Here is a 57,671-nt window from a genome sequence, read left to right as displayed (position 1 = left end):
GCCCTGCAGAAAGTAGCGCAGCTGGTGCAGGCGGGTGGTACGGTCATTGGTCTGAAGCCTAAATCAACGGCGAGTCTGGTAGGCTATCCAGCCAGTGAAACCGAACTAAAAACCCTGGCCGACCGGCTGTGGGGCGCGGGCGAATCGGCCGTGGGTGAGCACAAAACCGGCGCTGGACGGGTGGTTTGGGGCAAAACGGCCCGCGAGTTACTGCTCACCGACGGTGTCAGGGCCGATGCGGAATTGGCGAGCAATACGGCCGGGCAAGTGTTCGATTACTTCCACAAAACGCTGAAGAACGTCGACTACTATTTCGTCAGCAACCAGAACGCCACGGCAACCCAACTGACGGCCACGTTTCGTGTAACTGGTCGCCAGCCCGAATTGTGGGACCCCGCGACGGGCAGCATCAAACCGGCAACGGCGTTTACCCAGCAGGACGGTCGCATCAGCGTTCCGCTCGATCTGACGCCCTACGGGTCCGTATTTGTCGTGTTCCGCCAGTCGATTCCAGCCACGCAACAGGGCATTGCTGCGAAACGAAACATCCCCACCTACAGCCCGGTATCCACCATTTCTGGCCCCTGGCAGGTATCGTTCAATCCGAAATGGATCTCGAGCGGCCCGTCATCCGTCACCTTCGATAACCTGGTCGACTGGACTACACGCCCGGAAGAGGGCATCCACTTTTATTCCGGCACTGCCACCTATCGCAAAACGTTCGACGCGCCCGTCAACGCCGGTAACCTCTTCCTCGGCCTGGGCGATGTGCAGGATGTAGGTGTGGCGCGCGTACGCCTCAACGGGCAGGATCTGGGCATTGTCTGGGCACCACCGTTCCGCATTCCAGTCGGTAAACTGCTAAAACCAACGGGTAATCAACTGGAGATCGAGGTTGTGAACTCGTGGCGCAACCGACTCATCGGCGACCGCACCAAACCCAAAGAGCAACGGCTAACCAACACCAATGTCACCGTCCGCCCCGACTGGAAATTACAACCCTCCGGCTTACTCGGACCAGTGCAATTGTTTTCGGCGTCGGAGTAGGTTGTATTGGGTGGTAATGCAGTGTATTGCTTTGCGCTATGACATATTGCTTCACGCTGTGCTGTGTTGCTTCGCAAGCTAGGCCCTTCGACAGGCTCAAGGTGACACCGGGGTGGCGTCTCGCTCCCACCCAAGTTCGGCATACACCTGCTGGATATGCGTTGTCACCCTGAGCCTGTCGAAGGGCCTAGCTTGCGAAGCAACACAGCACAGCGTGAAGCAACAGTCACCAATACAACGCGGATTGTCGGCCGGGCAACCCCAAAGGGGTGATATGTCAATAGCGTATAAACGGACCCAAAATGATCTAGCCCCGGTAAGGGCGATATGTAAAAGGCTAGTCCGTGATGTACATGTCACCCGTGCCGTGGCTGTGGCGCGTAGGAAAGGAGCCATTTCTATTGACACACCACCCCTGACGGGGACATTCGAATTAAACTAACACAAAGATTGTCAACACGTTGTCAGTAAATAATTACGAATCCACCTTACTTTAGCGAGTCAAAAAGGCAAGTATGCAAACGACTCGAAGCACCATTGACCGACGCATCAGGGCGGGGCTTCTCCTCTTCTGGGCGCTTTATTTTTCCATCGTCTGCCTTAGCAACACTACCGACGCGCTAAAGGCGCTGAATCTGCTGCCACCTAACTTTCGGTTTGTGTCGGGCAACTACAGCATGGTCAGCAAGGTGGTTGGTATTTATGGTCCTACGGCTGGTTGGGCGGGTTTCTTTTTCGCTGGTGTCATCAGTTGGGAAGGAGTCGGGGCAGTTCTTTTCTGGCGAGCCCTTGCTGGGTCAATTCGCGAAACCGCCGATCGTGTCGCGTTGGCCTATCAGGCATTTGGCGTGACCATCGGGTTGTGGGCCGCATTCATCATCAGCGATGAAGTATTTCTGGCTTACGAATTTCCTGGTCTTTCATCCACATTCTTTAACCTCCTCATTGCTGAGCTGGGCTCGTTCATCTTACTTCGCCTGTCGTTTCAGGATGAACGAGCCTGACTCATCTTGTCAAAGGCAGTGACACAGCCTCTAGAACAACATTCCTACTGATCATTCCCCATGAAATTGCCTCTCCTTTTCGTTCTCTGCCTCTTCATGCCGGGCATGAGTCTGGCCCAGTCGTCCGCCTACGAGCAAATCCGGTCCATTCGCCAGCAGTTCAACGAAGCGATTGCCCGGCACGACACGACCGAACTGGTTTCGTTCTTCACCGACGACTATACCATTGTTAGTGCCCGCAACACGGAAGCGAAAGGAAAAGAGGGCGGCAAACGGGCACTGGCCAATGCGTTCCGAACCCAACAGAACGTTGTGTATGTTCGCACGCCCACACAGATTGATGTTTTCCAGTCATGGCATATGGCCTCGGAAACAGGCAGCTGGACAGGCACATGGCAGGAGCCGGACGGCACGGTGACGCTAACAGGGACGTACCTGGCCAAATGGCATCAGATCAACGGCCAGTGGAAGATCAGAGCCGAAGTGTTCACGCCCTTGACGTGCTCAGGAAGTAGTTATTGCGAGAAAGGATCAGGGATAAAATAGGCCCCTCCACCTGGCTATTCGCGCTTTATCACCGCCGTCCAGTCAATGCACAACGTACCCAGCCTGTATATTTAGTTGCCCGCCTCCTGACTGTCGACGCGGTTGAGCGTATAGCTCAGATCAGCAGTGCCAACCCGGAAACCACGCGTCTGATCAAGAATGAACAGTACGTTGTCATCTCCTTTCAATAAGTACACGTAGTGGGTGTTTTCGTAGCGGGGTCTACTTGTAGGGTTAGTTTCCATTTGATAAACTCACAATCGATATCAGCAGGAATGGACAACATCGCCCTTGGAATAAGGTCGCAGGGACTACTGGCAACAAATGTAGCGGGCTCGATAGCGGGCCTGCTCGCCTGAACAAAGCCAACCCCCATCAGGACAAGGAGAAACATTACGCACTGGTTCATAGTCAGTTAGTGGCGTAGCGTGTGTCGCTATGAACAAAGTCAGGAGAGCGGATGACTTACCTACTGCCCGCTACACGGCGGGTCGATGGCAATCCCTGTACCCGTTCAAAGCCGTTTCCGGGTAATTTAGGGCATCAGACAACCTTCCTCATGAAACTACCCGTCTACTGGCTGCTTTGCCTCTTCACCACCACCTGCCTTGCGCAAACTAAGCCCGCGCTTATCACGCCCTACGAAAAGAGTCAGGGCAGGGAAACGGCAACGTACCCGGAAATCATCGATTACTACCAGCGGCTCGACAGGCAGTTCGACCAGGCAAAACTCATTGAAGTAGGCAAAACCGATGTAGGTAAACCGCTGCACCTGTTTCTGCTGGCGGCCGATAAGAACTTCACTGCCCGCCCCGACCGCGTTACGCTGCTGATCAACAACGGTATTCACCCCGGCGAACCGGAGGGCATCGACGCCTGCATGATGCTGGCGCGCGACCTGTTACTCGCCAATAAACTGCCTAAAAACGTCTTGCTGGCCATTGTGCCGGTGTTCAATGTGGGGGGCAGTTTGAACCGGGGCGTATCGCGTGTGAACCAGAACGGGCCGGTCAGCTACGGCTTCCGGGGCAATGCCCGCAACCTGAATCTGAACCGCGATTTCATTAAGGCCGACGCCGAGAATACGCGGGCCTTTCAGGCAATGTATCAGCAACTTAAACCGCAGGTATTCATCGATAACCACACCAGCGACGGAGCCGACTACCAGCACGTGGTCACGTATTTCGCTACGCAGAAAGACAAGCTGCACCCGGCCGTGTCGGGTTATATGACGAAGACCTTCCAGCCCGCGCTGGACAAAGCCCTGGCCGAACGGGGATTTCCAACGGCTCCCTACGTGAATCACCCGAAAGATACGCCCGAAAGCGGACTGCTGGGTTACAACGACTCACCCCGCTACACAACGGGCTACGCAGCCATGTTCAACTGCTTCGGCTTCACGCTGGAAACGCACATGTGGAAAGACTACCCGGCGCGGGTGAAAGGCAGCTATGCCTTCGATGAAGCCGTGCTGCGCCTCTGCGAGCGTAACGCCAGCACGATTCTGACTAATAAACAGCGCGCCGATGCAGCGGTGAGTCAGCAGACAACGTTCGCGCTTAACTACCGCCTCGACCGTAGCAAAGTAGATTCTATCACGTTTCTGGGGTATGAAGCAGCCTACAAACCCAGCGACGTGTCGGGCTTGAAACGGCTATATTATGACCGTACGAAACCCTTCACCAAACGCGTTCCGTACATGAATACGTTTGTTCCCGACCTGCAACTCACCAAACCGGCTGGGTACGTTATCCCACAGGCATGGCACGAAGTAATTACGTTGCTGAAGCGCAACGGCGTTCGGCTGCAATCCATGCCTAAAGACACGCTGATGACCGTGTCGGCTTATTACCTGGACGACTATAAAACCAGCCAACGACCCTACGAAGGGCATTACCTGCACTCGGGCGTGAAGCTCAGACAAGAGACGCAACGGATTCAGTTCTACAAAGGTGATTACCTGATTTTGACAAACCAGCCCACCAACCGCTACCTGATCGAGACCCTAGAGCCGCAGGCACAGGACTCGTTTTTCGCCTGGAATTTCTTCGACAGCATCCTCGACCAGAAAGAATATTTCTCCGATTATATTTTCGAAGACACCGCCGCCGAACTGCTCCGCAACGACACCGCCCTCCGTCAGAAACTGGCCGACAAACGCGCCGCCGATAAAACTTTCGCTGAAAGCGCCAACGCGCAGCTGGAGTTCATCTACAAACAAACACCCTACTTCGAGAAGACCTTTAACCGCTACCCCGTGTATCGGCTAGGCGGCAAACAGTAACGTACTCAACGCGCCCATGGGGTGTAGGCCCGCCCAATGCAGGATTGATAAAACATCCTGGCCCTAACCAGACGGACTCCGAAGCGTTGGTTAGGGCCAGGATGTTTTTTTACCAGTCACTCCATCATTGGTACAAAATGTGTGCAACGCCCAATCTCACAACGATAGCTGGATTAATAAGTACAAATTCAGAGTCAATCCTGATTTACGATCGAACTGTATTGTCTTTTCATAATTAAGAATAATTACTCAGCCAATGGCACCGGAATTGCTCGCATTAATCGGGTTTCTCTGTCCGGCAACTACCGTCGCTTCGTATCGGCGATCCGCACGTGCAGGGAACGGTTTTCTGCTACCTGCATTTCTACGAGGTTAAACATGGGTACTGTATCAGCCAAGAAAGGGCCAGTCGACGGCTGTAAAGGCTTATTTATTGTTATTCTTCTACTAGTTGCCAGTTCCGCATGGGCGCAGTTGCCCTGCCAGTCGCCGGTCAGTTTAACATTTGATGCCAGCTCGCCTCAGACCTGCGCTCAATCGCCTGTCAGTTATACGCTCGATGTAACAGGCGCCACATCGGCCACCCTGACCAGTACAGGCTCAGGTACGTTCAGCCAACAGCTTATCGAAGCGCGGGTTATAGTGAGTTATACGCCATCAGCCGCCGACATGCTTTTAAGTACTATTACCTTTACTTTTCAGAGTGACGATCCAGATAGAACCGGCGTTTGCCTGGCGAAACAACTGGCTCAGCAGCTGACCATTAGCCCACCGACTCCATGTTTACCCATAAGTGCTGCACTGATCTACCGATGAATGCTGCCCACATTCCCCGCCAACCACTCGCTGGTCACCTCTTCAGACGAGTCTATCTGGCCATTGCCCTTCTGCTCGTGGCGTGGCTGGCACAGGCTCAGGAATTACAGCCGGTCAAGTTTATTAAAACCAGCCATGAAACGGCCGACTGGTATCTTGAAACCCTGAAACCGACGCCCAACTACACCAAGGTCAAGCGGTTATACGACGATTTTTTTAAGGTACATGGGCTGGAGAAAAGCCAGGAGCGCAGCATCGTGATGCGCTGGCTTCAGGTCTACCGGAATTACCAGGATGCCAACGGCAACGTAGTGGTCGATCCGGTATCGCCTACGGAAACACAGTCGATCATGCGCGCCAATACGCCCAAAGCCAATGCCCGGCAGGCGGCCAGCGTATCGCCTTACCCAACCTGGAATGATCAGGTCGGTACGTGGCGCATGATTGGCCCGTATCACGGTAAAGACAAAGGCTGCTCCAACCAGCCAACCATGTCGGGTGGGTTCAACGACCGGGTATATATTAACCCTTACAACACGCAGAATCTGTATGCCGGGCAGTCGTATGGCGGCCTGTGGGTAAGTCAGGATCAGGGGGCTACCTGGAAACTGACCGACTCCGAATTCCCGAATGGGAAAAACACGTATGCCAACCGCGACGTGTATTATGGCGACATCAAAGCGTCGAAGACCGATGCCAACCTGGTATTTGCCGCTACTGATGCGGGCCTGCTCAAATCGACCAACGCGGGTAATAGCTGGTCGTTGGTGAGTGAGTTAAACTACGTGGAGAAACCCACCGAACGGGCTTACTTCGTAGCGCCTTCGAACCACGATGCCAACATGCTGCTGGCCAGTTACGGGCAAAAAATTTACCGGACTACCGACGGCGGGGCTACCTGGACAATGGTTTTCAACAACTCGACGGGTGGGGCCAACTACAGCCAGGGGCAGCATTCGACAATCGGCGTTTCAGGGCGTAAATACAATTTTGCCGGCCTGAGTTTTCACCCCGTCAGCAACAATGTCGTGTATCTGGCGGCCCGCGAAGCGACAACCAACCGCATCGCCGTTCATGTGTCTACGGATTACGGGCAAACCTGGTCGGTACTGATTCCGGGCAGTCGGGTCGTGAATGGCGTCACCCAGACCACGACGAACGGACCGGTTAAAATGGAGCTATCGCCAGCGGCTCCCGATAAGATTTACCTGTTCAATTTGTTTCAGGATCTGGGCAGCAGCACTACTATTGGCACCACCAAAGGCATTGTGAAGTACAGCACCTCCGGCGATCTGCTCCAGGCTATTGCCTATCCGGCGGTTGGCCATTTGCTCGACGACTGCACCGTGTCGGTAACCGACTCAACGGTGATGTATCTGGGCGGTTATGCGTCGGGCGAGGTGCATAAATCGACCAACGGCGGGTTGACCTTTTCTACCAATAACCCCGGCTATAGTAGCTGCGTCAACTACGTACACTCCGATGTGCGGTATCTGGTCAGTGTGGGTAACCTGTTGCTGATTGCGTCGGACGGCGGAAACTATATCTCGAAAGATGGCATGGCGACCATTCAGCCCACCGGCGAGTGGATCAGCGGCATCGACCTGTGGGGTTTCAGTTCAGCCTTTAAAGGCGACGTGATTGCCGCCGGGGATGATCACGGCCCCACGGAAGTACGCTGGTTCGATGGCGACGGGGGGTGGGAACATGATGGGGGTGCCGACTCGAAAGACCTGACCATCAACCCGGTGCAGCCCCGCTGGATCTATGCCATGGACGTGTACCGGAAATACCGGATGGTGACCAAGGAGGCCGCCTACGACAAATCGTATTCGATCGATAACAATTCAATTACGGCGCTGAAGTACCACGCCGTCCATCCCAATATCTACGGAAAATCGTACCCGATCAACGACAACGTTTTGTTGCTCTCCAACGACAACATGACGTCATTGGCTGGTTCGCTCTATACCTTTCCGGAGACCATCACGCGGGTAAAACAACCGTTGCGGAACCCATCGATTTTCTTCGTGCTGACCAACAACAAAGACATTTACAAAAGCACCGACGGGGCCAGCACCTTCACCAAAATAACACCCAGCAGCACCGTGACGGATGGCAAAACCAACATCTCCGACCTGGAAGTGAGTCAGGATGGCTCGGTGGTGTGGCTCAGTTACGGGCAGGTACAAACGACCTGTAAAGTGCTCAAATCGACCGATGGCGGCACTAGCTGGGTCAACTACAGTACTGGCCTACCCTCACCGGCGACCTCGAACATCACCATGCAGCGGGGTACGAACGGGGGCGTGTATGTGAGCACCAATGGCGGCGGCATCTGGTACCGCGACAATACGATGAGCACCTGGTCGATGCTGGGAACCGGGTTGCCCATGATGGGGTACGTTACCTCGGCTTATGTAGTACCCGACAAAAAAGCCTACCGTATGGGTACATCGCGGGGAGCTTTCGAGCATCCGCTGGCCTTTACCACAACCGCCGACGCCCTTATTTCAGTAGACAAAACCAGCGCGGGTACGTGTCGCGATACGCTTTATTTCCGGGATTATTCGGCCTACGAAGGCACCACCGGTATTCAATATGCCTGGACGTTTGAAGGGGGCACGCCCGCTACGTCGACAGCCGAAAACCCGAAAGTAGTGTATAACAGTCCGGGTGTTTATGATGTGTCACTTACCGTCACCGATGCCAACGGCATCAGTTCGACCCAGACGCTTACCGACTTCATTTCGGTATCGGCTGTGCTTTGCAGTCCCGATACGCTGCGCGGGCAAGCGTTGCAGATTACGGCCCAGAACAACTACCTGCGGGCGCCTGTTCCCAGCGTAGCCAGCACCAATGCCTACACCATGATGGCCTGGGTGAAAATGAACGGGGCGCAGGTGAACTTCGCGGGGATGCTCTCGCTAAGTACCACAACTGGCTCGGTGCACCTGAACCTGAAAGACGTCAATGCCGATAGCACGCAGATTGGGTATCATCACCCTAATGGCGATTGGTGGTATAATTCGGGGCTTTATCTGAAACCAAACATCTGGACCCACGTGGCACTGGTAGTACAGCCCAACGCTATTTCGATAGTGAAAGATGGCGTTCGTGCCACCCACACCGGCCGAACCGTAGCGCCAGTCTCCTTCACCGGCAATGTAACTATCGGCTCGATGGCCGGAGCCGAATGGTACCGGACCTTTATCGGCGACATCGACGAGGTAGCTATCTATAAACGTGCTCTGACTGACGACGAGATCAGGCGGATGATGCACCTGACCAAAAATAACCCGCACTACCCTGCCCAAACCGACTCCGACCTGCTCACGTATTACCAGTTCAACGAAGCATCTACATCTACCCTCATCTATGATCGCGTGGGTACTCGCGACGCCAGTTTTCAGGGTAGTGCCGTCAGCCGGGTCGAATCAACGGGGCCGTTTAGCGGTGGGGTCAGCGAAACCATGAGTTCGGTAGCGTCGGCAGGCCCGAAATCATTCACCAGCGTGGGCCTAACCCTCGACATGCCAGCCTCAGGTACGTATGCCGCCGGTGCGGTCACGGCCTACCGGTTGCTCGAAAAACCCTACCTGCCCCCTTCGGCTTCGGTTGGTAACAACTACTGGATTGTCAGAAACTGGGGCACGACTAAAGCCTTCTCGCCATTGGTGTCATTAACGTTCAATAACGTTAACGTGCCGATTTCTGACTTGGGTAGTCCCGGCAGCCAGCGACTTTACGAGCGTACGCAGAACAGCCACATCGCCAACTGGCTAGTCAGCAATGTACCGGCCAACCTGGCCACGGGTTCCCCAACGGGCGATGTCCGGTTTCCGGGCAGTGGTATTACCACATTCGGGCAACTGGTGTTGAGCCGCAGTGCCGCGCCCGCCCTGATTGCTACTACCCCCGTCAACACAGCGACCGGCGTTTCGGCCACCACCAGCCTCACGCTGGTCTTCGACCAGTCGGTAACGAAAGGGACCGGCAATCTGGTGCTGGTGCGCATCGCCGATAATACCCCTGTTGAAACGATTGCGGTGAGCAGCACACAGGTAAGCGGCACCGGTACTACCTGGATTATCACCCCCGGCCAGCCCCTGTCGGCCAACACGGGGTATGCCCTTCGCGCCGACGCAGGTACGTTTATCGACGGTCTCAGCGGGCAATTTCCCGGCCTGCTAACCAATGGGCTGTTTAGCTTCACCACTGGCTGTTCCTCTTATAGCGTTACGCTGTCGGCCGGGCCAGGCACAACACTGACCTGCACCCAAACCAGCCTGACGCTGACTGCTACTCAAACGGGCGGTGGGTCAACCAGTACCTACCTGTTCGCCGGTCCGGGTGTAGTCAGCCAAAGCCCAACAGCTACGTCTGCGGTGGTCAATGCCGCCGGTACCTATTCGGTGACAGCGACGAGCAATGGCTGTTCGGCTACCAAGTCGATACCGATCGTTTCAGACGCAACAAATTGCGTGGGTATGTCTACCGTTACCAACGGTTTATGGTCAGACCCGGCAACCTGGTCGGCCGGTCGGGTTCCGACGGCCACCGATGCCGTTACCATCACCCATACGGTGGTGGTGCCAGCTAATTACAGCGGTAGTGCATTGAATTTAACCATCAACCTACCCGGCAAGGTAATTTACATTGCCAACGGAAAAATTCAGCTAAGTCAGTAACAACTAATGCGGGCTGAACGTACCTGACCGGTCGGTTCAGCGACAAAAAACGGGCAGGCCCGGCTTGATCACGCTACTGGTGAGCGATCAAGCCGGGCCTGCCCGTTTTTTATCCACTACTTTTTTACTGCCAGCCGCCGCCCAGAGCCCGGTAAATATTGACCGTGGCCGTCAGCTGCCGCATTTTGGTTTCAACCAGGTCAAAACGTGCATCCAGCGCATCGCGTTGGGTAAACAACACTTCAGTGTATTCAGCCCGGGCCGAGTTGAAGAGCGTGTTCGAGATGTCGATCGACTGTGTTAAGGCCTGCACCTCCCGCGTTTTTACGCTATAGCTCTTTTCCAGATTGCTGATGTTCGAGAGCTGGTTGGCCACCTCGATGTACGCATTCAGGATCGTCCGCTCGTAGTTGAACACCGCCTGAATCTGCCGCGCATTGGCACTGTTGTAGGTAGCGATGATCGCGTTTTTGTTGACCAACGGAGCCGCCAGATCACCCGCCAGCGACATGATCAACGACTCGGGCGTCTTCAGGAAATAAGCCGGGTTAAAGGCCTGATAACCGATGCCCGCCGAAATAGCCAACGATGGGTAAAAACGCGCTTTGGCTACCTGTACATCCAGCTTCGCCGCTGCCAATTCCTGCTCAGCCCGCCGGATATCGGGGCGGTTGGCCAGCAATTGCGACGGAATCCCCACCCGAATACTATCAGGCACCATCGTGTTGAACGCCGCCGAATTCCGGGCAACGGTCTGCGGGTAACGACCAACCAGGAAATTGATCCGGTTCTCGGTTTCTATAATCCGCTGCTGAAGGCCATACTGAAGATTCTGTGTGTTCAGCACCTGCGCTTCAAATCGGCGCACGGCCAGTTCGGTAACCCGGGTCGCTTCTTTCTGCAACCGAACAATGCGCAACGCGTTATTCTGAATCTCGATATTCTGCTGCACGATAGCCAACTGATTATCCAGCGCCAACAACTCGTAATACGACGTAGCGATCTCGGAGATCAGGTTCGTGATCGTGAAATTCCGGCCTTCTACGCTGGCCAGATACCGGTTTATCGCGGCTTTTTTGGCGTTCCGCAGCTTGTGCCAGATATCAACTTCCCAGCTGGCAAACGCCCCCACCATGTAGTTGGGCAGCGGCTCAGGCACTTCTTTACCCGGTCTGATTTCAGAGTTTGCCTCGGCAGCCCCCAACAAGGTATAGCGTCCTACTTTATCAACACCAGCCCCACCGCGTAGCCCCACAAAAGGCATGTATTCACCCTGCCGGGCGCGGATCTCGTTCTGGGTAATCTGAATTTCCTGGGCCGTGATGTTCAGTTCCTGGTTGTTCCGAATGGCGGTATCGATCAGCGCTACCAGGTTTGGGTCGGTGAAAAATGACCGCCACCGACGGTTAACCGTATTAGTCGAGTCCTGCGAGGTACCGAAGCTTACAGGTACGTTCCGGTTCTCTGTTCGGGTGATCAGCGCGGGCGTTTTGCAGGCCGTAAATGCGACTGTCAGGCAGGCAACCCCCAAGCACCTGGTTATGAGTTTTTTAAACATGATTAGGAGTTTCTTCTGTTTCAGGGAAATCGTCTAACTGATGAACCAGGTTTTCGGTCAATGGCTCATTTTCTTCATCCCGGATCATCTTCCGACCATCGGCCAGGCTACCGAATATGTAGTACAGGCCCGGAATGATGATGACCCCGAAAATGGTACCGAACATCATACCGCCCAGGGCCGAGGCACCAATGGTCCGGTTACCGATAGCCCCGGCGCCCGTTGCCGTGATCAGGGGAATCAGACCAGCCACGAACGCGAACGATGTCATCAGGATCGGGCGGAAACGAACCCTGGCCCCTTCGATGGCGGCGTTCAGAATGGTTTCACCCTGCTGGCGTTTCTGCACGGCAAACTCCACGATCAGTACGGCGTTTTTACCCAGCAGACCAACCAGCATGATGAGGCCGATCTGGGCGTAGATGTTGTTCTCCAGGCCCATGAGCTTCAGCAGCAGGAACGAGCCGAACACCCCAACAGGCAGCGAGAACACCACGGCCAAGGGAATGATGAAGCTTTCGTACTGTGCCGCCAATACCATGTATACGAAGGCCAACACGATCAGGAACACGTACAGCGACTCATTACCCCGAATCGATTCATCGTATGACAGCCCTTCGAAGGCAATGTCATACCCTTTCGGCAACGTCTTGGCGGCCACTTCCCGGATAGCCGTAATAGCGTCGGCCGTCGTGAATCCTTTGGCGGGCAAGCCCTGAATGGCGGCTGAATTGTACAGGTTGAACCGGGTAATCTCGTTCGGTCCCTGCCCTTTTTTCAGCTTCATGAAGGCCGAGTAAGGCACCATTTCGCCCGCGTCGTTTTTCACGTACAACTTCAGCAGATCAGAGGGCAGCCGTCTGAAACTTGGGTCAGACTGTACGTATACTTTAAAGAACTGGTTGTACTTAATGAAGCCCTGTTCGTAGGTACTACCGATCATGATGTTCAGGTTATCCATCGCTTTTCCGATAGACACGCCTTTCTGCATGGCCAGGTTATTGTCGATTTCCAGTTCGTACTGCGGATAATTAGCGGCGAAAAACGTAAACAGGCCAGCCAGCTCTTTGCGCTTGCCCAGGTTCTCCATGAACTGCTTGTTTATTTTATCGAACTCGCTGTAATCCGTGTCGGTATTTTTATCGAGCAGACGCATTGAAAAACCGCCCGACGTACCAAATCCGGGGATTGCTGGTGGCTCGAAAAATTCGACTGTCGCGCCGAGGTTTCTTGATTTCTCTTCCAACTCTTCCATGATCTCTTTCACGTTCTTGTCGCGATCAGACCAGGGTTTAAGGTTGATCAGACACGTACCTGCGTTGGAGCCACGACCCTCGGTCATGATCTCGTATCCAGCCAGTGAGGAGATCGATTCGATGCCCGGCACTTCTTCGCAAATCTTCTGAAGCCGACGTGATACCTCGTTCGTTTTTTCGAGCGTTGAACCCGGTGGCGTTTGAATGATCGCGTAGATCGTGCTCTGGTCTTCGTTCGGAATAAAACCGGCTGGTAACACCTTATTCTCGTAGGCAATACCCACGCAGAAACCAATCAGAATCAGGAACGTAACCACGCGGCGGCTGGCAATTAATCGGAGCAGGCTCACGTACCGACCAGTGAGTTTATCGAAGCCCCGGTTGAAACTGTCGAGCGCTTTGGTCAGCAGGTTTTTCTTCTGCACATGGCCATGATGGTTTTTCAACAACATGGCGCATAACACCGGTGTCAGTGTTAAGGCGATCAGGGCCGAAATCACGATGGAGCTGGCCATGGTGATCGAGAACTGGCGGTAGAACGTACCTACGGGACCCGTCATGAACGAGATCGGCAGGAACACCGACACCATCACCAGCGTAATGGCGATAATGGCACCGCTGATCTCACTAAGTACCTGCTTGACCGCCCCAAAAGGCGTCAGATACGGCTTCTCCTCCATCTTGGCATGTACCGCTTCCACCACCACGATGGCATCATCGACCACAATACCGATGGCCAGTACCAAAGCAAAGAGCGTAATCAGGTTGATGGATAGCCCGAACGCCTGTATGACAAAGAAGGCCCCGACCAGCGACACCGGCACCGCCAGAATCGGAATCAGCGTAGACCGCCAGTCGCCCAGGAAGATAAATACGACTAAGGCTACCAGCAGGAACGCATCGCGCAGGGTGTCGATTACTTGCTCGATAGACGCATCCAGGAAGTTGGATACGTCGTAGCTTATTTTATAGTCTACGCCTGGAGGGAACGACGTTTTCATCACCTCCAGTTTCTTCTTCACTTCCTCAATTACGTCACTGGCGTTACTTCCGTAGTTCTGCCGTAACACGATAGCCGCCGACGCGTGACCGTCCAGATTGGAGTAGATATCGAAGAATTCACTACCCAGTTCAACGCGGGCAATATCCCGCAGGTGAATGCTTTCCCCTTCCGAGTTGGCCCGGACAATGATGCTTTCGTACTCTTCCGGCTTGTTGTACCGCCCTTTATAGGTCAGCACGTATTCCAGCGACTGAGCCGCAATACCCGAACTTTGCCCAATCCGGCCGGGGCGCCCAATGATGCTTTGCTCGCCAATGGCCTTCATCACCTCCTCAGTCGAGACGTTATAGGCCCGCATGCGCTCGGGATTCAGCCAAACGCGCATGGCGTACCGGCGGCTACCCAGAATCTGCGCCCGTGCTACCCCTTTGGTCCGCTGAATTTCAGGGATCATTTTCACGGTAGCGTAGTTGAACAGGAATTTCTCGTCAATGCTCTTATCCTTCGAATAGAGATTGACGTACATCAGCATACTGGGCTGAATGGGCGTGATGATAACGCCTTCGCGCTGTACCAGTTCGGGCAGCAGCGGCATCACCTGGTCAACCCGCGTTTTCACCCGGATAACGGCATCGTTCGGGTCAGTGCCGGGCTCGAAAATGATACGCAGAGTTGCCTCACCCGCACTGGTTGCATCGGTAGCGATGTAGCGCATGTCCTGCACCCCATTGATAGCCTGTTCCAGGGTAATCAACGTCGATTTTACCAACACGTCGGCGCTGGAACCAGGATACGCAATAAATATATTGACGGTTGTCGGGGCAATATCAGGGAACTGCGAAATAGGCAATTTCTTGATAGCCAGTACACCAATAAACACGATCATGACCGAGATCACAATCGCGAATACAGGCCTGCGTATGAATTTACTAAACATGTCTTCTGGTTTTTAGACTCGTTGATTACTCGGCATACAGGCTCAAATTGGAAACAACCGCTTCGGGCTTCTCGAACTTGGGGTGTATTTTTTCGTTTTCTTTTACCTGACGCAAGCCTTCCAGAAGGATTCTGTCTTCTTTTTTCAGACCGGAGCGGACAATGAAAATGTGCGGCAACTCAGCGGCTACCTCAATTTCTCTTGACCGGATCACGTTGTTTTTATCCACCACATAGACATACTTTTTTTCCAGCACTTCATAGGTGGCTTTCTGCGGAATAATCATGGCATTTTTGAACGGCAGCGTCATCTGCACATTACCCGTCTCGCCATGCCGCAACACCCCTTTCGGGTTCGGGAACGTGGCCCGAAACTCGATGTTACCGGTCGTATTGTTGAAGTCCGCTTCGATGGTTTCAACCTTGCCCAGGTAAGGGAACATCTGGTTGTTGGCCAGCATCAGATGCACATTAGACAGGTTACCCGACGCCGCCTGGCTTTTCAGATCCAGATATTCGGCTTCAGGTACGTTGAAATAAACCCACATCTTGCTGTTGTCAGACAGGGTCGTCAGGAGATCACCCTCGTCAACCATACTGCCCAGACGTACCTGGAAGTGGTCCATGATACCCGAAAAAGGTGCCCGGATTTTGGTGAATCCCAGATGCGTTTGCGCCAGCGACACCTCCGCTTTGGCCTTGTCTAGCTTGGCATTGGCCATCGACAGTTCGTTGGGTGCCACAATCTTGTTATCGGCCAGTTTCTTGGTGTTCTGGTACTCGATATTCGCGAAGCTCGCTTCGGCCTCGGCCTTTTGCAGTTCAGCCTCATACAGCTTGGGCATGATCTGGAACATCATCTGCCCCTGGCTCACCGACTGGCCTTCGTCTACGTAGATATTCTGGATGTAACCCCGTTGCTGCGCCCGCATTTCGATGTGGCGGTAGGCCCGAATCTGCGACACATAATCTTTCGTGATTGTTGTGTCTTTTACCAAAGGAGTAGTCACCAGATAGTTGACCTCTTCTTCTTTCTTTTCTTCCTCTTTTGCGCAGCTTGTGAGGAAAACTAAGGCACACAAGCCCAGGAGCACATGAATTCTTTTCATACAGCTGTTATGGTAATAGGTGGGCACCAGCCACGGTAGTTGTTCCTGCTGGAACCGGTTAGCTGTCAGTTCGGCAACAACCCGTTGAGCGGTGCCTTAGCTGACTGGTGCGGTGAATTGGGATAGTTTAATTGGGGGATGTACGCCGCAGGGTGATCGCTTTCCCCGGCGGGGCATTGGGCGCATGCTCTAACTGGCGAATGAGGCTATCTTTCTGCTGATTGGCCCGTTGACAATCAACAAGCTGCTGCTGCCAGGCAACGTACCCAACCGGGAAAGCCAGCCCGCCAAGTTCGTTTTCTTTACTGCTGCGCTGTAGACTTTGCTCATGCAGCAACACGCCATTGAAGGCCAGAGACAGGGTGAGTGCCAGTCCAAAGCCATATAGTAAAACCGAAGGAAAGTGTCGGCGTTGCATGTTTGTATCACTATTGAGTGATACAAAAGAGGCGCTCAGGTATTATAACCGCGTGAAAAGGAAATTAGAAAACATTAGAAAAGTGTAAGACCAACAGCCTATACAGGGTTCAACGAATGCATTCACTTGAAATAGTTATATTTTATACGGTATAGAGCCAAAATACGTCACCCGTGGGTATTCATTCACGCAGCCAATTCAATCAGCACTACCTCTTCAGGTTAATGATTGCTGACTCACGCACGATCAGTTCACAAACAGATACCAAAGGCCCGGCGTGGTTCATCCAAACCAGCAAATTAGCTGCCCGGGCACCAGACGCAGGCCATCAAACAGCGCACGGCAAATCGGTAAAATCTGCCGGTTACCGGTTATTTTACCGGCCAGTTTGCACCCACCATGTACGATAATTACTTCAGGCAACTTACCGCAAAAATGCCGCTCACAGACGACGAGCGTGCCCTTATTCAGAGCTTTCTGTCGGTAAAGAAAATACGCAGAAAGCAGTACCTGTTGCAGGAGGGAGACGTGTGTAAAGTTGTTGCGTTTGTTGAAAAGGGGGCGTTGCGCTCCTATACCGTTGATAATGAAGGCAAAGAACACGTTCTGCAGTTTGCGTTGGAAGGCTGGTTCATCTCCGATCTATACAGCTTTCTGACCGGCGAAGTGTCTGTTTATACCATCGAAGCCATTGACGATTCGGAACTGGTGCTTATCAACCAGCCAGCACATGAAGAATTGTTAAAACGATCGCCCAGCTACCAGGCCTACATGCTACAGCTTATTACGGGCGCCTACATTGCCTTGCAGAGACGGGTAACATCAACCATCAGCCTATCGCCGGAAGAGCGGTATCGAGACCTTGTTGCGTTATATCCCAACATTGTTCAGCGGGTTCCGCAACACATGATCGCTTCCTACCTCGGCCTCACGCCCGAAACCCTTAGTCGGATCCGCCGACGACTGGCTGATGAATAATCGGTCGTACTTGTTGCCAACAGGCTATTGATCTGAATCAATGACTTTTCTTGATTCAGATCAATGGAAAGCTGCATCACTGACTGGTAATTTTGCGGCAACCCATGCAATAACCAACTGAAAAGCAGATACATATCAGTTTAATTATACGGACAGGTACGTTCCGCAGCATCAGCCGTACCGATTCGTATAAAAATCTACCTTATGAACATGACTGACCTCGAACGACGTCGGTTCGTGCGGTTACTCCTAACAGGCACAACAGCAATGACAACTTTATCCGCTTTCAAAACTTTCACCGACAGCTTACCGGGGCAAGACCAACTAATGCCTGTGCTGTTTGTCGGACACGGATCTCCCATGAACGGTATCGAGGATACCGAGTTCAGCCGCAGATGGACCAAACTGGCAAGTGAAATTCCCGTTCCAACCGCCGTGCTGGTTGTTTCGGCGCACTGGTTTACGCGGGGAACCCGCATAACGGCGATGGACTTTCCGAAGACCATTCATGACTTCGGCGGCTTCCCCCAGGCCCTCTTCGACGTGCAGTACCCCGCCCCCGGTCAGCCCGCGCTGGCCCTGGAAACGACCAAGCTGATTCAGTCGGCGCAGGTTGAATTAGATCACGACTGGGGACTTGACCACGGCACCTGGACCATCGTGCGGCACATGTACCCGAAAGCGAACATACCGGTACTGCAACTCAGTATCGATTACAGCAAAGGCCCGCAATACCATTATGAGCTGGCCCGCGAACTATATGCACTCCGGAAAAAAGGCGTGCTTATCATAGGGAGCGGCAATATGGTACATAACCTGCGCATGGTAGCCTGGGACCGCCTGAAAGACCCTTCGTATGGCTACGACTGGGCTGTTGGTATGAACGACACCTTCAAATCGCTGATCGAATCGGGTGATCACAAGCCTCTGATCAATTACAGCACGCTGGGGAAAGAAGCCCTGCTTGCCATTCCAACACCGGAACATTACCTGCCGCTGATGTATACGCTGGGCTTGCAGGGGCCAAAAGATAAGGTGTCTTTTTTCAACGATAAGGCCGTGGGCGGTTCACTGACCATGACCTCGGTTAAGCTGGCGGCGTAAATACAGCCAGGTCAATTCACTGCCCGCCACCCTATCATTTACTACACGCCGGTATCAAAAAACGGGGCTTCACCTATAGTGAGCCCCGTTTTTTCGTGAGGAAGTTTCGGGCCTGGACTAGTTTTCAAACCTGTGCAGACACATTCAGATCCAGCATTCGCCGGAGGGCTGGCTGACGGCCCCGATCAGTCGCCCGACGGGAAACACGTTTATTTCAATTTGTACCATACCATCCCTATGCAGATCTGGCGCATGCCGGCCGATGGACAGTTGACGTTCGACGACAAATCGAACTGGTTTGCGCACCTCTCGCCCGATACTACCTGGATTGCTCACATTGCCTACGCATCCGATGCAAGCAGGCCCATCTGCTTGGCAAAAACGATGCATCTCAACATAAGAACCATCACAAACCTCTCCCCTGATTTCTGTATTGACCAGGGCACAATCAACGTAGTGTTCCGGAGCCCCGTCAGCCAGAAAATTGCTTTTGGAAGCTACTTGGTTAAATAGCTTCCAACCTTTCCTTATACGCTTATGAAAAAAGATATCGCAGCTTCCAGAAGGCAATTTTTGCAGCAAATTGGCGCAACCAGTCTGGTGGCAGCGTCGGCACCGTTATCGTCGCTGGCTGCTCAGGAGAAGGCTGAAGAACGCATCCTGCGGTATGAGCGGCCGGTATCGGCCAATGATACCATTCGGTTAGGGGTAATCGGCTACGGTGTTCAGGGCCATTTTGACCTGGCAACAGCGCTCAAAGTGCCGGGCGTTGAGCTGGCAGGCATCTGCGATTTATATACAGGCCGGTTAGATAACGCCAAAGAAAAATTCGGCAATGAACTGTACATCACTCGTAATTATAAAGAACTTTTGGCCCGCAAAGACATTGATGCCGTAATCATTGCCACGCATGATGTCTGGCACGCACGCATCGCCCTCGATGCGCTGGCTGCCGGTAAGCACGTATACTGCGAAAAGCCGATGGTCTACAAAATCAGCCAGGGCTATCCGGTCATTGCAGCGGCTAAAGCGTCGGGGAAGGTATTTCAGGTAGGTAGCCAACGGGTCAGCAGCCTGGGTTATGCTAAAGCAAAGGAATTGCTGGCAGCAGGCGAGATCGGCAAACTCAACATGGTGAACGCCGTGTATGACCGGCAAAGCTCTATTGGTGCCTGGGAATACACCATTCCTAAAGATGCTGATGCCATGACTACCGACTGGGACCGGTTCATTGCCGTTACAGGAAAGCAAATACCCTATGATGGCAAGAAGTTTTTCTGGTGGCGGGCCTTCAAGGAAGTGGGCACGGGCGTAGCGGGCGACTTGTTTATTCATCTGCTGAGCGGCACCCATTTTATCACTAATTCGAAAGGCCCCAAAAGTATTTACAGCACCGGTCAGTTTAGTTACTGGAAAGACGGCCGCAACCTGCCGGATGTAATGTCGGGCGTAATGCAGTATCCCGATAGCCCGGAACACGCTGCCTTTCAGCTGACCCTACAGGTGAATTTCATCAGTGGAACGGGTGGGCAGGAAGTCATCAGGCTGGTTGGTTCGGAAGGGGTGATCGATGTCATTGGCAACAACATCAGCGTCAGGCACAGTTTAATGCCCGAAGCGCCCGGCTTTGGCGGATACGATTCGCTGTTTACGTTTTCTCAACGTATACAGGACGAAATGAAGCAGGAGTACGATGCTAAATGGACAGCAGACCAGCGAAAAAGGCCCGTCAAAGCTGATATCGTTTACAAAGCCCCCGAGGGTTACAGCGACCATTTGGATCATATTACGAACTTCTTTGACGCTGTTAGAACGGGTAAAGTCGTTGTGGAAGATGCCGCGTTTGGCTTTCGGGCAGCCGCACCGGCCCTATCGTGTAACGATAGCTTTTTAAGCAAAAAAATCGTGCATTGGGACCCCGCTTCTATGAAATTGGTGGTGTAAGCTGGCCACCTCTTCATCCGATACGGAAAAGCCCTTTCTGCTAAACTGGACTTGTTAGCTTTGTAACAGAGATACATCTGCTTTGGCAGAAAGGATTTCCACGTATAATAGTAACCAATGTCTCTACAGCCGCTGATCGATCATTTCGATCGTTTCATTCCACTTGAGGCAGGTGAAAAACTGCTTCTCGACGGCCGAGTCAGCCAGCGATCCATAAAGCGTAGGCAGGCTATTTTGCAGGAGGGTTTCCCCTGTAAACACTATTCGTTTGTGGTGGCTGGCTGCTTCCGTATGTACGCCATTGACCAGAGCGGAGTAGAACATACTATTCTATTTGCTACTGAAAACGAGTGGATTGCTGACATTGGCAGTTTTCATTCCGGCCAGCCCAGTAAGCTGTTTGTCGAAGCCGTTGAGCCATCTGTAATCCTGCAGATTGAACAGAAGGACCTGTATTTCCTCTACCTGAACGTACCTAAGCTCGACCGTATTTTTAAGGTCATCGTTGAGAATAAGTACGTAGAACTCCAAAATCGATTACTGCAGACGATTAGTTCAACCGCGCAGGAGCGGTATCTGGCGTTTTTAGACGCATATCCTAACCTGGCCTCGCGCCTACCCAATACGCAGATCGCCTCCTATTTGGGCATTACCCCTGAGTTTCTCAGCAAAATTCGCAAAACCATTGCTTCCTGAGTGTTCAGATCTTAAACCAGTTTAAGTCTATTTCTTAATCTAGGTTATTCCTGGGGGTTATGTGAAGAGCGACTTTTGCCGTTGTAAACTACATAGTCATGCCTCTGCGGTTTCTCTTCATCGTATGGATTAGTACGTCAACGGCTTTGGGGCAGCGATTGGCCTCAATGCGTCACTTTGCACAAACAACACCGTCCCCTTCAGAGGCCATCCCCTACGGAAATAATCCTAAGACAGGGCATTATACCGAAGCAGGTGATGCCCGGATTTATTACGAAATATACGGCAAAGGCAAGCCATTTGTCGTGCTGCACGGTGGTGTCTATGGCTCTACGTATGAGATGGCCACTTTTATTGACAGCCTCTCTAAATCCTACCAGGTCATAGCGATCTCCACCAGAGGGCATGGAAAGTCGGAGATCGGTTTCACTCCGATAACGTATGAGCAAAAGGCCAATGACGTATATGCGGTCATTCAGGCCGTCACTACCGACAGTGTACTGGTATTAGGCTTTAGCGATGGGGCGTACACGGGCTACAAACTGACCAGCATGTATCCGGAACGGGTTCGAAAACTGGTTGCTATTGGCGCCGGAGAGCAAGTACCGGGTCTTCGTAAAGTAATTTTAAATACTCAAACAGCCTTTGAGCTAGACAGTATGTATTGGAGACAGCAACTGACGTTAATGCCGGAGCCCGGCCGGCTGCAGGAATACTGGACCAAACTCGCCGATTTTTATAACACCATGACCGCCAGTAAGGCATTATTTACCAGCATCCGTTGCCCAGTACTGGTGCTGTCGGGCGAACGGGATCAAAATGCTCCTTTGGCCACGGTGATAGCAGCCTATCAGATGATTCCGAACAACCAGCTTAGCATTATACCCAACGCGCCGCATCCGGTTTTCTTACTTAATTTTCCGGCAGTCTGGGCCAGTGTTCTCCCTTTCCTAAACCAGTAAGTCACGATGAAAGCTGCCGTTCTTTACCGTGCTGGTTCAGCCGACGAGCTTATTCTTGAGGAGCGGGCCGTACCCGTTCCGGCCAAAGGGCAGGTGTTGGTCAGGGTGAAAGCTTTTGGTCTGAATCGGTCTGAATTGATGACCAGAAAAGGGTTGTCGCCAAACGTTCAACTCCCGCGTATACTGGGCATTGAGTGCGTAGGCGAGGTAGAAAATGATCCCTCTGGCCAATACGCTAAAGGCCAGAGGGTAATGGCTATGATGGGAGGTATGGGCCGCGACTATGACGGGAGTTATGCCGAGTACACGGTTTTACCCAACTATTTATTGCATCCGTTTCAGAGTACATTACCCTGGAACCTGTTGGGAGCCATTCCGGAAATGTTCCAGACGGTTCATGGTTCGCTACACCTGGCTCTAGACATTCAACCTGGCGAAACATTGCTCATTCGCGGGGGTACGTCGTCGGTGGGGATGCTGGCAACCCAACTGGCTAACAATGCAGGACTGACGGTAATTGCCACTACCCGGAACGCGCAGAAAGAAATGGCCTTGTTCAACAACGGTGCTTCGCAGGTACTCATTGACGATGGGCATCTGGCTAACAAGGTCCGGGCCGTTTTTCCTGAAGGCATCGATAAAGTACTAGACCTGGTAGGTACGTCTACCCTAAACGATTCGCTGCACTGTATCAAACCAGGCGGAACAGGCTGCATGACGGGTATGCTGGCTGAAAGTTGGTCGATTACCGATTTTGCCCCGATGGAGTACATTCCGGCCACTGTACGTCTGACAGTTTACGACTCGGGCCAGATCACCAGCCCGACAGCAGTTTTCCGGAAATTCCTTCACGAGGTAGAAGCGGAACAGGTAAAACTTCCGGTAAGTCAACTCTTTCGCCTTGAACAGATTGTGGAGGCCCACCGGTTCATGGAGCAAAATGAAGGAGTCGGCAAGATTGTCGTTTTGACTTAATCAATTATGAATCCATTACCCCATATGCTAATTCACTCCATGACACGCCATCGATAAGCATAACAATCGACTGATTGTCAATAGTATAGAACTATTCCTGAACTATTGTGTCCGCTTCTACGACCGCCAGTTCATCACCCGGAATCATGTGCATCAGGGTATTTTGGAACGGTTCGAGAATCTGTTAAACGCGTATTTCCAGACCGACAAACCGCAGATGATTGGCCTGCCTTCGGTAGCGTATTGTGCGGGCGAATTGAATTGGTCGGCCAACTATGTTGGCGACCTGATCAAGAAGGAAACCGGCAAAACGGCGCAGGAATACATCCAGGCGAAGGTGATCGATGTGGCCAAAGAACGCATTTACGATCGTGACAAATCGGTCAGTCAGATTGCCTATGATTTAGGCTTTAAATACCCTCAGCATTTTAACCGGCTGTTCAAACAGCGGGTCGGTCAATCGCCCAACGAGTATCGGATGCTACATGAGAATTAATGGCCTGTAATAAGATCAACGACTTAGGGGCAAAAATCCATAGCGGTCTGTAAAAGCAACTTTTACGTATCGTTAACATTCTTTTACTGGCCAGGCAACGCGTCTCAACATTAAGACTGGTAGGTTTGCTGACATTCATTAGTATCAAAAAGGCAAAATAATGAACTCCTTCCGCGTGTATGCTTTGCTCTCACTGTTTGTTTTTCTCGCTTCCTGCAGAGAAAAACAAACAGACGTATCAGAAGACAACATCAAGTCTGAAATCAAAGACATAGGGCCGAACATAATGGCTCGTAATATAAAAAAAGGTAGGGATGGCACCATTTTGATTGCTGGCCCGAACAACGCATCATTTGGTGATGTTTTTCAGTACGATGGAAAATCGTTCACTAATCTGACAAGTGAACTAGGTTCACACAGATTCTGGGATGTCCTGGAAGACCGGCGGGGAAGTCGTTGGTTCGCGTCTACTGATTCAGGCGTTTATTACTCCAACGGAAAATCCGTTAAACAATTCACTACTGCGGAGGGTCTTGCCGATAATCGAGTTACATCTGTTTACGAAGACAAAGCCGGTATTCTTTGGTTTGGCACCGGAAGTGGATTAAGCCGTTACGACGGAAAATCGTTTCAAAATTTTACATCTCCGAACGCTCCACTTTTTTATAAAGACAGAAATTTAAATAATGATATCAATACAATTATTGAAGATAAAACAGGAAAATTATGGGTTGGCACAAGGGGCGATGCCTTTGTTTATGATGGGAAAAAATTCACTACGTTAATTCATAACGGCGAACCCTTTCTAAACGTTTTGGCTATACTGGAAGATAGAAAAGGCAACATGTGGCTCAGCGGTAACAATGGCTTTAAAGTAGCACAGACCGGGGGCCTTTGGCGCTATGATGGCAGTACCTTTACTAAGGTATCGAAGAGGGGCGCTACTGCTATAATCCAGGACAAAAAAGGAAACATCTGGACTACGGGTCCGGTAAATCCTGCTAATTCGACAGTTCAGGCAATTTCTCGTTATGAGGCAAATTCCCTGGATAGCAACGAGCCTATTGTAACCGAAATCAGGTCAGGAAAGGCTTTCTTCGGGATTGCGGAAGCTAACGACGGAAGTATTTGGTTTGGCGATGCAACCGGCGTGTATCGCTATGATGGAAAGACCATCACGGACTTTTATAATAAAAAGGGCCAGAAAAAATATAGCATAGATACGAAGCAAAGTGCTATAGTATGGAAAGGGTCTATGCTACTTGGTGGATGGCAAGGCCCTACGTTCCTTGGTGATGGCACCCGTACAGGAGACGTGGATTTATTGAAAGGAGACTTGTTGATCGAAAACCGTCAGCTAGTGGGCGGCGGCGCTGAAATCGACATGAATACAATTGAACAAAAACTTGATACTACTGAACGTTTATACAATAAATTTCCACCTTTTTTTGATGTTAAAAAATTCCCAGTTTCGACATTCGTCATTACGAAGATCGAAACTGGGAATGATGAAAACACAAAGGTTCCAGCAGATGGAAGTATACGGGTTACAACTGAAGGAAATATAAAAATTACAGGAAATCTGACTATTGAAGGTATCACGAAGGCTGTTACTTTTCCAGCCAAACTGCATTTTAAGGACGGAATGGATGGGACCGTCGAGCTGAATGGTATGCTGTCTATTGATCGAACCGATTGGGGGATCGATTCCGGATCAGAAAAGTCCTTTTTTAAGTCTGGCGATGGGACTATTTCGAACGATATTAAACTTTTTATAAAAATCGTCGCAAAAAAATAACTAGTCAGTGCTGATTAAAATTTTCAATGAATAGAATCGGAACGGTGGGTGGTCTACTACATGCAAAAATCCGGGACCAATCAGATTGATCCCGGATTTTTGCATGTGGTTAAGTAATGCTATTATCATCCCGAAGAATAAGGGATGACAAAGCGCTAGGCATCAACGACCAGAAACTAATCGGTCAAGCACTAACTTTAAATCTGTTTGTCAATTTCAGACTTGAAGGGTTGGTTATAGAAACGTTTGCCCTTGTTTTTGTACAGCGCGTTGGCCACCGCGCCAAACACCGGCGGGAAAGGCGGTTCACCTAAGCCGGTTGGGTCGAGGTCATTTTCCACGAAGTGAACCTCGATCTTTTTCGGCGCTTCGTTGTGGCGAATCATCCGGTAGGTGTGGAAGTTGTTTTGCTCGGCAGCTCCGTCCTTGTGCGTCAGGGACCCGTAGAGTGCGTTGCCGATGCCGTCGACTACCGCACCCTGCACCATGTTTTTGGCGGCATCGGGGTTCACCACAATGCCGCAGTCCATAGCGCTGAATACACGTTCGACGTAAGGCTCGCCATCGCGGGTGACCATATCCACTACGTGGGCGGCGTAGGAGTTGTGGCAGAAATAAGCCGCTACGCCCCGATTATATTTCTCGCTGCCCGGCTTATTCCAGCCCGACTTGTCGCGAACCAGCGTCAGTACACTCGCATAGCGGTCGGCATCGTACTCGTTGTTTTTGCCCACCGGATTTACCTTGGCCCGCTTCAGTAGGTCGAGCCGGAACTCGATGGGGTCTTTGCCCATTGCTTCAGCCACTTCGTCCAGGAAAGACTGTTCGGCGGCGGCATTGAAGTTGGAGCGCGGCGCCCGAAACGCACCGATGGTGATGTTAGACGGAATCTCCCATCCTTCGGCCAAATAGTTATCCACGGCGCCGGCCGGGAAACGGTTGGCATGAATGGCGTGCTCCGGAATACCACCCCCTTTCACATGGAAACCGATCAGGTTTTTATTGGCATCCAGCGCGGCGCGGTAGGTGGCCGTGTACATAGGGCGGTAGATGCCATAGGTCATGTCATCTTCGCGGGTGTAGATCAGTTTAACCGGCACCTTAGCCTGTTTAGAGATCATAGCCGCTTCGTAGAGATACTGACCATATGCCCGGCGACCGAAGCCGCCACCCATACGGGTCATCTGAATCTCGATCTTGTCGGCAGGCAGACCTAACAGTTTTGTCAGCGTGGGTTCAACCCAGCCTGGTGCTTGCAACGGCCCGGCCACCACCGCTTTTTCATCCGTCACATGAGCGAAGAAATTCATCGGCTCCATGCAGTTATGGGCCAGAAATGGCGCATTGTAGGTACGTTCAATCACCTGTGCCGCATTCTTGAATGCCGCTTCAGGGTCGCCGTCTTTTCGTAGTTGCTGCGCCGGTTTGCCCGCCAGTTCCTGCATCTTTTCGAGCTGGGCACTGGTCGTTTCGAGTCCGCCCGGTACGGTAACCTCACGCTTTCCGCCCCGGCCCATCATTGTGTCTTTCACGTCACCGGCAGGCTCCCACTGGGTCACCAGCTTCTTACGGGCATTCATCACTTCCCAGGTCGATTTGCCTACCACGACCAGCAGATCGTTGAACGTGCGGGTATCGAAACCGCCCTGCTCGAAACCGTCGGGGTACAGTTTCAGGGTGAACACATCCTTGATGCCCGGCATTTTGAGGGCCTGCGCCGCATCGAACGATTTCAGCTTCATGCCGAAAGCGGGCGGATGCTGAATCATGGCGATCATCATCCCATCGGCCCGGTAATCTAATCCGAACAGGGGCTTGCCCGTCACTATCTTTTTGCCTTCAACGTTCTTCTTCGAATTTCTGACAATCGTAAAGTCTTTCGGACTTTTCAGCTTCATCCCCTTGGGCACTGGCAGCGTGGCGGCTTTACTGGCCATCTCGCCGTATTTAGCCGATTTTCCGCTCGCATGGCGCAACATGCCTGCTTTTGTCGTCACTTCGCCAACAGGTACGTTCCAGGTTTGGGCGGCGGCTTCGCAGAGCATCTGGCGAGCGGCGGCACCGGCCTCCCGGAGTGGCTTCCAGTACATCCGAATCGAGTTACTACCGCCCGTAAACTGTGGTCCCAGTTTCGCATTGTCGTGCGAACCCATTTCGACGATCACGTTTTTCCAGTCGGCATCCAATTCTTCGGCCACCATCATCGGCAACGACGTCATCACGTTCTGGCCAAATTCCGGGTTGGGGCAGATGAGTTTAATGACGTTGTCGGGCGTAATCTGAATATAGCCATTCAGTTGCGCCCACTGCTCCGGCAGGTTTAGTGCCTCCAGTTTATCAGCGGCTACGGCCTTCGATAACCAGCTCACGCTGAGTAGCATTCCGCCACCTGATAGTAGCGACGTTTTTAAGAAAGAACGCCTGTTGTATGTAGTGCTGCTTGTTTTCATGGTCAAGGTTCTGTTTCCGAATTGACAACAGGATGATTACTTCTTCGCCGCTGATTTAATGGCGTCTTTGATGCGTAGGTACGTTCCGCACCGGCAAATGTTGCCACTCATGGCAGCATCGATGTCGGCATCGCTGGGCTTTGGATTGGTCTTAAGCAATGAAGCCGCACTCATCATTTGCCCCGACTGGCAGTAGCCGCACTGGGCCACATCGTGTTCCAGCCATGCTTTCTGCACCGGATGGTCGCCGTTAACCGACAGGCCTTCTATGGTGGTAATGGCCGCCTTTCCAACAACCGAAACCGGCAGTTGACACGAGCGAACCGCCGTACCGTCGAGATGAACCGTGCAGGCACCGCACTGGGCGATACCGCAGCCGTATTTAGTGCCGGGCATGTCCAGATGATCCCGTAATACCCAAAGCATAGGCGTTGCTGGATCAACATCCACCAGCCTGATCTTTCCGTTGATTTTTAGATTATACTTTGCCACTGTTGTCGGGTTTGCCAGGTTATACAGATCGTTTCTTAGAGAGTACCGGTAACTACAAAGGTCTCAAACATACTGGTAGAAGCGGGCATACATATTACGGATGTTACTACCATTTTTACTGATTCAGAAGCGACAAACGACGATTGCTTACTTGCAGAAACACAACTAATTGACGGAGTTCAGGTTGGCCATCTAGCTCGGCCGGCAGACACTGACGACCGGCTCTGTGTGTTTTTACTTCCATCTACAACGAGTGTCCCCTGCCGGAATAGGTTTCTGGTCATGTAGCGGCTGGTTCAAGAAGAAAACCACATCGTAACTAACTGTCAATCAATGGCCGTCAACTCAAATCGACACTGATCAATAGTAAGTAGTGGGCTGGAAATTTCTTTTCATGAAAATACCTTCATCTACTAATATATCTTGCCGCATGGAACGGATCACTGTGCTTCTGATTGGTTTGCTTATCGGTGGCCATACGGCTCTGGCTCAGTGTGTGGTTAGTAAAGATGTGTATGGCCAGATCGTGACGACCTGCGAGGTGTACGAATCAGGTTTGTCAACGGCACCGAGTCACAAGCAGGAGACGTACCTGGGTAGCCCCTTTCTAACCTATCCTGCCTGGCAAATGGGAACGGTGCAGATAGAGCCGGGCGGGAAGGAAGTCGCCTGTGAGTTAGCCTACGATCTGGTTGCTAATGAAGTGCAGTGCCATTTCGAGGCAAATTCACCCCTCTCCCGACTAACCCCCTACGCCTTCACCATCGACGGCCTAACCTTTGTCCGCCAGCTAAGTGATCTGCCGGGCGGACTGGCAAAACGCTATACCACGGTGCTCTATGCAGGCCCAACCAAACTTACCAAAAGCATAATCTCCCGGTTGGTACCCACGTTGACCACCAATGGGTACGACAAAAGCAGCGTCTTCCAAGGACATTATCAGCAAAAAGAGACCTATTATATCCAGAAGGGAGACGCCCAGCCAGAGTTGACATCGCTCGATGAAGCCTCGTTGCTCAAGACACTGCACGGCCGATCAACGCCACTGGCCACAAACGCACCGACCAGACAATTACCCGCTGATGAGGTTATCAAGATGTTGATGAACTACGACTCTGTATCGGCGATTGCCAACCTGAGTAAACCGGCGCTGAGTACAGATGCCCTGTTCAATCAGCAACTGACCAGAGAATTAAGCTACCCCAACCAGGCCTGGCTGGCGGGCGTGTATGGGCGGGTATACGTAGGCTTTACCGTTAATGAGCAGGGACAGTTGGGCGAGCTGGTCACCCTCAGTCCGGAAAATATTGGCTACGGGCTGGATCAGGCGGTGAAGCGGGCGTTGAAGCAGGTGGGCACACTCAAACCCGCTTATCAGGGACGATACGCCCTACCGGTTGCTTTTACGTATGACCACACCCAGGATACAAGAGACGCCTACGTACCGGTGAACGTGCTGGCTCCGGAGCGGTATGTCGACCGGATTTTGCTCACCGAATTCGTTGTGCCAATTAAGGTCGCCAAGCCCGTGCCCACCATCAGAGAAGTGTGGGGTTTCTACAAGTGAACCAGCTCTAAACTGGTCAGGCAACGTACCTGATATATACTTTCCATCAAGTTGATGCTACACGGACTTGAACTACCCTTCGTAATCAGGCGAGATCGGCGAGCGTCGGAATTCGTTCGGCGTAACGCCTACGTATTTTTTAAAGAACTGACTAAAATTTGGCTGATCGGCAAAGCCGATGATCCGGCTGATTTCCTGCAACGTCCAGTTGGTCTGCACCAACAGGGCTTTACTTTCTTCCAACAGGCGATTTTTGATGAGCGTACTAACGGGTTGGCCGGTATGTTTTTTCACCAGGCCATTCAGATAACTCGGATTCAGGTTCAGTTTCTCCGCATAGTCTTTAGCCGAGCGTAGTCGAATAGGATTGTCAAGATTGGCAAGATTCGTCTCTTTCTCGAGCAGTTCGAAAAAATTATACACGTGGCGGTAGTCGTTGGTGATCTCACCTACGGGCTCGTAATCGGTGCCTTTGAGACTTTCGACCAGGATGAGCTGTACATACGCCTGCATGGCTTCTTCGGCCAGTTCTCCGCCCGAGGCCGCTTCGGCTTTCATCTGGGTCAACAGGCGGTGAATCATCCGGGAAGACTCTTCTGACAGCCGGAGAATCTTTTTCTCCGTGAAAAATTTATACCGGTCGATGATTAGTTTCAGCGACGGATGCTGGGCCAGGTATCGCTTCTTGAACATACAGAATATGCCCCCTCCCACTTTGGGCGTCGCATTGCGCCAGCACACGATTTCGTTAGGATGCAGGAACAGAATGGTGCGTTCGTCGATGAAGTAGTTGTCCTTACCCATGGTTTTAAACCCGGTGCCGCTGGTCATGAACATGATCTTGTAAAAGTCCCGACGGTTCGGCGTCAGGTAGTTGTCGCAGCCGGTTTTTTCGCGATCAACCACCTTAATGTTCCAGTTTTCATAGTATAGCCGACTGACGGGTGTGGTGCCAGGCGGTAAGATGGACGGTATATCGTACACCATCGTAATGGGCTGTGGATCGCCCGATCTGTGGGGTCGTGTTTTCATAAGGAAAGCCATAATCTCTGTACTTGAACGAGTATCACTGACGTATATCGCCAGACAATTACATGCGCTTAAATGCCAAAACTAGGCCTTTTGACACCTAAAAGCCACTATACAAGCCTCTTATCGAAAAATGCGGTTTTCATAAAAAGTGCGTTGGTTTTGCTATAAGAGCGTCCCACCCCCTGCAGTAGTTTTGCCATAAAAGGCACACGTATGGGAACACGAATCAGAACAATAGATAGCACATTGTTCGTTGTCGCTTACCTGATAATGGTATTTGGCTAATCTGATTTCTACGCGTTGCCAATACTCAATGGAGAACCTCTATGAAAAACGCAACGATCATCCTGCTGCCACTCCTCCTGCTTACCAGTAGCCTTATGACCTGCAACATGGACGACATGCAAACCGCTAACCCAGTCAGCATGGAAAACAACGATACCAATTCAGATATAACTGGCAACAAGTTACGAATCAGGGTTGGCTCCAGTACATTCAGCGCAACCCTTCTCGACACCCCGACAGCCAAGGCCTTCAAAGCCCGATTACCGATCACTATCTCGATGAGTGAGCTGAATGGTAATGAGAAGTTTTACAGCTTCCCAACCGATCTCCCGACCAGGGCCGCTAACCCGGGAATGGTTCAAACGGGTGATCTGATGCTATACGGGTCGAACACGCTGGTACTTTTCTATAAATCGTTTTCTACGTCGTACAGTTATACAAAAATCGGACGGGTCGATAACCCGGCGGGGCTGGCCGCTGCCCTGGGTTTGGGCAACGTAACGGTCACCTTCGACCAACTCTAACCCGAATGACTTCGTAGCCAACATTGATCCATCTCACACGTTAGTAAAACTTGCTTATGAACCAACATGAACACACCGGTGGTGAGTCAGCTTCGGCTGATTCATCCCGACGCAGCTTTTTAAAACAATCGTCGGCCCTGGCCGCCCTGGTGCTGACACCACCAACCGCAATGGCTGCCGCCGACCAGGGTCTCGACGAAAAGATGGCCGCCGCGTTTGAGCAGATGCCGCTTCAGGTCAACGTCAATGGAACAGCACATCGGCTGTCGATCGAACCACGGGTTACCCTGCTCGATCTGCTGCGCGAACAACTCCACCTGACCGGCACCAAAAAAGGCTGCGATCACGGCCAATGCGGGGCCTGTACGGTCCATGTCGATGGAGCCCGGGTCAACGCCTGCCTGACATTGGCGATGACGACCGAAGGCAGCACCGTAACGACCATCGAAGGACTGGCTGATGGCGGCCCGACGGGAGCGTTACACCCCATGCAAGCCGCCTTTATCAAGCACGACGGTTTCCAGTGCGGCTACTGCACCCCCGGCCAGATCATGTCGGCGGTGGCCTGTATCCGTGAAGGGCACGCCAACAGTCCCGACGAAGTACGCGAGTACATGAGCGGCAACATCTGCCGGTGCGGGGCCTACGCCAATATTGTGGATGCGATTATGGACGTCAAAAAGGGAGGAGCTAAGGTATGAATCCGTTTCAATTTACGCGGGTTACGACCCCCAAAGCCGCCATTACGGCGATTACGAAAGAGAACGGCACCTACTTCCTAGCCGGCGGCACCAACCTCATCGACCTGATGAAGCGCGAGGTAATCATTCCCGAACGGCTGGTCGACATCAACAAGCTCCCACTGGCAACGATCGAGAAAACGGCCACTGGCCTGCGAATTGGCGCCATGGCCAAAAACTCGACCGTTGCCGATCATGAGCTGGTGAAGAAGCACTTTCCGCTGCTGTCGCAGGCCCTGAACGCGGGCGCTTCGGCACAACTGCGGAACATGGCTACGGTGGGCGGCAACATGATGCAACGTACCCGCTGCCCGTATTTCTACGACAATTCGATGCCCTGCAATAAACGTAGCCCCGTTCAGGCAGGCCCCGACAAAGGACAGGCCAACGGCCCAACGGGCTGCGGAGCCATCGGCGGTATCAATCGCATGCACGCCATTTTCGGTACCTCGACCAAGTGCATTGCCGTTCATCCAAGCGACATGTGTATTGCGCTGGTGGCGCTGGATGCCACGGTGAACGTGTCGGGGCCAAAGGGTGATCGGCAGATTCCGTTCAGCGACTTTCATCGGTTGCCCGGCGACATGCCACAGAAAGACAACACCCTGCAACCCGGTGAACTGATTATGTCGGTGGACCTGCCGACAAACCGGTTTTCCGACAACTCACATTACCTGAAAGTACGGGATCGGGCCTCGTATGCCTTCGCTCTGATTTCGGTAGGCGTGGCGATCGACATGAAGCGAGGCACCATTCAGGATGTTCGGCTGGCGATGGGCGGGGTGGCGCATAAACCCTGGCGACTAACCGCGGCGGAAGCCTTTCTGAAAGGCAAACCCGCCACTGAAGCCAACTTTAAACAGGCTGCCGCGCTCGCCATGCAGGGCGCAAAAGGCTACGGCGAAAATGATTTCAAACTGACGCTGGCCCCTAACTCAATTGTCGACGCGTTGAAAACCGCCGCTAAAACCGCCTGATCATGATGAAAGACCTAACAAATCCCCCGATTGATCGGATCGACGGGCGGATGAAAGTGACCGGCGGGGCGCAGTACTTCGCCGATTTTGACCTACCCAATACAGCCTATTGCGTCATTGTTGGTAGTGAAATTGCCCGGGGAAGCATCGCCAGCCTCGACACGAAAAAAGCGCTCGGGGCACCAGGCGTGCTGGGCGTGTTTACGCACCAGAACATGCCGCCCATTCCGGGTTGGGATGCGCCCGTTGGCGGAGAGGCCGATGGACCCGCCCCAAAACCGAAAACCGAAGAAACCTACCGGATCCTGAGCAGCCCTAAGATCCTGTTCGACGGGCAGCCCATCGCCATCGTCGTGGCAGATACGTTCGAGCGGGCCACCTACGCGGCCTCGCTGGTCAAAGCCACCTATACCAAACAACCAACCCGTACTGACCTGCACAAACACGTGTCGGACGGTGTGGCACCCAAAGGCGCCGAGGGCGGCAACTATTTGCGGGGGAAAGCCGATGCCTACCAAACGGCTCCGGTTACGCTGGAAGCTAACTACACGATTCCCGTGGAGGTGCATAACCCCATGGAACTGCACGGCATTCTGGCCCACTGGACCGCCGCGAATACGCTGATGATCTACGCCAAAACGCAGGGCGTAAACGCCACGCAGCAGGCCATGGCCCAGGCTTTTAAGCTCGACCCGAAGAATATTCACGTGCATACGGAATTCATGGGCGGCGGTTTCGGCATGGGGCTACGTACCTGGCCTCAGGAAACGGCCGTTGTCGCCATTGCCCGGAAGATCAATCGTCCGTTGAAACTGGTCGTGAGCCGGAGCCAGATGTTTACCCTGGTTGGTCACCGGCCGTACACGGTACAGACGATCAACATGGGAGCCGACCGCGACGGGAAGCTGATCGGGATTGCGCACGCGGCTACTGCCGAAACAGCCAGCTACGAAGACTTCACGGAGGCGACCGTCAACATGACCAAGTTCATGTATGCCTGCCCCAACGTGAGCACTCGCTACCGCCTGGTGCGCCTCGACCGGAGCGTACCCATCTGGATGCGGGGCCCTGGTGAAGCCACGGGCGCGTTTGCGCTGGAATCGGCGATGGACGAGATGGCCCATAAGCTGAACCTCGACCCCATCGAATTCCGCCTGCGCAACTATACGGAAACCGACCCCGAACATAACCGCCCTTATTCGAGCAAACACCTGAAGGAGGCATATCAGCGAGGTGCCGAAGCCATTGGCTGGAAGAATCGCAAGAACGAACCGGGCAGCGTACGCGAGGGCGACTGGCTCATTGGCTACGGCATGAGCACAGGTACGTTCAATGCTTTCCGGTGGGAGGCCAGCGCCCGAATATTGCTGAAAGCCGATGGCTCATTGACCATCCAAAGCGCCGTCACCGACATTGGCCCGGGCACCGGAACGGCCCTTACCATGATTGCGCATAACGTACTGGGTGTTCCGGTTGATCGCATCAAGGTCGAATACGGCGACACCTCGCTGCCGAAAGCCCCGACGCAGGGCGGCTCGGCCATTGTCTCGGCCGTGGGGTCGGCGGTATATGATGCCTGCACGGCCATTAAAACCGAGCTGGCCGGGCTAGCCTTGAGAGCGGGTGGCCCACTGGCGGGTCAGCAAGCCGATGAACTGACGCTGGCCGATGGCGTGCTGTCTGTTGAGAAAGAGCCGAAAAAGAAAGTGGCTGTCAGCGACCTGATGCAGGCGAATAACCTGACGGTACTTGATAAAACAAAAGACTCGAAAGGCGGACCTGAATTGGGCAAGTATTCGATGTATTCGTTTTCCGTCCATTTCGTGCAGGTACGTGTCAATCCGCAGACGGGTGTGGTACGCGTTACCAAGGCCGTCAGCGTCGCTGATTCGGGGCGCATCGTGAGCCCTAAAACGGCAGCCAGTCAGATGATCGGCGGCGTGGCGGGTGGCATCGGCATGGCCCTGACCGAAGAGGCAATTATTGATCACCGGTTCGGCCGCTTCGTCAATAATAACCTGGCCGATTACCATGTAGCCGTTCACGCCGACGTACCTGCCATCGAAACGATTATGATCGACAAACCTGACCCGATCATCAACCCGATGGGGGCCAAAGGCATGGGCGAGATTGCGCTGATCGGCTTCGCCGGTGCGGTTGCCAACGCGGTTTTCAACGCCACGGGCCAACGCGTCCGCGACCTGCCGATTACGCCGGATAAGGTGATGCAAAAGCTGGCGTAATACGATTCTTGTTACTTATAAGGCCCTTAACGCGTCTTTTTTTGTCATCCCGGCGGACCGATCGGTCCATCGGGATGACAAAAAACGCGTCAGCATCGTTGCATAGCGACCTGGTAAGAGTCTTACCTGCCAGGTCGCTACGCGACGTCCCCCTATTCACCGTAATCCCACACAAACAGCATGCCCGAAAAACAAGCCGATCTCTTCCAGCGAATGAGCGCTGGCGAACCGTTGCGAAAAGATGACCCTGAGTATGCCCGATTTGGCGAGGTAGTGGCGCGTACCATCCGGCTATGTGTTACCATGAACGCCACGGCGACAGATACCGATCAGGTACGTAGTCAGTTAAGTACAATCATCGGTACCGAAATCGACTCATCGACAACGATCTTCCCCCCGTTTTATACCAACTTTGGCCAGTCTATTCGGCTCGGGAAAAACATCTTCATCAACCATGCCTGCTCATTCCTGGATATTGGCGGCATTACCATTGAGGACGATGTGCAGATTGGCCCACGCGTTAATCTTACCTCCGAAAATCACCCGCTGGACCCCGACGACCGCAAAACCGTTATCCTCCAACCCATCCTGATCAGGCGCAACGCCTGGATTGGCGCGGGAGCCACTATTTTACCGGGTGTTACGGTTGGCGAAAACGCCATTGTGGCGGCGGGGGCCGTTGTGAGCCGCGATGTGCCCGCCAATACCGTGGTTGCCGGTATTCCGGCGAAAATGGTGAAGACCCTTTAACACGACCAAAACAAATTGACGCGATGCGCACAAACACCTTACTGCCCATGCTACTGCTTTTGGGGCTATTGATATCAACGACAGGCATGAACGCGCAACAAGCATCATCCAACAAGCAAACGTTAAGTTCGCAGCAGCAAAGCATCGTCGCTATTGCTGCGCTCACCGCCGCTGGTGACCTCGATAGGCTAAAAACGCAACTGGGCACTGGGCTCGACGCAGGCCTGACGGTCAACGAAATCAAGGAATTACTAGTGCACTTATATGCCTACTGCGGTTTTCCGAGAAGCTTAAACGGACTAGGTACGTTCATGGCCGTGTTGGACGAACGGAAAGCCAGGGGTACTCAGGATTCGCAGGGCAAGGCGTTTCGATCGACGAATAGACAGTCTGACAAGTATGAACGGGGCAGGAAAACACTAGAGAAACTGAGCAAAACGCCCCAGCCCAAGCCCGCGCCGGGTTTTGGCGAATTCGCCCCACGGATTGATGCCTTTTTGAAAGAACACCTGTTTGCCGACGTGTTCGACAGCAACGTACTGACTCATCAGCAACGGGAGTTAGTTACCATATCTGCCTTGGCCGCCATGCCGGGAGTGATCGCCCAATTAGAGACCCATGTAAAAATCGGGCTAAATACGGGACTGACGGAAAACCAGTTGACCGATGTGGCGGGGTTGATCGAAACGGTCGTCAGCCGAACCCAGGCCAATACACTCAGGACCGTATTGGCAAAACCGCCTGTCCCTGTCATGGAACCGGATAGAATGGTCCGCATCGCTGAACTTGAGATCGTACCGGATTATCTGGACGAGTACAAAGCTATCCTGAAGGAAGAATCGGCAAAGTCGGTGCAATTGGAACCAGGGGTGATCGCCATTTTCCCGATGTTCGAAAAAGAACGACCAACGCAGATCAGGCTGGTCGAGATATACGCGAGTCAGGCAGCATATCAGGCGCATTTGAAGACACCGCATTTTCAACACTACAAAACAGGAACAATGAAGATGGTGAAGTCCCTGAAACTTATCGACATGGACAGCCTTGACCCTGCCAGTATGCTGGATGTATTCAAGAAGCTGAAATGAGGTACGACCAGTCGCTACTTATGGCTATCTGTGCTGGCGAGGAGTAGCTGCCCGTATTTCGCTGCTGCGCAGCTTGAGAAGGCGATTTTGTTTCCTTAATCAGCGCTGCCTTTCACACCGTAGCTCAGGGCGACTGATCCCAACAGCAAGGCTAAACAGCCCAACGCAGCAGGCAGCGAAAACTGCTGGGCGATGAAGCCGAGCAAGGCCGGACCGGCCAGCAGACCAGTGTAGCCAATGGTTGTAATGGCCGCTATACTCACCGTTGGGGCAACACCGGGCAGTTTTCCAGCGGCGCTGAAAAAGATCGGCACTATATTGGCCACTCCCAGGCCCAGGAGCACAAAACCAACCAGACTTATCCATACCCAGGGGCTCAGGATAGCAATCAACAGGCCGACGGCACCCAGTAAGCTGCCACCTACTACGACCGTTTTGCTACTCAGACGGGCCACCAGCTTGTCGCCCACTAACCGCATGATGGCCATGGCAACGGAAAAGGCAGCGTAGCCTACCCCCGCCAGTTCCGGTTCGATTCCTTTAATGTCGCGCAGAAAAATGGCGCTCCAGTCAAGAACGGCTCCTTCGGCCAGAAAGACGGCAAAGCACATCAGCCCCAGGAATAATACGCTTCCGTGCAGCCAACCGAAGCGCTGGCCACTCGATGCTGGCTTGCCGTCCGTGGTAGCGAATCGGGTAATAAGCACTCGCTCTGTATCGACGGGGAATAAATGACGGTATTGGGTGAGGGTAATCAGGATCATCAGGGTGGCAATGCTACCAATTGCGTAAAGCGGGTTCATACCTGCCTTAATTAAAACGCCCAACCCCAGGGAACCGAACAAACCACCCACGCTGAAAAGGCCATGTAACGACGACATGATGGGTCTTCCATACAGGTTTTGCACCTGCACACCATGCGCATTCATGGCTACGTCTACCGCACCAACACCCGCCCCAAATACAAAGAGGGTTACCGCCGTGGCAGCCGTGGAGGTCAGAATGAGCAATAGTGGCAGGGCGAAGGCCATTACCAGCACGGCACATGCCATGATGATACGGCTCCCGAAACGCCCCACCAGCCAGCCTGAAGCAGGCATCATCAGCATGGCTCCAGCCCCCAGCATCAACAATAATAACCCCAGGCTGCCGTCGTTCAGGGCTAACCGATCTTTGGCGAAGGGCACCATTGGGGCCCAACTGGCCATACCCAGCCCACAAACCAGAAAGATTAGCTGGGTGGCCCTGCGGGATTTTAAGACAGATGATGTGGCTATTGTCATTCCGAAAGGTGATTGTAGCGCTAAATATAGGCGAATCGGTTTGTCGCGTGCAACAGTCTGCTGTCCGATAGCTCGTCACTGAAGCTGTCTACCTTGCCCTTGCGTTCGGTGAACGCACCCTACACCAGCGTGGGCAAACTGATGGTAACGGTAGTACCCTCTTTCTCTTTCGAAGAAATCTGGATGGCTCCCTGATGCAGTTCAATGACTTTCTGGGTTATAGCCAGACCGATGCCATAGCCGGTTACGCCTGCTACATTGCTGCCTCTAAACAGTGGATCAAGAACATGGGCGGCATCGGCGTCGGCAATGCCCCTTCCCTGGTCAATAACAGTCACCGTGATTTGGCCCTGCCGGGCGTCCAGCTGTACAGAAACGGGGTCGCTGGAGTATTTACAGGCGTTGTCGAGTACGTTCAGGAAAGCCGTTGTCAATAAGGTTGCGCTGCCTTTCACCGTCAGCGAGTCATCTTCCCCGGCCATAAACTGGAGCGGCAGGTTTCGGCCGGGGTATTTGGTCTGCACCTGGCCAATGGCCGTGAGCAGGCAATCGTCTACCTGGACGGCCGTTAACGCCACACCACCGCCATTTACGTTCGCCAGGCCAAGCAGACCATTCGTTAAAGCAATCACTTTTTTTAGCTCGTCAACGGCAATTTCCATGCTGTCGCGCCAGTCAGCGGGATTATGGTCGTAGCGCAGGGAAGTTTCCAACGTACCCAGCATATTGGTGAGCGGGGTACGTAGTTCATGCGATGCGTGCGCCACGAAGCTCCGTTGCGATACAAAAGCGTCTTCCAGCCGAAACAGCATCTGGTTGAAGGTCATACTCAGTTGCGCAATTTCATCGCGGCGGTTGCCTTCGTTCACCCGTTTGTCCAGATGCGAAGCGGTGATCTGTTCCACTTCATCCACGATTCGGGATATCGGCCGCAACACACGCCCTGAAAAATACCAGCCAGCCAGTACGATCAACGTAAACCCCAGCAGGTTGGCCAGCAGCAGGATCTGTTGCAACGTACCCAGCTTGGTTAAGCCCATGCGGTCGTAGCCCGAGGCGAAAATGTAGAACAACTGCCCACGATCCCGGTACGGGATCACGATCGACTCAATGTGGCCACTTTTGAATTCAACCACTGAGTCGGTGGGCGTCAGTGGTAGCTTCTCTTTGTAATAGTCGGGCTCTTTCAGCATTCGATTGGTGAAGACCAGTTTCCGTTCCTGATCATACACACTGATCTGCTCTTCAACGATCGTGAGCAGGTCGGTGCGCACCATGTTCTTAAAAAAATCGTCGTGCAAATGCCGCCGGGAGATCAGCACCCGACCCGTTATGCGGGCTTTCCCTTCCAGTCTGCTGTAAAATTCTTCCTGCCGATATAGCGAATAAAAGTACCAGACCAGCAACGATAGCGTGAGCTGAATGGCCGTAGCCAGCAAGGTAAAAATGATTGTCAGGCGGTTCCGAATGAGCATTTTACTGGTTAATTCGTTGACTGGCTGATTGGTTCGTTGGTTGGCTGGTTCGAATCAACCAGCTAATCAACCAACGAACCAATCAACCAGCCTACCCCTCACGAAGCGCGTAACCCGTCCCCACAATGGTGTGCAACAGTTTAGGCGAAAATCCTTTGTCAATTTTCTTTCGCAGGTAGCTGATATACACGTCTATAACGTTTGTATTCGTATCGAAATTAAGGCTCCAGACGCGCTCACTGATATCGACGCGGGTAATGGTTTTGCCTTTATTGAGCATCAGGTATTCCATCAGGGCGTATTCGCGGGTGGTCAGATCAATCCGTGTACCAGCGCGACTCACGGTCTTGGTGTCCAGGTTCAGTTCCAGATCGGCCAGGCGAAGAATCTGCTTCTGTTTAGGCCCGTTGCGGCGCGTCAGGGCGCGTACGCGCAACAGCAATTCCTGAAACTCGAACGGCTTGGCCAGGTAATCATCAGCCCCGGCATTGAACCCGTCCGACTTATCGGCCAGACTATCCAGCGCGGTCAGGATCAGAATGGGTACAGTTTCGTTCTCGGCCCTGATCAGCTTACAGAGTTCAAAACCATTGATATGCGGGAGGTTGACATCCAGTATGATAATGTCAAAGGTTTCTCTGCGGAAAATCGACAAGCCAATCCGTCCGTCATAGGCTACGTCGACTTCGTAGCCTTCGGCCATCATACCTTTACGGATAAACGACACTAACCGTTCTTCGTCTTCAACGATAAGGAGTTTCATGTAAGACCGTCTTTAGGTGTACAGGCAAGTCTACGCGAAAATTCCACGCCAGGGAACGTACCCACAGCATACTAACTTTTTCGGCCCGGCTTCGTTCAAACCCTGTCAAAAATCAAAAAGTAGAAACGCAAAGTAAAAGCTGTTTTACCAATGTGCCAGCGCCCCGAACTAAGTTTTGGGAGGCGCTAATCAAGCCGTGAGCACGATCCGCTTTGTGGGGGGTAATAACCGGCTTACATTGCTTTACATAAAAATAGCCAAGCGATGAAGCATCAAGCGCTTATGTTCCTGACCACGCTGCTGGCCCTGTCGCTGAACGGGTATGGCCAGCAACCGCCCGTGGGTGGCCCTTGCGAAGGGTGCGAAGCCATTCACGAAAGCCCCGTGCCATTCGACAAACTAGCCAGTTTCGTGAAGCTACCCGACGCAACATGGGCCGGTAAGAAGCCGCTGGGCATCAATGGTATCGTGTACAAAGCCGACGGGAAAACACCCGCGCCAAACGTTATTCTCTACGTGTATCACACCGACGAAGCGGGGCAGTATGTGGCGAAAAAAGACGCGACCGGCTGGGAACGGCGGCATGGATCCCTGCGTGGCTGGATGCGCACCAACGAGAAAGGCGAATACAAGTTCGTCACGCCTCGTCCGGCCCCTTACCCCAGCCGCACCGATCCGGCGCATATCCATATCACAGTCAAGGAACCCGGCCTGACCGAATACTACATCGACGAGTTTGTATTTGACGACGATCCACTGCTCACCGCCGACCACCGTCGAAAACTGGCCAATCGGGGCGGCAGTGGCATTCTCAAACTCAAAGACGTAGGCAATATGTACAAAGCCGAGCGTCCTATCTACCTCGGTCGTAATATCCCAAACTACCCGGCTGCGCAGTAACGCAGGTACGTTGGCTTGGTGTTGCCGTTACGGCTGGCGTTCGCCGTAGCAGTAGCAGAGTCCATCAGGGGCGACCACGAAAAAGACCTTCCAGGTGGTCTCGCCGTACTTTTGAAAGTCGTAGTTGGGGTTTCCCTGCGGCAGGCCATTGGCTTTCAGCTCAGCAAAGGCATTATCCAGGTTATCGACAGCGAAGAAACAGCCGTCCTGTGTGGGGTCACCTCCGTTTTCGGCCAGGCCGAGCTGCATACCGTCGCGGGTGATGACAGCCGATTTGTGGGGAACGTCGCTCCGCGACACGAGCCGAAACCCCATCACGGTTTCGTAAAAGGGTAATGCCGCATCGAGGTCGGCAACGGGTAGATTCATCTGGCTCTGCTGATACGGCCAGACCTGGTTGATGGTAGCGTTCATTCGTTTTCCGGGTTATCCCTAATGGTGGTTGTCCTATTTCGCTGTAATGATAAAACCGGCACAACGTAACCTTCTTACGTTGTGCCGGTTCGGCTAAACTTTCTTCAAACTACCTGTCACTCACTCCGCAAACTTCTCACGGGGTTCATCAGGGCGGCTTTCACACTCTGGAAAATGACCGTCAGGAACGCAATGGTCAGCGCCACGAAACCGGCCAGCGCAAACGACCACCACGGGAAGGTGATGTGATAGGCAAACTCATCGAGCCAGTGCCCCATCGCCAGCCAGGCAATGGGCGAAGCGATCAGGATCGACACAATCACCAGTTTTAGGAAATCTTTGGCCAGTAGGGCCACGATACTCCCCACCGACGCCCCCAGCACTTTCCGCACGCCAATCTCTTTGATGCGCTGCTCGGCCGCGTAGGTTGCCAGTCCGAACAGACCCAGGCTGGCTATGAAGATCGTTGCCAGTGCCACCCAGATCAGCAGCGTTTCGCGACGGTGGTCTTCGGCGTAGAAGCGGGCCAGTTGTTCGTCCAGAAAATGATATTCGAGCAGGTGGGTGGGGTCAACGCTGGCCAATATATCCTTCATGCGGGCCAGCGTGGCAGGTACATCTCTACCGTCGATTCGGGCGGTAAAATAGTCGATGTTATGCACCGGATTATGCTCGTAGCCCAACACCATAGGTGCAATCTTTTCGCGCAGCGACTGAAAGTGAAAGTCTTTTACAATCCCAACCACCCGGGCGTTAAAAGGGGTATTGGCGTCGTTGAGCGGGTGGAAGCTGCCCCCCATGGCCCGGGCCGGAATGGCCACCTGCTGCCCCGAAGCCTGGTTGATGCCCAGCAGTTTAGCCGCCGTTTCGTTGAGAATCACCGACGACGAATCGCGCAGGCCCGTGAAGTTCCGGCCGTTGACCAGCTGCACCTCGAAGGTTTTCGTGAAATTCTCGTCGACGCCTAACCAGTAAGCCACCTTCCCCTCGTCGGCATTGCCTTCGGTCTTGATTCGAACGGTTGGGATCGTTTTCCATTCGCCCGGCACCCGCGAGGTCGTCGACACCTGTTTGACCGTCGGAATACGGCTGAATTCCCGCTTGATGGTCTCGGCCCCCGCCCGAACCTTGCCACTGTTGATATCTACCACCAGTAGCAAGTCCTTGTTGAAGCCCAGCTGCTTGGTGTTCATGAACTGAATCTGCTGAAACAGCACAATGGTGGCAATGATCATCACCACGGAGATCGTGAACTGAAACACGACCAGCCCTTTCCGCAGCGACAGATCACTCCGGTTTTGTAGTTTGAGATTCTTCAGCAACAACAGCGGACTGAAACCCGACAGCAAAAATGCCGGGTAACTACCGGATACCAGGCCCGTGACCACCAGCGCCAGCAATCCGTAGAGCCAGATGCGGTAGTCGGTCTGAAACCCGAGTGAGAGTTCCTTGTTGGTGAATTCATTGAACGCAGGCAGCAGCAGGTTCACCAGCCCAACGGCCAGCAGAAACGAAATCGTGGTCACCACCAGCGATTCGGTCAGGAACTGATGGATGAGGTGGCTCTGAAAGGCACCACTAGCCTTACGAACGCCAATTTCTTTCGATCGGTTAGAGGCCCGCGCCGTAGCCAGATTCATGTAGTTGATGCAGGCAATAAGTAGCACGAACAGCGCCACAATGGCGAAGAGTTTGATGTAAAGTAGCACCCCCTGCCCCATCGCTTCTACGTTTCCGTTGCGGGCACCGTCCACAATGTTTTCGGAGAACAGGTGCATATCGGCTAGGGGTTGCAGCGTATACGCCACCGATGTACCTGGCTCGTGGCGCATATTGGCGTTGAGCAACTGGGTGATTTTTGCCGCCGCTACATCCGGGTTGGCTTTCTCTTTGAGCAGAAAAAACGTTTGGAACGTCTGCGAATCCCAATTGGCTATCCAGTCAGTGAACTCACTGTCGCTGCTAATGGTAGCTTCTGAAACGACCGCGTTGACGGTGAAACTCGAATTGCGGGGATGGTTTTTCAGGACGGCCGTAATCCGGAGCGGTCTGTTCAACTCAAAATCGACCGTTTTGCCAACCACCTGGGTGCTGTTGAAGAGGCGCTGCGCCAGGTCCTCCACAATGATGATGGTGTTCGGCTCAGTGAGTGCCGACCTGATTGTCCCATCAACCACCTCAAAGTCAAACACCTCCAGCAAACCGGCGTTTCCGAAGGCAATGGTTTCCTGAAACGAATTCTTGTTCGCCGGATTCGAGATATTAGCCCGTCCTGTTCTGACAATGCGGGCGGAATTCTCGATGTCGCCAATTCGTTTTTTCGCTTCTTCAGACACCTTGAAGCTCGACGCGGCAATGGTCAGGTCTTCGGTCGGTGTCTTTTTGTGCTGAATGGCCCGGTAGATTCGGTCGGTTTTGCGGTGTTGCCGATCAAACGTCAGTTCATCGAATACGTACAGCCCGATCAGCAGGAAGCACGCGATGCCAAACGAGAGCCCCGCCACGTTGAGCGTTGTGTAGAGCTTGTTCCGGCTCAGCGTCCGGAAAGAGATGGTGAGGTAATTGCGGATCATGTCGCTGAAGGTTGGATTGGGGTATTCCTGGGGTTGTCGTTTCATAAACCGGGGGCGCATATAGGCCAGCGTATCGCGCCAGTAGCGTCGGTTGGCTTTGGCCAGACCCAGCCGCTGGGTACGTTGGTAAAAGCGTTCGTGCATGTCGCCCAGCACCTCTTCGCGCAGGTGGGGCGCCACTAGCCAGCCCAGCAACCGTTCGGGCCAGCGGGGTGGTCCGGTGCCTCGGGACCAATTGGGCGTTGATGACGACTCAGCGTGCATGGTGTCGGCGGGTCAGCTCCATGTCAGAATGGTCTGCGGTACAATGCGATCCCACAGATTATTCCGCACGGCACGTACTTCGCTGAGCACCCGTCCACCCAGCGCCGTTACCGTGAACAGCCGCTTCCGGCGACCACCGCGTTCGGGCGTAGCCTCACCTAGTTCAGACCGGAGGTAGCCTTTCTGTTCAAGCCGTTGCAGCGCCGCATGAACCGCCCCAGTGCTGACGGTCTGTCCTGTTTCCTGTTCCAGTGCTTCGGCGATCACCACCGAATACGCCGTGGGAACAAGAACGGCCACGGCCAGTAAAACTACCTCTTCAAACTCGCCTAAATCACTCCGACGCATACCGTACCAGTTAGAGGGTCTATATTATCTATTTCGGTATGTCAAATGCCTTGCCAATTACTGAATAAAGTCCATACAGGCCCTGCAGCGCATTATTTACACCAAAAGATGACTTTCCAATGTCCAGAAACGGACAGTTTCAGTACGCCCCCGGACAGTCATTCGTGAAGCGGTTCTGCCAGTTCGCCGTTAGGGGAACAGTTGCTTGACGCGCTGTGTGTGGCTGACGCTGGAGGTTGCTAACTCGCGAAGCAATACACAGCGTCAAACAACCACATACAAAAAAAGCGCTGCCTTGTGAGCAACGCTTTTAGCGAATCGCCTGATCGAGCTTACTCGCTGCGCAGTGAGTTTACCGGGTTCATCAAGGCGGCTTTAATCGACCGGTAACCGACGGTTAGAATCGCAACCAGGAACGTACCCAGCATGGCAAACGCAAATACGTCAGGCCCAATACTGATCTGATCTTTGAAGGTTTGTAGCCACCGGCTCATGGCAAACCAGGCCACCGGCATGGCCACAATAAAAGCGATCAGGATCAGGCGGGTAAACTCCCCGGCAAAAATCCAGATGATCTGGCCCGTGCTGCTGCCCAATACTTTACGAATCCCAATCTCCTTTGTCTTCTGAGCCGCCATAAACGATACCAGTCCGTATAGACCCAGGCACCCGATAAAGATGGCGATGGCCGCAAATGCCTGAATCAGCGTCAGCATGAGCGTTTCGGTTTCGTAGAATTCGGCGATCTGTTCATCAAGAAACTGATAGGCGAACACCTGATCGGGGTGCGTCTGGCTCCAGATCGCGTCCAGACCCGCCAGGGTCGGCTGCGCCATCGGCAGGTCAATCTTTACGGCGTAATAATCGTAATTCTCGGCCACCGTACTGATGCACATTGGCTCGATATGCTCGTGGAACGACTTATCGTGAAAATCACGGATGACACCTACGATCGGCCCTTTGAACCGGTCGCCGTTCAGGCTGAGCATTTTGCCCAATACAGCACCGGGTGCGGTCAGGTTGAGTTTGCGTACAAAGGCTTCGTTGACCACAAACTCCCGGACCGAATCGGCAGGGTACACGTTCCGGCCAGCGACCAGTTGCAGATCGAACAACGACATAAACTGATCGTCGCCGCCCCGTACGTTGACGGCAAAGGGCTCGTCTTCGGGTCGGTTATCATACCGGGGCGAGGTGCTCCAGTTGCTCCTTGAAGCGGGGGCCGCCTGGCAGAGCGACACCTTTTTCACACCCGCCAGCGCCGAGAACCGATTGGCCACTGTATGCTGGGTCTGCGGTTTTGAATTGGTCGCCAGCGATACCATTACAACGGCTTCTTTGTTGAACCCCAGTTCAGCCTGTTGCGCGTAACGCATCTGGTTGGCAATCACGATGACCCCGATAATCAGGGTCTGCGAGATAGCGAACTGCGTCACGATCAGTGCCCGCCGTGTGTTGAAACCGCCAATCGCCTGCTGCGACAACCGACCTTTTAATGCCAGAATCGGCTGAAAACGAGACAGAATAAGCCCCGGATACGCCCCGGAAAAGAGCGTGACCAGCACCGTCAGAGCCAGCAGGAACAGGGGTAACTGCCAGTCGGAAAACAGCTTGAGTTGCAGACGAGCCCCGAACCACTCGTTTACAACCGGCAGCAAAATCGTCGCCCACAACAACGAAAGCAGCAGCGCCGTCACGGTGATCAGCCCGGTCTCGGTAATAAATTGCCAGAACAACTGCCCCCGGACGCTGCCCAATACTTTCCGAACGCCTACTTCCTTCGACCGGTTGAGCGCCTGTGCCGTGGCCAGATTAACGAAGTTGACGCAGGCGGTAATGAGCAGAAACAACCCGACGCAGGCCAGCACCCAGAGGTTTGTTTTGGTCATGGCACCGCCGTAACGGGCGTCAAAATGCATATCGGCCAGCGGCTGCAGCTTGTAGTGATGCACGTTCTTGCTGGTCGGCCGGTATTTTTTAACGTAGGCGGGCAATACCCGTTCAACCTGTTGTGGCGTAATGCCGGGACGTAGCTGCGCAAAGCATTGCATCGAACTGACAATGCCGCCCCAGGAATCATCGCTGGCAAGCCAGGCGTCATATTGGTTCAGTGTAGCGTATGAAGCAAAAATTTCGGCCCGCAGATCGGTATTGATGGGCAGGTCTTTCAGCACCCCGACAATACGAAGGTCGATCTTGTTGTTCATCCGAATCAGCTGGTTCATTGGGCTGGCATCACCGAAATACTTGCGGGCCAGTCGTTCGGTCAGGATCGCCGTGTTGGGTTCGGTCAGGGTGGTTGCCCTGGTGCCGTTGAGCAGCGGATAATTGAACATCCCGAAGAAATCCGGTTCGGCAAAGGCGACGCCCTCGGGCTCTTTATACTTGGCCATTGCCTGCCCCTGCTTCACGGTGATCAGCATATCGTCGAAGGTGGCAAGGCGGGCCACCTTGTCGGCAAACGTATAGTCGGTACGGAAGGCTTTACCCAAGGGTGCCGGTACGCCTCGTGAGTAGCTGATTGTTTCGCGGTGCTGCTCCGTCACGAAGCGATACGTCCGGTCAGACTGGGGGTGAAAGTTATCGAAGCTCAGGTGGTAGGTAATGAGCGTAAACAGCAGAATGCCGCAGGTCATACCCAGTGCCAGACCAGCCACGTTCAGCAGCGAGTACGTGCTGTTGCGGGCCAGGTTCCGGAAGGCAATTTTAAGATAGTTGCGTAGCATAGCAGGATGCAGGCTGGAAAGATGTTCGTAGTCTTGTTTAGTTTGTTTTCGACGGCGGACAAAAGGCGGCAATACCGACACCACATTGAGCACGTACCTGAGCGTGGCCCGGGTTTTACCCGACCGATTGTACCAGTGGGCGTAGAGTTCGTCGAGATCACCCTCCACTTCTTCGAGTGTGTCCTTGGGGTGCAGCCGGGTCAGCAACCAACGTACCCAGCGGGGGGGTACTGCCTGTGGCTGAGCGCGCGGGTCATAGGCGTTGTGGTCTGGCTTGTTCATAAGCTGCTGAGTTGAAGCGATTGAGGCGGAACCAGTTGCCATAGCTCCTGCCGAAGCTGTTGAATTTCCTGCAAGGCACGGCTTCCCAGCGCCGTTACCCGAAATAGCCGTTTGCGTCGTCCCCCCCGTTCGGCCGTGGCCCCACCGAGTTCAGAAACCACGAAGCCCTTCTCTTCCAACCGGATAAGCGTGTTGTGCACGGTGCCGAAAGTGACCACCCGGCCCGTATGCTCTTCCAGCGCCTGACTGACTGTAACGCCGTAGCCTTCTCCGTCGAGAATAGCCACCATCAGCAGCACCACTTCTTCAAATTCGCCCAGGTACGTTCTGCGCATTGTCTTGATCTGATTAGTCTCTATTTTATCGTACAAATCAGCGGCCAAAAGCGCCAAACGGCCTAAACAGGCTAATTTGACGCTTTTAATGGTTAAATTCTTTCGAAGGCTGTCCGTTATTGGACATGGATTGTCCTGAATAGGTCGGGCAGATGGCTTTGCTATACTGGGTAATTGAGCACTCGGTTACTCACTCCGCAAACTTTTCACCGGATTCATCAGGGCGGCTTTGATGCTCTGGAAGCTGATCGTGAGCAGCGCAATAGCCAGCGACAACGTACCGGCAAGGGCAAACATCCACCAGCGGATCTCGATCCGATAGGCGAAATCCTGGAGCCACTGGTTCATGGCCCACCAGGCAACCGGCACGGCAATGACAATGGCCACAATGACCAGTTGGATGAAGTCTTTGGCCAACAGCTGTATGACGCTCGCTACACTCGCTCCCAGCACTTTCCGTACGCCAATCTCCCGGGTACGTACCTGCGCCGTGAAGGCTGCCAGCCCAAACAGGCCGAGGCATGAGATCAGGATGGCAATCGACGCGAAAATGGTGAACAGCATCCCGGTGCGTTGCTCTGTTTTATACAGGTTGTTGAATACCTCGTCCAGAAACGAATACTCGAACGTGTAGTCGCCGTTGTGCTGCTTCCAGGCGCGTTCAACTGTGGCGATGGCCTGAGCGGCGTCTTTGCCGGTGGTTTTAACGTACATCGACCCAGCCTGCTTCGGGTCGTAATAGAAAATAGCAGGTTCTATCTTCTGCCGCATCGACGCAAAATGAAAGTCCTTCACCACGCCAATGATGGTGCCGTCGTGTTTCCACAACCGGAATCGTTTGCCGATCGGGTTTTTGATGCGGGCGGCTTTTACGGCGGTTTCGTTCAGGATAAAATGCAGCGAATCGGCTACGGCACCGGTAAAATTGGCGCCTTGCGTCAGCTTCATGTTGAAGAACGGAATGAAATCCTTATCGATCGACATAGGTCGCATCATCATGGTCTCGCCCGCTTGTTTGCCATCCCAGGCATTATCGCCCGTCTGCATACCATTATCGACAATGTTGGCGTTCGACCGCGTAACGCCCGCCACGCCCGGCTGACTTAGCAGATCGGCTTTTAAGGCATCGTACTGCTTCGTCATATCGCGCATAGAGAAAGCAAACACGTGCGTTTTGTCGTAGCCCAGTTCCTTCGAGCGAATGTATTGTAGCTGGTTGCTGATGATGAACGTACCGGCGATCAGCATCACCGACACCGCAAACTGAACCACCACCAGTGCTTTCCGGAACGACGCCTCGCTCAGCCGGTTCGATACCTTTCCTTTCAGCGCTTTTAACGGCTCGAACGACGACAGCAACACGGCCGGGTAAATGCTCGACGCCACCAGTGTGCCGGCAATCGTCAGGCCAATCACAAGCCAGATCTGATAACTGGCCATATCCAGCACCAACGCCTTGCCCGCCAACTGGTTATACAGCGGCAACAGGCCCGCCATCAGCCCCAGAGACAATACCGTAGCCAGCGCGAACAGCAGAGCGGTTTCAACCAGAAACTGCGTGAACAACTGCGACCTGGCAGCCCCCACGATCTTGCGCATGCTCACCTCTTTCGACCGGAGCAACGAACGAGCCGTTGACAGGTTCACGTAGTTGATGCAGGCGATGACCAGAATCAGCAGGGCGACAATGGCGAACATCCGAATGGTTTCGATGCCGCCTTCGGTCCCATCGGCCCGGTACAGGTGCATGCTGTCCAGCGGCTGTAACAGGTAGGTCAGGTCGGTATCGTCGGGTTTGTTGCGAAGGTGAATCGTCCGCAGCTTATCGGCCACACTGGCAATCGACGCGCCCGGTGGTATCAGCAGGTACGTGTCGTACATGAACTGCGAGAAATCGGAATCCGCAGTTTTACCGCCCGGCTTACTGGCATATAGATCGGTAAAAAGCAGCGATACGGGCAGGAACAGATCACCGGTGATCGATGAGTTTTTGGGCAAATCCCGGATGACGCCGCTCACCGTGAAGGCAAGTTTACCGTTGGTGGTCAACACCTTACCAATCGGGCTCGTGTTACCGAAATACCGTTTAGCGGTGGTCTCCGTGAGCACAACCGAATTGTTATCGGGGAAGGGCTTCGCCGGGTTTCCCTGAATCAAACTGAAATCAAAGACCGAGAAGAAAGTAGGGTCGGTGAAGAACGAATGGTCTTCGGTAAACACCTTGTCCTGGTATTTAAATAACGTGTAGGCGTAATTATGCACCAGCCGAACGGCGTCTTTCACCTCGGGCACTTCGCGTTTGGCAAAGCCGGCGATCGGAGCCACCGTTGTAGTCCAGATCTGTCGGCTGCTGCCGGTACCTGCCCAGTTTTCGAGCCGGTAAATAGACGATGCCTGTTTATGAAAACGGTCGAAACTGAGTTCATCCTGTACCCATAGCAGAATCAACATCCCAACCGACAGGCCAACAGTCAGGCCGGTAATGTTGATCAGCGAATAGAATGTATTCTTGAACAGGTTCCGCCAGGCGGTTCTGATGTAATTGCGTAGCATAGTTGAGCAAAAAAACGGCTCCGGCTGGCTTGAGCCTTTCCGGACGTGAGTGGTTGATACGGGTTACGGTTTATTCAGACCGGAGTGATTGTATGGGGTTCATCAGGGCGGCTCTGATGCTCTGGAAACTGACGGTTATCAACGTAACCAGCAGCGCACCCGCGCCCGCCGCCGCAAACACCCACCACGCCAGGTCGGTATGGTATTCGTAATGTTGCAGCCAGTGGTGCAGCACGTACCCCGCCAGCGGTGCGGCAATGACAAAGGCAATGATGACCAGCACCACAAAATCGGTCGAGAGCAGACTCCACAGGTTCAGCACCGACGCGCCCAGCACTTTCCGCACGCCGATCTCTTTGGTTCTCTGTTCGGCCATGAACGAAGCCAACCCGAACAAGCCCAGGCACGAGATCAGAATGGCCAGACCGGCAAACAGCGTGGCTAGCTTTCCAATACGCTCTTCGCTCCGGAACTTCTGCTCGTATTCGTCATCCACAAATGTGTAGTTGAACGGCGCATCGGGCAGGTGCGTTTTCAAAACTTCGCCAATAGTTGTCAGTGATGCCTGCGCCGGACGCTGTGGGTTCAACCGCATGGTCAGGAACTTGCCGGGTTGAGGGCCGATGAAAAAGACCGACGGCTTTACCGGATCATAGGGTGAATCCATCACCATGTCCTTGATCACCCCGATAACGTGAAACCGAATGTCGAAACCGTTTCCTTTCCAGCTCACCGTTTGCCCGATCACGTTGCGAAGACCCATAAACGCCACCGCCGATTCGTTCAACACGAGGCCCAGCGAATCGGAGGCGAGTTGCCGGGCAAAATCGCGGCCCTGACTGAATTGCCAGCCTACCGTTTTGCCAAACTCAGCCGATATGCCGACGGTCGCGAAATTGACCTGAAGCGATGGATCTTTACCCGCCCAGTCGAAACCGCCGTTCGTTGACCGTACTTCGGTGAGCGGGCTGGCCGATTCGCCTAGGTCGAGGATTGCGCCCGATTTGATCAACTCATCCCGAACGGTTTCGCGGTGTTTGGCGAAATCAGGTACGTTGAGCAGCAGCGAAATCAGGCCGTTACGAGTATAGCCAACCGGACGGTTTTTGGCGTGTTGTATCTGCTGATACACTACCATTGTGCCGATAAGCAGGATGATCGACACCGTAAATTGCAGTACCACCAGCACCCGGCGGGGTGTAGCCACGCTATTGCCCAACCGGAACGGCCCTTTCAGCACGGCAACCGGCCGAAACGACGACAGGTACAAGGCCGGGTAACTGCCTGCCAGCAAGCCGGTCAACAAGGTGAAAGCCAGCCCCGACAGCCAGAAAACAGGAGTGTGCCAGGGAACACGAATGTATTTGTCGGCTACCTGATTGAAGTACGGCATTGCCAGCGCAACCAGCACAAGGGCTACCCCATATGCGATGACAACCACCAGCAACGACTCGCCAAAAAACTGGGCCACCAGCTCACTACGCCGCGAACCGATCGCTTTCCGAATACCGACCTCTTTCGCGCGGTTGATGGAACGGGCCGTGCTCAGGTTCATGAAGTTGATACAGGCCAGCAGCAGCACAAACAGGCCAATGCAGCCAAAAAGCCAGACAAACTGAATACGTCCGCCTTCGTTTATGCCGTTTTTCCACTCCGAATGCAGGTGCCAGCGCGACATGGGAAACAGCGTTACTTCAGGTTTCTGCGCCGCATCACCCTGACTTTTCCCGACCAGTAACGTCCTGATCTTGGCCGAAGCCTCCTCGGCAGTAACCGAGGAATTTAACTCAACGAAAATCTCGAACGAGGTATTGGTCCATTCGTCTTTTGCTTCCTTCACCCAGTCTGTTGAGGCCGCGTATAGGTCCCAGGGGGCAATGAACTGAACATCAGCCAGGGTGTTTCCGGCGGGGATATCCTCATAAACGCCCGTCACCTCCACCGTCATGGTGTTGTCGATCGCCAGCGTTTTATGCATCGGGTTTTGCGTGCCGAACAAAGCCGTCGCCACCGACTTCGACAGCAGGATAGACCCCGGCTCGTTTAACCCGTTCCGGCTCCCTTTCAGCATCGTCAGCGACAGCATATCGGGCGCTTCGGGCGTCATGAATTTTCCGCTCTTCGAGAACGCCTGATTGTCAACCGTCAGCGTATGCAGGCTGGTCCACCACGCCAGGACGACGTGTTTGAAATTAGCTCCGTAGGTGGTGCGCAGGCTGGCAGCCGCCGGAATGGGCAAGCCTGTTTTTGTCCCGACCTCCCCGTTGATGGTTCGGTGCCGCATAACCTGCGCAATACGATCGTAGCGCTGATGATACGTATTGACCGATAATTCATCGTAGATCCAAAGGCCAATCAACATCGCCACAGCCATACCAACGGCCAGCCCACCAATGTTGATAGATGAATAAACCACATTGTTGACAAGGTTGCGCCAGGCTATTTTGACATAATTACGCAGCATAACGAGTTGGAGTAAGATGGTCTGTCAAGTAAGCATAGGTAGTCAAACGCCTTGCCAGATTCCCCAAAGCTTGCCCTGAGCGCTGAAAAGCCATTTTTCAGGCTATCAAGTACCCGCATCTGTCCATTACCGGACATCGCCCGTACGCTGACGGACTAAGCACCGTCTGACTGGCGGCACTTCGGAACGTACCTGAACCAGTTAGCCCTGATAAACCGGGCAACTCATCCTTTGGGAGTCAACAACACAATATCAGGCCTTATTCGCTCCGTAAACTCTTCACGGGGTTCATCAGGGCGGCTTTAATGCTCTGGAAACTGACCGTCAGCAGGGCAATGGCCACGGCCAACGTACCTGCCAGCCCAAACACCCACCACTCCATCTCGATTCGATAGGCAAAATCCTGGAGCCACTGGTGCATGGCCCACCAGGCCACTGGCGAAGCAATCAGGATGGCAATAACCACCAGTTTCAGGAAGTCTTTCGAGAGCAACGCAATCAGGCTGGGTACGCTGGCACCCAGCACTTTGCGCACGCCAATCTCTTTAGTCCGCTGTTCGGCGGTAAAGGCGGCCAGGCCAAACAGACCCAGACAGGCGATGAGGATGGCCAGCGCCGCAAATGTCAGCGCAAGGGTGCCAATCCGTTGTTCGGCGCGGTACATCTTGTCGAAGCCGTCGTCCATAAACTCATAACTAAACGGCTGTTCCGGTACCAGTGCCTTCCACTTCGCCTCGATCTGCCGAACCAGCGTTGGTAGGTTGGCACTGTTCAGGCGGAAGGCCGCCCCGCCCGAATTTGGATTGAGTACCATGCTCAGTCCGCCGATGTTTTGCCGGAGCGATTCGTAATGGAAGTTCTTGATGATGCCGATAACCGTATATGATTTAAACGTCTTGAGGTCATTACTGGCGAAGGTCGCTATCCGTTTGCCCAGCACAGAGTTGCCACCAAACAGCTTGGCCGCCGTTTCATTCAGGATAATGGCCGATGAATCGGAGCCGAACGAACGGGAGAAGTCGCGCCCCTGCACGAGCTGCATACCAAACGTTTTGATGTAGTCATGATCGACGCCCCAACTCTGCATATTAACAGCCTTTGTCTGTTCAATCTGCCCTTCCGGGAAAAACGACGTATTACTCCGGTTGCTGGGCGTAGGCAAATAGCCCGACACCGATCCCGAAACAACGCCCGGTAGCTGCAATACCTCCTGTTTAAAGGTTTCGGCACGTTTACCCAGCACGTTCACGCCATTGACGCTCAACACGTGATCGCGCTGGAAGCCCAGGTTCTTGGTCTGGATGTATGTGATCTGTCGGTAAACGATCAGCGTGCCGATGATGAGCACTACCGACATCATGAACTGAAAGACCACCAGCCCGCTACGGAGACTAACGCCCCGCCGGTTGGTGTTGGCCGTGGTGTTCCCCTTCAGCACCGCAATAGGCTGGAACGACGACAGGAACAGGGCCGGATAACTACCAGCCAGCAACCCCACGAACACGGGCAGCAGAATTAGCACCAACAACCAATATGGCGAAAGCAATGCCTGAAGGCTAAGCGTTTTCGCCGCTACATTGTTGAACAGCGGCATCAGCAGGGCCACGGTGCCCAGCCCCAGCAGCATGGCCAGCCCGGTCATCAGTATCGATTCGGTCATGAACTGGCTCATCAGCTGACCCCGCTCCGACCCCAGCACTTTCCGAACCCCCACTTCTTTGGCCCGCCCCGCCGACCGGGCCGTAGCCAGGTTCATGAAGTTAATAACCGCGATGAGCAGGATCAGCAGCGCTACCGCCGAGAAGATGTACACGTACTGAATGTTACCGTTGGGGGCCAGTTCCACTTGCAGGTTCGACCGCAGGTGAATGTCTGTCAACGGCGTCATCCAGATACGATACTGGTTCCCTGCCTGCTTGAACTGGGTATAACTCGAACCGACGGCTATCTGAAACTGGGGGCCAGCGTATTTTTCAATCACCACGTCCAGGTTTTTGGCAAAAGCTTCCGGGTTGGTGCCGGGTTTCAGCACGACATAGGTATGGTGGTTATTGCTCAGCCACTGCCCCCACGTGTAGTCGTCGGATACCATCGCCAGGAAGAAATCGGCGTGGAAGTGCGTGTTGGTGGGCATGTCGCGCATGAGGCCCGTTACTTTATAGCCCTGCTTATCGAACAGCAGCGTTTGCCCCATCGGGTTCTGATCGCCAAAATGCCGCCGGGCTGCCGATTCACTGATGACCACCGTGTGAGGCTGCGTCAGCGCCTGTTTGGGGCTACCGCTGACGAGTGGCAGCGTGAAGACGTCGAACAGCGTAGAGTCGGCAAAGGTGATGTTGTCTTCGCGCAGCGTGTTGGTGGTACCCGCCCGCTTGACCGGGTACGTACCCCGCTGATGAAGCCGTACGTACTGTTCCACCTGCGGATAGTCCTGCCTGAGGGTGGGCCCGATCGGGTCGGGCGTTACGGCCATATTCATGGTATTACCCCCAAACCGGAGATCGGCGTTCAGGCGGTAGATCCGATCGGCTTTGGCGTGGTAGCGATCGAAGCTCCATTCATCCACTACATACAGCATGATCAGCAGGCAACAGGCCAGCCCCAGGGCCAGCCCAAACAGGTTGATAACAGAATAGCCTCCCTGTTTACGGAGGCTACGAACAGCCGTCTTCAGATAATTTGTGAGCATCGTTATACCGGGTTTAGGGCTAACCTAGAAATGTGTAGACTGGTCACCTGAACAACTTTACGCCGAACGAGTCTACCCTTCCTGGCAGTCAAATGTCTTGCCAGACTCCCAAAAGTGCTTTCTACGCACCCCAAAAGCCGTTTTCAGCCAAATCCACCCATCTCCCTTTGTCCAGTAACGGACACGAGCCGTACGCTGACGGACTAAAAAGTCAGACGGTGCTTTGGAACGTACCTGAACTGCTTTCCCTGTTAATTCAGGCAACTCAACCGAGCCCTATTCGCTCCGTAAACTTTTTACCGGATTCATCAGCGCGGCTCTGATACTTTGGAAGCTGACCGTCAACAGCGTAACCAGCAACGCCCCCACGCCCGAGGCGGCAAAAATCCACCACGATATGGTAGTGCGGTACTCATATTTCAGCAGCCAGTTGTGCAGAAAATACCAGGCTGTTGGGGCAGCAACCGTGAAGGCAATGACAACCAGCAGCACAAAATCTCTGGATAGTAAACTCCACAGGTTCAGCACCGACGCGCCCAACACTTTACGCACACCGATTTCCTTGGTGCGTTGCTCGGCCATGAACGAGGCCAGCCCGAACAGGCCCAGGCAAGAGATAAAAATAGCCAGGCCAGCAAATAGGAATGCCAGGTTGCCGATGCGTTCTTCATCGCCAAACTTCTGTGCATACGCCTGATCCACAAACTGATAATCAAACGGGATACCGGCTGCATATTTCTTAAGAACGCCCTCGATCGTGCTCAATGCGCCAGGTACGTTCCGATTCGGGTTTATCCGTAGGGTCACCACATTGCCCGAGCCGTTGTTGATCA

General features: G+C 53.4%; 42 protein-coding genes and 1 pseudogene (2 of these 43 only partly in view). 23 read left to right on the top strand and 20 right to left on the bottom strand.

All coding sequences use genetic code 11. From position 1 onward, the window contains the following. The 3 genes from J2I46_RS07675 to J2I46_RS07665 form a co-directional block, all read left to right on the top strand. On the top strand, window positions 1-1,047 hold the 3' portion of the coding sequence (locus J2I46_RS07675) for a glycosyl hydrolase (RefSeq protein WP_207328422.1). The gene continues 1,827 nt to the left of window position 1, outside the view; 1,047 of the gene's 2,874 nt are visible here — the last part of the coding sequence; its start codon lies beyond the left edge, outside the window; its stop codon occupies window positions 1,045-1,047. Window positions 1,048-1,562: 515 nt separating this feature from the next. Further along, entirely contained in the window at window positions 1,563-2,051 is a 489-nt protein-coding gene (locus J2I46_RS07670) for a hypothetical protein (RefSeq protein ID WP_207328421.1), read from the top strand. A gap of 60 nt (window positions 2,052-2,111) precedes the next feature. Beyond that, window positions 2,112-2,597: a YybH family protein gene (locus J2I46_RS07665; RefSeq protein WP_207328420.1), complete on the top strand. Its 486-nt coding sequence runs from the start codon at window positions 2,112-2,114 to the stop codon at window positions 2,595-2,597. A 71-nt stretch (window positions 2,598-2,668) separates the two neighbouring features. Here J2I46_RS07665 and J2I46_RS07660 read toward each other — a convergent pair whose 3' ends face one another. Beyond that, on the bottom strand, window positions 2,669-2,842 hold the full coding sequence (locus J2I46_RS07660) for a hypothetical protein (protein WP_207328419.1): 174 nt from the start codon (window positions 2,840-2,842) through the stop codon (window positions 2,669-2,671). Window positions 2,843-3,156: 314 nt separating this feature from the next. On the opposite strand from J2I46_RS07660, the gene J2I46_RS07655 reads away from it, so the two are divergent. The 3 genes from J2I46_RS07655 (at window position 3,157) to J2I46_RS07645 (ending at window position 10,388) form a co-directional block, all read left to right on the top strand. Then, window positions 3,157-4,881 (top strand): M14 family metallopeptidase, encoded by a 1,725-nt coding sequence (locus J2I46_RS07655; RefSeq protein WP_207328418.1) that lies wholly within the window; start codon window positions 3,157-3,159, stop codon window positions 4,879-4,881. 378 nt (window positions 4,882-5,259) lie between these two features. Then, complete coding sequence (locus tag J2I46_RS07650) at window positions 5,260-5,697, top strand: hypothetical protein (protein WP_207328417.1); 438 nt, start codon at window positions 5,260-5,262, stop codon at window positions 5,695-5,697. Beyond that, on the top strand, window positions 5,694-10,388 hold the full coding sequence (locus J2I46_RS07645) for a LamG-like jellyroll fold domain-containing protein (protein ID WP_229379650.1): 4,695 nt from the start codon (window positions 5,694-5,696) through the stop codon (window positions 10,386-10,388). The genes J2I46_RS07650 and J2I46_RS07645 overlap by 4 nt, the downstream gene beginning before the upstream one ends. Window positions 10,389-10,512: 124 nt before the next feature. On the opposite strand, the gene J2I46_RS07640 is transcribed toward J2I46_RS07645, so the two are convergent. The 4 genes from J2I46_RS07640 to J2I46_RS07625 all read right to left on the bottom strand — a co-directional run bounded on the left by J2I46_RS07640 (window position 10,513) and on the right by J2I46_RS07625 (window position 16,668). Then, the gene (locus J2I46_RS07640) at window positions 10,513-11,946 is read right to left on the bottom strand and encodes a TolC family protein (RefSeq protein WP_207328415.1); all 1,434 of its coding nucleotides are present in this window, start codon (window positions 11,944-11,946) and stop codon (window positions 10,513-10,515) included. Next, the gene (locus tag J2I46_RS07635; RefSeq protein WP_207328414.1) at window positions 11,939-15,142 is read right to left on the bottom strand and encodes an efflux RND transporter permease subunit; all 3,204 of its coding nucleotides are present in this window, start codon (window positions 15,140-15,142) and stop codon (window positions 11,939-11,941) included. The genes J2I46_RS07640 and J2I46_RS07635 overlap by 8 nt, the downstream gene beginning before the upstream one ends. A 25-nt stretch (window positions 15,143-15,167) precedes the next feature. Then, complete coding sequence (locus J2I46_RS07630) at window positions 15,168-16,250, bottom strand: efflux RND transporter periplasmic adaptor subunit (protein WP_207328413.1); 1,083 nt, start codon at window positions 16,248-16,250, stop codon at window positions 15,168-15,170. Between the two features lie 127 nt (window positions 16,251-16,377). Further along, window positions 16,378-16,668 (bottom strand): hypothetical protein, encoded by a 291-nt coding sequence (locus J2I46_RS07625; RefSeq protein ID WP_207328412.1) that lies wholly within the window; start codon window positions 16,666-16,668, stop codon window positions 16,378-16,380. Window positions 16,669-17,103: 435 nt separating this feature from the next. Here J2I46_RS07625 and J2I46_RS07620 point away from each other — a divergent pair, with 435 nt between their 5' ends. The 9 genes and pseudogenes from J2I46_RS07620 to J2I46_RS07580 all read left to right on the top strand — a co-directional run bounded on the left by J2I46_RS07620 (window position 17,104) and on the right by J2I46_RS07580 (window position 25,621). Beyond that, window positions 17,104-17,646 carry a Crp/Fnr family transcriptional regulator gene (locus tag J2I46_RS07620; protein ID WP_229379649.1) on the top strand — a complete coding sequence of 181 codons (543 nt, stop codon included), beginning with the start codon at window positions 17,104-17,106 and terminating at the stop codon, window positions 17,644-17,646. A 267-nt stretch (window positions 17,647-17,913) separates the two neighbouring features. Then, on the top strand, window positions 17,914-18,750 hold the full coding sequence (gene ygiD / locus J2I46_RS07615; protein ID WP_207329137.1) for a 4,5-DOPA-extradiol-dioxygenase: 837 nt from the start codon (window positions 17,914-17,916) through the stop codon (window positions 18,748-18,750). Window positions 18,751-18,882: 132 nt separating this feature from the next. Further along, window positions 18,883-19,263 carry a TolB family protein gene (locus J2I46_RS07610; protein ID WP_207328410.1) on the top strand — a complete coding sequence of 127 codons (381 nt, stop codon included), beginning with the start codon at window positions 18,883-18,885 and terminating at the stop codon, window positions 19,261-19,263. A 24-nt stretch (window positions 19,264-19,287) separates the two neighbouring features. Next, entirely contained in the window at window positions 19,288-20,694 is a 1,407-nt protein-coding gene (locus J2I46_RS07605; RefSeq protein WP_207328409.1) for a Gfo/Idh/MocA family protein, read from the top strand. Between the two features lie 117 nt (window positions 20,695-20,811). Beyond that, the gene (locus J2I46_RS07600) at window positions 20,812-21,390 is read left to right on the top strand and encodes a Crp/Fnr family transcriptional regulator (protein ID WP_207328408.1); all 579 of its coding nucleotides are present in this window, start codon (window positions 20,812-20,814) and stop codon (window positions 21,388-21,390) included. Between the two features lie 98 nt (window positions 21,391-21,488). Continuing rightward, window positions 21,489-22,352: an alpha/beta fold hydrolase gene (locus tag J2I46_RS07595; RefSeq protein WP_207328407.1), complete on the top strand. Its 864-nt coding sequence runs from the start codon at window positions 21,489-21,491 to the stop codon at window positions 22,350-22,352. 6 nt (window positions 22,353-22,358) lie between these two features. Continuing rightward, window positions 22,359-23,327, top strand: a complete 969-nt coding sequence (locus J2I46_RS07590; RefSeq protein WP_207328406.1) for a zinc-binding alcohol dehydrogenase family protein — start codon at window positions 22,359-22,361, stop codon at window positions 23,325-23,327. Window positions 23,328-23,373: 46 nt separating this feature from the next. Then, window positions 23,374-23,823, top strand: a pseudogene (locus J2I46_RS07585) (helix-turn-helix domain-containing protein); the annotation flags it as partial. Window positions 23,824-23,983: 160 nt separating this feature from the next. Continuing rightward, entirely contained in the window at window positions 23,984-25,621 is a 1,638-nt protein-coding gene (locus tag J2I46_RS07580) for a two-component regulator propeller domain-containing protein (RefSeq protein ID WP_207328405.1), read from the top strand. A 197-nt stretch (window positions 25,622-25,818) separates the two neighbouring features. On the opposite strand, the gene J2I46_RS07575 is transcribed toward J2I46_RS07580, so the two are convergent. Both J2I46_RS07575 and J2I46_RS07570 read right to left on the bottom strand, forming a co-directional pair. Next, window positions 25,819-28,071: a xanthine dehydrogenase family protein molybdopterin-binding subunit gene (locus tag J2I46_RS07575; protein ID WP_207328404.1), complete on the bottom strand. Its 2,253-nt coding sequence runs from the start codon at window positions 28,069-28,071 to the stop codon at window positions 25,819-25,821. Window positions 28,072-28,107: 36 nt separating this feature from the next. After that, the gene (locus tag J2I46_RS07570; RefSeq protein ID WP_207328403.1) at window positions 28,108-28,563 is read right to left on the bottom strand and encodes a (2Fe-2S)-binding protein; all 456 of its coding nucleotides are present in this window, start codon (window positions 28,561-28,563) and stop codon (window positions 28,108-28,110) included. Between the two features lie 430 nt (window positions 28,564-28,993). On the opposite strand from J2I46_RS07570, the gene J2I46_RS07565 reads away from it, so the two are divergent. Beyond that, window positions 28,994-30,130, top strand: a complete 1,137-nt coding sequence (locus J2I46_RS07565; RefSeq protein WP_207328402.1) for an energy transducer TonB — start codon at window positions 28,994-28,996, stop codon at window positions 30,128-30,130. A gap of 72 nt (window positions 30,131-30,202) precedes the next feature. On the opposite strand, the gene J2I46_RS07560 is transcribed toward J2I46_RS07565, so the two are convergent. Then, window positions 30,203-31,162 carry an AraC family transcriptional regulator gene (locus J2I46_RS07560; RefSeq protein WP_207328401.1) on the bottom strand — a complete coding sequence of 320 codons (960 nt, stop codon included), beginning with the start codon at window positions 31,160-31,162 and terminating at the stop codon, window positions 30,203-30,205. A gap of 326 nt (window positions 31,163-31,488) precedes the next feature. Between J2I46_RS07560 and J2I46_RS07555 the strand changes: the two genes are divergently transcribed. The 6 genes from J2I46_RS07555 (at window position 31,489) to J2I46_RS07530 (ending at window position 37,769) form a co-directional block, all read left to right on the top strand. Continuing rightward, on the top strand, window positions 31,489-31,971 hold the full coding sequence (locus tag J2I46_RS07555; protein ID WP_207328400.1) for a cyclophilin-like fold protein: 483 nt from the start codon (window positions 31,489-31,491) through the stop codon (window positions 31,969-31,971). 56 nt (window positions 31,972-32,027) lie between these two features. After that, window positions 32,028-32,672, top strand: a complete 645-nt coding sequence (locus tag J2I46_RS07550) for a (2Fe-2S)-binding protein (RefSeq protein WP_207328399.1) — start codon at window positions 32,028-32,030, stop codon at window positions 32,670-32,672. Next, window positions 32,669-33,688 (top strand): FAD binding domain-containing protein, encoded by a 1,020-nt coding sequence (locus tag J2I46_RS07545; RefSeq protein ID WP_207328398.1) that lies wholly within the window; start codon window positions 32,669-32,671, stop codon window positions 33,686-33,688. The genes J2I46_RS07550 and J2I46_RS07545 overlap by 4 nt, the downstream gene beginning before the upstream one ends. 2 nt (window positions 33,689-33,690) lie before the next feature. Continuing rightward, a complete protein-coding gene (locus J2I46_RS07540; RefSeq protein WP_207328397.1) occupies window positions 33,691-35,931 on the top strand; it encodes a xanthine dehydrogenase family protein molybdopterin-binding subunit in 2,241 nt (746 codons plus the stop codon). A gap of 180 nt (window positions 35,932-36,111) precedes the next feature. Continuing rightward, entirely contained in the window at window positions 36,112-36,681 is a 570-nt protein-coding gene (locus tag J2I46_RS07535; protein ID WP_207328396.1) for a DapH/DapD/GlmU-related protein, read from the top strand. Window positions 36,682-36,767: 86 nt separating this feature from the next. Then, the gene (locus J2I46_RS07530) at window positions 36,768-37,769 is read left to right on the top strand and encodes a carboxymuconolactone decarboxylase family protein (protein ID WP_207328395.1); all 1,002 of its coding nucleotides are present in this window, start codon (window positions 36,768-36,770) and stop codon (window positions 37,767-37,769) included. Window positions 37,770-37,864: 95 nt separating this feature from the next. On the opposite strand, the gene J2I46_RS07525 is transcribed toward J2I46_RS07530, so the two are convergent. From J2I46_RS07525 to J2I46_RS07515, 3 genes are all read right to left on the bottom strand, one after another. Further along, a complete protein-coding gene (locus J2I46_RS07525) occupies window positions 37,865-39,052 on the bottom strand; it encodes an MFS transporter (RefSeq protein WP_207328394.1) in 1,188 nt (395 codons plus the stop codon). A 119-nt stretch (window positions 39,053-39,171) separates the two neighbouring features. Next, window positions 39,172-40,527, bottom strand: a complete 1,356-nt coding sequence (locus tag J2I46_RS07520; RefSeq protein WP_207328393.1) for a HAMP domain-containing sensor histidine kinase — start codon at window positions 40,525-40,527, stop codon at window positions 39,172-39,174. A gap of 91 nt (window positions 40,528-40,618) precedes the next feature. Then, complete coding sequence (locus J2I46_RS07515; protein WP_207328392.1) at window positions 40,619-41,290, bottom strand: response regulator transcription factor; 672 nt, start codon at window positions 41,288-41,290, stop codon at window positions 40,619-40,621. Window positions 41,291-41,554: 264 nt separating this feature from the next. Here J2I46_RS07515 and J2I46_RS07510 point away from each other — a divergent pair, with 264 nt between their 5' ends. Then, window positions 41,555-42,190, top strand: a complete 636-nt coding sequence (locus J2I46_RS07510) for a dioxygenase family protein (RefSeq protein ID WP_207328391.1) — start codon at window positions 41,555-41,557, stop codon at window positions 42,188-42,190. A 27-nt stretch (window positions 42,191-42,217) separates the two neighbouring features. Here J2I46_RS07510 and J2I46_RS07505 read toward each other — a convergent pair whose 3' ends face one another. From J2I46_RS07505 to J2I46_RS07465, 9 genes are all read right to left on the bottom strand, one after another. After that, window positions 42,218-42,604 carry a VOC family protein gene (locus J2I46_RS07505; RefSeq protein WP_207328390.1) on the bottom strand — a complete coding sequence of 129 codons (387 nt, stop codon included), beginning with the start codon at window positions 42,602-42,604 and terminating at the stop codon, window positions 42,218-42,220. Window positions 42,605-42,720: 116 nt separating this feature from the next. Then, window positions 42,721-45,441 carry an ABC transporter permease gene (locus tag J2I46_RS07500; RefSeq protein WP_207328389.1) on the bottom strand — a complete coding sequence of 907 codons (2,721 nt, stop codon included), beginning with the start codon at window positions 45,439-45,441 and terminating at the stop codon, window positions 42,721-42,723. Window positions 45,442-45,453: 12 nt separating this feature from the next. Beyond that, window positions 45,454-45,789 carry a PadR family transcriptional regulator gene (locus J2I46_RS07495; protein ID WP_207328388.1) on the bottom strand — a complete coding sequence of 112 codons (336 nt, stop codon included), beginning with the start codon at window positions 45,787-45,789 and terminating at the stop codon, window positions 45,454-45,456. Between the two features lie 332 nt (window positions 45,790-46,121). Next, window positions 46,122-48,797, bottom strand: a complete 2,676-nt coding sequence (locus J2I46_RS07490) for an ABC transporter permease (protein ID WP_207328387.1) — start codon at window positions 48,795-48,797, stop codon at window positions 46,122-46,124. Further along, complete coding sequence (locus tag J2I46_RS07485) at window positions 48,794-49,132, bottom strand: PadR family transcriptional regulator (protein ID WP_207328386.1); 339 nt, start codon at window positions 49,130-49,132, stop codon at window positions 48,794-48,796. Before J2I46_RS07485 ends, J2I46_RS07490 begins: the two co-directional genes overlap by 4 nt. A 186-nt stretch (window positions 49,133-49,318) precedes the next feature. Then, complete coding sequence (locus tag J2I46_RS07480) at window positions 49,319-51,685, bottom strand: ABC transporter permease (RefSeq protein ID WP_207328385.1); 2,367 nt, start codon at window positions 51,683-51,685, stop codon at window positions 49,319-49,321. A 70-nt stretch (window positions 51,686-51,755) separates the two neighbouring features. Next, window positions 51,756-54,149, bottom strand: a complete 2,394-nt coding sequence (locus J2I46_RS07475; protein WP_207328384.1) for an ABC transporter permease — start codon at window positions 54,147-54,149, stop codon at window positions 51,756-51,758. A gap of 259 nt (window positions 54,150-54,408) precedes the next feature. Then, entirely contained in the window at window positions 54,409-56,838 is a 2,430-nt protein-coding gene (locus J2I46_RS07470) for an ABC transporter permease (RefSeq protein WP_207328383.1), read from the bottom strand. Window positions 56,839-57,114: 276 nt separating this feature from the next. Further along, a protein-coding gene (locus J2I46_RS07465) for an ABC transporter permease (protein WP_207328382.1) crosses the window boundary here: on the bottom strand, window positions 57,115-57,671 show its final stretch. It continues 2,071 nt past the right edge of the window; 557 of the gene's 2,628 nt are visible here — the last part of the coding sequence; its start codon lies off the right edge, out of view; it ends in the stop codon at window positions 57,115-57,117.

It is taken from the genome of Fibrella forsythiae, from assembly GCF_017353175.1.
Classification (GTDB): Bacteria; Bacteroidota; Bacteroidia; order Cytophagales; family Spirosomataceae; genus Fibrella; species Fibrella forsythiae.
This window is presented reverse-complemented; position numbering and strand designations above follow the sequence as displayed.

Bases quoted from the DNA above. Each gene is read 5' to 3' on its own strand.
- J2I46_RS07495 (WP_207328388.1), bottom strand. From the start codon at position 45,789: ATGCGTCGGAGTGATTTAGGCGAGTTTGAAGAGGTAGTTTTACTGGCC.
- J2I46_RS07620 (WP_229379649.1), top strand. From the start codon at position 17,104: ATGCCGCTCACAGACGACGAGCGTGCCCTTATTCAGAGCTTTCTGTCG.
- J2I46_RS07595 (WP_207328407.1), top strand. From the start codon at position 21,489: ATGCCTCTGCGGTTTCTCTTCATCGTATGGATTAGTACGTCAACGGCT.
- J2I46_RS07520 (WP_207328393.1), bottom strand. From the start codon at position 40,527: ATGCTCATTCGGAACCGCCTGACAATCATTTTTACCTTGCTGGCTACG.
- J2I46_RS07580 (WP_207328405.1), top strand. From the start codon at position 23,984: ATGAACTCCTTCCGCGTGTATGCTTTGCTCTCACTGTTTGTTTTTCTC.
- J2I46_RS07530 (WP_207328395.1), top strand. From the start codon at position 36,768: ATGAACGCGCAACAAGCATCATCCAACAAGCAAACGTTAAGTTCGCAG.
- J2I46_RS07485 (WP_207328386.1), bottom strand. From the start codon at position 49,132: ATGCGCAGAACGTACCTGGGCGAATTTGAAGAAGTGGTGCTGCTGATG.
- J2I46_RS07525 (WP_207328394.1), bottom strand. From the start codon at position 39,052: ATGACAATAGCCACATCATCTGTCTTAAAATCCCGCAGGGCCACCCAG.
- J2I46_RS07655 (WP_207328418.1), top strand. From the start codon at position 3,157: ATGAAACTACCCGTCTACTGGCTGCTTTGCCTCTTCACCACCACCTGC.
- J2I46_RS07480 (WP_207328385.1), bottom strand. From the start codon at position 51,685: ATGCTACGCAATTACATCAGAACCGCCTGGCGGAACCTGTTCAAGAAT.
- J2I46_RS07635 (WP_207328414.1), bottom strand. From the start codon at position 15,142: ATGTTTAGTAAATTCATACGCAGGCCTGTATTCGCGATTGTGATCTCG.
- J2I46_RS07545 (WP_207328398.1), top strand. From the start codon at position 32,669: ATGAATCCGTTTCAATTTACGCGGGTTACGACCCCCAAAGCCGCCATT.
- J2I46_RS07640 (WP_207328415.1), bottom strand. From the start codon at position 11,946: ATGTTTAAAAAACTCATAACCAGGTGCTTGGGGGTTGCCTGCCTGACA.
- ygiD (WP_207329137.1), top strand. From the start codon at position 17,914: ATGACAACTTTATCCGCTTTCAAAACTTTCACCGACAGCTTACCGGGG.
- J2I46_RS07510 (WP_207328391.1), top strand. From the start codon at position 41,555: ATGAAGCATCAAGCGCTTATGTTCCTGACCACGCTGCTGGCCCTGTCG.
- J2I46_RS07630 (WP_207328413.1), bottom strand. From the start codon at position 16,250: ATGAAAAGAATTCATGTGCTCCTGGGCTTGTGTGCCTTAGTTTTCCTC.
- J2I46_RS07590 (WP_207328406.1), top strand. From the start codon at position 22,359: ATGAAAGCTGCCGTTCTTTACCGTGCTGGTTCAGCCGACGAGCTTATT.
- J2I46_RS07470 (WP_207328383.1), bottom strand. From the start codon at position 56,838: ATGCTCACAAATTATCTGAAGACGGCTGTTCGTAGCCTCCGTAAACAG.
- J2I46_RS07605 (WP_207328409.1), top strand. From the start codon at position 19,288: ATGAAAAAAGATATCGCAGCTTCCAGAAGGCAATTTTTGCAGCAAATT.
- J2I46_RS07670 (WP_207328421.1), top strand. From the start codon at position 1,563: ATGCAAACGACTCGAAGCACCATTGACCGACGCATCAGGGCGGGGCTT.
- J2I46_RS07535 (WP_207328396.1), top strand. From the start codon at position 36,112: ATGCCCGAAAAACAAGCCGATCTCTTCCAGCGAATGAGCGCTGGCGAA.
- J2I46_RS07565 (WP_207328402.1), top strand. From the start codon at position 28,994: ATGGAACGGATCACTGTGCTTCTGATTGGTTTGCTTATCGGTGGCCAT.
- J2I46_RS07555 (WP_207328400.1), top strand. From the start codon at position 31,489: ATGAAAAACGCAACGATCATCCTGCTGCCACTCCTCCTGCTTACCAGT.
- J2I46_RS07650 (WP_207328417.1), top strand. From the start codon at position 5,260: ATGGGTACTGTATCAGCCAAGAAAGGGCCAGTCGACGGCTGTAAAGGC.
- J2I46_RS07660 (WP_207328419.1), bottom strand. From the start codon at position 2,842: ATGGAAACTAACCCTACAAGTAGACCCCGCTACGAAAACACCCACTAC.
- J2I46_RS07575 (WP_207328404.1), bottom strand. From the start codon at position 28,071: ATGAAAACAAGCAGCACTACATACAACAGGCGTTCTTTCTTAAAAACG.
- J2I46_RS07540 (WP_207328397.1), top strand. From the start codon at position 33,691: ATGATGAAAGACCTAACAAATCCCCCGATTGATCGGATCGACGGGCGG.
- J2I46_RS07600 (WP_207328408.1), top strand. From the start codon at position 20,812: ATGTCTCTACAGCCGCTGATCGATCATTTCGATCGTTTCATTCCACTT.
- J2I46_RS07475 (WP_207328384.1), bottom strand. From the start codon at position 54,149: ATGCTGCGTAATTATGTCAAAATAGCCTGGCGCAACCTTGTCAACAAT.
- J2I46_RS07625 (WP_207328412.1), bottom strand. From the start codon at position 16,668: ATGCAACGCCGACACTTTCCTTCGGTTTTACTATATGGCTTTGGACTG.
- J2I46_RS07665 (WP_207328420.1), top strand. From the start codon at position 2,112: ATGAAATTGCCTCTCCTTTTCGTTCTCTGCCTCTTCATGCCGGGCATG.
- J2I46_RS07490 (WP_207328387.1), bottom strand. From the start codon at position 48,797: ATGAACAAGCCAGACCACAACGCCTATGACCCGCGCGCTCAGCCACAG.
- J2I46_RS07560 (WP_207328401.1), bottom strand. From the start codon at position 31,162: ATGAAAACACGACCCCACAGATCGGGCGATCCACAGCCCATTACGATG.
- J2I46_RS07550 (WP_207328399.1), top strand. From the start codon at position 32,028: ATGAACCAACATGAACACACCGGTGGTGAGTCAGCTTCGGCTGATTCA.
- J2I46_RS07645 (WP_229379650.1), top strand. From the start codon at position 5,694: ATGAATGCTGCCCACATTCCCCGCCAACCACTCGCTGGTCACCTCTTC.
- J2I46_RS07505 (WP_207328390.1), bottom strand. From the start codon at position 42,604: ATGAACGCTACCATCAACCAGGTCTGGCCGTATCAGCAGAGCCAGATG.
- J2I46_RS07500 (WP_207328389.1), bottom strand. From the start codon at position 45,441: ATGCACGCTGAGTCGTCATCAACGCCCAATTGGTCCCGAGGCACCGGA.
- J2I46_RS07515 (WP_207328392.1), bottom strand. From the start codon at position 41,290: ATGAAACTCCTTATCGTTGAAGACGAAGAACGGTTAGTGTCGTTTATC.